At 52.4% G+C, this 57,671-nt stretch carries 54 protein-coding genes and 1 tRNA gene (2 of these 55 running past the window's edge); 30 read left to right on the top strand and 25 right to left on the bottom strand.

Translation table 11 applies throughout. The annotated features are described in order from the left end of the window. Positions 1-443, top strand: partial view of a GTPase gene (gene yjiA / locus FCL49_RS14625; RefSeq protein WP_174354134.1) — the 3' end only. The gene continues 526 nt to the left of window position 1, outside the view; 443 of the gene's 969 nt are visible here — the last part of the coding sequence; the start codon falls outside the window, past its left edge; its stop codon occupies positions 441-443. 33 nt (positions 444-476) lie between these two features. Here yjiA and FCL49_RS14620 read toward each other — a convergent pair whose 3' ends face one another. After that, positions 477-1,499, bottom strand: a complete 1,023-nt coding sequence (locus FCL49_RS14620; protein WP_174354133.1) for a LacI family DNA-binding transcriptional regulator — start codon at positions 1,497-1,499, stop codon at positions 477-479. 286 nt (positions 1,500-1,785) lie between these two features. On the opposite strand from FCL49_RS14620, the gene ascF reads away from it, so the two are divergent. Continuing rightward, on the top strand, positions 1,786-3,237 hold the full coding sequence (gene ascF / locus FCL49_RS14615) for a PTS cellobiose/arbutin/salicin transporter subunit IIBC (protein ID WP_174354132.1): 1,452 nt from the start codon (positions 1,786-1,788) through the stop codon (positions 3,235-3,237). Positions 3,238-3,264: 27 nt separating this feature from the next. Continuing rightward, positions 3,265-4,695: a 6-phospho-beta-glucosidase gene (locus FCL49_RS14610; protein WP_174354131.1), complete on the top strand. Its 1,431-nt coding sequence runs from the start codon at positions 3,265-3,267 to the stop codon at positions 4,693-4,695. Between the two features lie 75 nt (positions 4,696-4,770). Here the strand turns inward: FCL49_RS14610 and FCL49_RS14605 are convergent, their stop codons facing one another. Together FCL49_RS14605 and FCL49_RS14600 are read right to left on the bottom strand one after the other, a co-directional pair. After that, on the bottom strand, positions 4,771-5,190 hold the full coding sequence (locus FCL49_RS14605) for a putative T6SS immunity periplasmic lipoprotein (RefSeq protein WP_174354130.1): 420 nt from the start codon (positions 5,188-5,190) through the stop codon (positions 4,771-4,773). 100 nt (positions 5,191-5,290) lie between these two features. After that, complete coding sequence (locus tag FCL49_RS14600) at positions 5,291-5,719, bottom strand: putative T6SS immunity periplasmic lipoprotein (RefSeq protein WP_174354129.1); 429 nt, start codon at positions 5,717-5,719, stop codon at positions 5,291-5,293. Between the two features lie 411 nt (positions 5,720-6,130). Between FCL49_RS14600 and FCL49_RS14595 the strand changes: the two genes are divergently transcribed. The 4 genes from FCL49_RS14595 (at position 6,131) to FCL49_RS14580 (ending at position 10,093) form a co-directional block, all read left to right on the top strand. After that, complete coding sequence (locus tag FCL49_RS14595) at positions 6,131-6,457, top strand: hypothetical protein (protein ID WP_254611087.1); 327 nt, start codon at positions 6,131-6,133, stop codon at positions 6,455-6,457. A 167-nt stretch (positions 6,458-6,624) separates the two neighbouring features. After that, positions 6,625-8,055, top strand: coding sequence for a DNA cytosine methyltransferase (locus FCL49_RS14590; protein WP_174354127.1), 1,431 nt, complete (start codon positions 6,625-6,627; stop codon positions 8,053-8,055). Positions 8,056-8,063: 8 nt separating this feature from the next. Beyond that, the gene (locus FCL49_RS14585) at positions 8,064-8,537 is read left to right on the top strand and encodes a very short patch repair endonuclease (RefSeq protein ID WP_174354126.1); all 474 of its coding nucleotides are present in this window, start codon (positions 8,064-8,066) and stop codon (positions 8,535-8,537) included. Positions 8,538-8,851: 314 nt separating this feature from the next. Continuing rightward, positions 8,852-10,093 carry a type II restriction endonuclease gene (locus tag FCL49_RS14580; RefSeq protein WP_174354125.1) on the top strand — a complete coding sequence of 414 codons (1,242 nt, stop codon included), beginning with the start codon at positions 8,852-8,854 and terminating at the stop codon, positions 10,091-10,093. Between the two features lie 207 nt (positions 10,094-10,300). On the opposite strand, the gene FCL49_RS14575 is transcribed toward FCL49_RS14580, so the two are convergent. From FCL49_RS14575 to FCL49_RS14540, 8 genes are all read right to left on the bottom strand, one after another. Then, on the bottom strand, positions 10,301-10,741 hold the full coding sequence (locus FCL49_RS14575; protein ID WP_174354124.1) for an EcoRII N-terminal effector-binding domain-containing protein: 441 nt from the start codon (positions 10,739-10,741) through the stop codon (positions 10,301-10,303). Next, entirely contained in the window at positions 10,741-12,564 is a 1,824-nt protein-coding gene (locus tag FCL49_RS14570; RefSeq protein ID WP_174354123.1) for a DEAD/DEAH box helicase, read from the bottom strand. The genes FCL49_RS14575 and FCL49_RS14570 overlap by 1 nt, the downstream gene beginning before the upstream one ends. Further along, positions 12,561-13,385 (bottom strand): HNH endonuclease, encoded by an 825-nt coding sequence (locus FCL49_RS14565; RefSeq protein ID WP_174354122.1) that lies wholly within the window; start codon positions 13,383-13,385, stop codon positions 12,561-12,563. Before FCL49_RS14565 ends, FCL49_RS14570 begins: the two co-directional genes overlap by 4 nt. Before the next feature lies 1 nt (position 13,386). Next, positions 13,387-15,024, bottom strand: a complete 1,638-nt coding sequence (locus FCL49_RS14560; protein WP_174354121.1) for an ATP-binding protein — start codon at positions 15,022-15,024, stop codon at positions 13,387-13,389. Between the two features lie 161 nt (positions 15,025-15,185). Further along, complete coding sequence (locus FCL49_RS14555; RefSeq protein ID WP_174354120.1) at positions 15,186-16,508, bottom strand: type II toxin-antitoxin system HipA family toxin; 1,323 nt, start codon at positions 16,506-16,508, stop codon at positions 15,186-15,188. Positions 16,509-16,512: 4 nt separating this feature from the next. After that, a complete protein-coding gene (locus FCL49_RS14550) occupies positions 16,513-16,809 on the bottom strand; it encodes a helix-turn-helix transcriptional regulator (protein ID WP_130382573.1) in 297 nt (98 codons plus the stop codon). 325 nt (positions 16,810-17,134) lie between these two features. Next, a complete protein-coding gene (locus FCL49_RS14545) occupies positions 17,135-17,554 on the bottom strand; it encodes a putative T6SS immunity periplasmic lipoprotein (RefSeq protein ID WP_174354119.1) in 420 nt (139 codons plus the stop codon). Between the two features lie 4 nt (positions 17,555-17,558). Further along, entirely contained in the window at positions 17,559-17,726 is a 168-nt protein-coding gene (locus FCL49_RS14540; RefSeq protein ID WP_174354118.1) for a hypothetical protein, read from the bottom strand. 137 nt (positions 17,727-17,863) lie between these two features. Here FCL49_RS14540 and FCL49_RS14535 point away from each other — a divergent pair, with 137 nt between their 5' ends. Continuing rightward, positions 17,864-18,511, top strand: coding sequence for a hypothetical protein (locus FCL49_RS14535; RefSeq protein WP_174354117.1), 648 nt, complete (start codon positions 17,864-17,866; stop codon positions 18,509-18,511). Between the two features lie 528 nt (positions 18,512-19,039). Here the strand turns inward: FCL49_RS14535 and FCL49_RS14530 are convergent. Then, a complete protein-coding gene (locus FCL49_RS14530) occupies positions 19,040-19,675 on the bottom strand; it encodes a carbonic anhydrase (protein ID WP_017891468.1) in 636 nt (211 codons plus the stop codon). A gap of 330 nt (positions 19,676-20,005) precedes the next feature. On the opposite strand from FCL49_RS14530, the gene FCL49_RS14525 reads away from it, so the two are divergent. Beyond that, entirely contained in the window at positions 20,006-20,710 is a 705-nt protein-coding gene (locus tag FCL49_RS14525; protein ID WP_174354116.1) for a hypothetical protein, read from the top strand. Between the two features lie 41 nt (positions 20,711-20,751). Here the strand turns inward: FCL49_RS14525 and FCL49_RS14520 are convergent, their stop codons facing one another. From FCL49_RS14520 to lptF, 4 genes are all read right to left on the bottom strand, one after another. Then, positions 20,752-21,516: a glycoside hydrolase family protein gene (locus FCL49_RS14520; RefSeq protein ID WP_167796599.1), complete on the bottom strand. Its 765-nt coding sequence runs from the start codon at positions 21,514-21,516 to the stop codon at positions 20,752-20,754. A 243-nt stretch (positions 21,517-21,759) separates the two neighbouring features. After that, positions 21,760-21,844: transfer RNA gene (locus tag FCL49_RS14515), tRNA-Leu, on the bottom strand. A gap of 242 nt (positions 21,845-22,086) precedes the next feature. Then, entirely contained in the window at positions 22,087-23,157 is a 1,071-nt protein-coding gene (gene lptG, locus FCL49_RS14510) for an LPS export ABC transporter permease LptG (RefSeq protein WP_135314927.1), read from the bottom strand. Then, a complete protein-coding gene (gene lptF / locus FCL49_RS14505; protein WP_174354115.1) occupies positions 23,157-24,251 on the bottom strand; it encodes an LPS export ABC transporter permease LptF in 1,095 nt (364 codons plus the stop codon). Before lptF ends, lptG begins: the two co-directional genes overlap by 1 nt. Before the next feature lie 280 nt (positions 24,252-24,531). Here lptF and pepA point away from each other — a divergent pair, with 280 nt between their 5' ends. The 4 genes from pepA to FCL49_RS14485 all read left to right on the top strand — a co-directional run bounded on the left by pepA (position 24,532) and on the right by FCL49_RS14485 (position 30,173). Continuing rightward, a complete protein-coding gene (gene pepA / locus FCL49_RS14500) occupies positions 24,532-26,043 on the top strand; it encodes a leucyl aminopeptidase (RefSeq protein WP_037424420.1) in 1,512 nt (503 codons plus the stop codon). An 84-nt stretch (positions 26,044-26,127) separates the two neighbouring features. Then, on the top strand, positions 26,128-26,577 hold the full coding sequence (locus FCL49_RS14495; RefSeq protein WP_174354114.1) for a DNA polymerase III subunit chi: 450 nt from the start codon (positions 26,128-26,130) through the stop codon (positions 26,575-26,577). Positions 26,578-26,590: 13 nt separating this feature from the next. Then, positions 26,591-29,467 carry a valine--tRNA ligase gene (locus tag FCL49_RS14490; protein WP_174354113.1) on the top strand — a complete coding sequence of 959 codons (2,877 nt, stop codon included), beginning with the start codon at positions 26,591-26,593 and terminating at the stop codon, positions 29,465-29,467. Between the two features lie 202 nt (positions 29,468-29,669). Then, positions 29,670-30,173 carry a GNAT family N-acetyltransferase gene (locus FCL49_RS14485; protein WP_174354112.1) on the top strand — a complete coding sequence of 168 codons (504 nt, stop codon included), beginning with the start codon at positions 29,670-29,672 and terminating at the stop codon, positions 30,171-30,173. Between the two features lie 47 nt (positions 30,174-30,220). Here the strand turns inward: FCL49_RS14485 and FCL49_RS14480 are convergent, their stop codons facing one another. Continuing rightward, positions 30,221-31,225 (bottom strand): acyltransferase family protein, encoded by a 1,005-nt coding sequence (locus FCL49_RS14480; RefSeq protein WP_174354111.1) that lies wholly within the window; start codon positions 31,223-31,225, stop codon positions 30,221-30,223. Between the two features lie 352 nt (positions 31,226-31,577). On the opposite strand from FCL49_RS14480, the gene FCL49_RS14475 reads away from it, so the two are divergent. Continuing rightward, positions 31,578-33,185: a GMC family oxidoreductase gene (locus FCL49_RS14475; RefSeq protein ID WP_174354110.1), complete on the top strand. Its 1,608-nt coding sequence runs from the start codon at positions 31,578-31,580 to the stop codon at positions 33,183-33,185. A gap of 21 nt (positions 33,186-33,206) precedes the next feature. On the opposite strand, the gene miaE is transcribed toward FCL49_RS14475, so the two are convergent. Both miaE and rraB read right to left on the bottom strand, forming a co-directional pair. Further along, positions 33,207-33,971, bottom strand: coding sequence for a tRNA isopentenyl-2-thiomethyl-A-37 hydroxylase MiaE (miaE, locus tag FCL49_RS14470; protein WP_012005012.1), 765 nt, complete (start codon positions 33,969-33,971; stop codon positions 33,207-33,209). 55 nt (positions 33,972-34,026) lie between these two features. Beyond that, a complete protein-coding gene (gene rraB, locus FCL49_RS14465; RefSeq protein ID WP_135314920.1) occupies positions 34,027-34,455 on the bottom strand; it encodes a ribonuclease E inhibitor RraB in 429 nt (142 codons plus the stop codon). Positions 34,456-34,618: 163 nt separating this feature from the next. On the opposite strand from rraB, the gene argF (FCL49_RS14460) reads away from it, so the two are divergent. From argF (FCL49_RS14460) to FCL49_RS14430, 7 genes are all read left to right on the top strand, one after another. After that, on the top strand, positions 34,619-35,638 hold the full coding sequence (gene argF / locus FCL49_RS14460) for an ornithine carbamoyltransferase (RefSeq protein WP_174354109.1): 1,020 nt from the start codon (positions 34,619-34,621) through the stop codon (positions 35,636-35,638). 619 nt (positions 35,639-36,257) lie between these two features. Further along, positions 36,258-37,478: an arginine deiminase gene (gene arcA, locus FCL49_RS14455; protein WP_174354108.1), complete on the top strand. Its 1,221-nt coding sequence runs from the start codon at positions 36,258-36,260 to the stop codon at positions 37,476-37,478. 18 nt (positions 37,479-37,496) lie between these two features. After that, positions 37,497-38,414, top strand: a complete 918-nt coding sequence (gene arcC / locus FCL49_RS14450; protein ID WP_174354349.1) for a carbamate kinase — start codon at positions 37,497-37,499, stop codon at positions 38,412-38,414. Positions 38,415-38,432: 18 nt separating this feature from the next. After that, complete coding sequence (gene argF / locus FCL49_RS14445; RefSeq protein WP_174354107.1) at positions 38,433-39,437, top strand: ornithine carbamoyltransferase; 1,005 nt, start codon at positions 38,433-38,435, stop codon at positions 39,435-39,437. A gap of 86 nt (positions 39,438-39,523) precedes the next feature. Next, entirely contained in the window at positions 39,524-40,954 is a 1,431-nt protein-coding gene (locus tag FCL49_RS14440; RefSeq protein WP_174354106.1) for a basic amino acid/polyamine antiporter, read from the top strand. Positions 40,955-41,018: 64 nt separating this feature from the next. After that, positions 41,019-41,510 (top strand): arginine repressor, encoded by a 492-nt coding sequence (locus tag FCL49_RS14435; protein ID WP_174354105.1) that lies wholly within the window; start codon positions 41,019-41,021, stop codon positions 41,508-41,510. Positions 41,511-41,732: 222 nt separating this feature from the next. Beyond that, positions 41,733-43,301 carry an ABC transporter substrate-binding protein gene (locus FCL49_RS14430; protein WP_174354104.1) on the top strand — a complete coding sequence of 523 codons (1,569 nt, stop codon included), beginning with the start codon at positions 41,733-41,735 and terminating at the stop codon, positions 43,299-43,301. 104 nt (positions 43,302-43,405) lie between these two features. Here the strand turns inward: FCL49_RS14430 and FCL49_RS14425 are convergent, their stop codons facing one another. The 4 genes from FCL49_RS14425 to FCL49_RS14410 all read right to left on the bottom strand — a co-directional run bounded on the left by FCL49_RS14425 (position 43,406) and on the right by FCL49_RS14410 (position 46,543). Further along, positions 43,406-43,666, bottom strand: coding sequence for a Rho-binding antiterminator (locus FCL49_RS14425; RefSeq protein ID WP_037426404.1), 261 nt, complete (start codon positions 43,664-43,666; stop codon positions 43,406-43,408). 119 nt (positions 43,667-43,785) lie between these two features. After that, positions 43,786-44,184: a RidA family protein gene (locus tag FCL49_RS14420; RefSeq protein WP_174354103.1), complete on the bottom strand. Its 399-nt coding sequence runs from the start codon at positions 44,182-44,184 to the stop codon at positions 43,786-43,788. A 17-nt stretch (positions 44,185-44,201) separates the two neighbouring features. Further along, positions 44,202-45,641, bottom strand: coding sequence for an N-acyl-D-amino-acid deacylase family protein (locus tag FCL49_RS14415; protein WP_174354102.1), 1,440 nt, complete (start codon positions 45,639-45,641; stop codon positions 44,202-44,204). Positions 45,642-45,679: 38 nt separating this feature from the next. After that, a complete protein-coding gene (locus tag FCL49_RS14410; protein ID WP_174354101.1) occupies positions 45,680-46,543 on the bottom strand; it encodes a MurR/RpiR family transcriptional regulator in 864 nt (287 codons plus the stop codon). 192 nt (positions 46,544-46,735) lie between these two features. Between FCL49_RS14410 and FCL49_RS14405 the strand changes: the two genes are divergently transcribed. From FCL49_RS14405 to FCL49_RS14370, 8 genes are all read left to right on the top strand, one after another. Beyond that, complete coding sequence (locus FCL49_RS14405; protein ID WP_174354100.1) at positions 46,736-47,977, top strand: amino acid deaminase; 1,242 nt, start codon at positions 46,736-46,738, stop codon at positions 47,975-47,977. A 19-nt stretch (positions 47,978-47,996) separates the two neighbouring features. Then, complete coding sequence (locus FCL49_RS14400) at positions 47,997-48,794, top strand: ABC transporter ATP-binding protein (protein WP_174354099.1); 798 nt, start codon at positions 47,997-47,999, stop codon at positions 48,792-48,794. A 121-nt stretch (positions 48,795-48,915) separates the two neighbouring features. After that, positions 48,916-49,872, top strand: coding sequence for an ABC transporter substrate-binding protein (locus FCL49_RS14395; RefSeq protein ID WP_174354098.1), 957 nt, complete (start codon positions 48,916-48,918; stop codon positions 49,870-49,872). Beyond that, positions 49,872-50,876: a FecCD family ABC transporter permease gene (locus FCL49_RS14390; RefSeq protein ID WP_174354097.1), complete on the top strand. Its 1,005-nt coding sequence runs from the start codon at positions 49,872-49,874 to the stop codon at positions 50,874-50,876. Before FCL49_RS14395 ends, FCL49_RS14390 begins: the two co-directional genes overlap by 1 nt. 303 nt (positions 50,877-51,179) lie before the next feature. Continuing rightward, positions 51,180-52,115, top strand: coding sequence for an aspartate carbamoyltransferase (gene pyrB, locus FCL49_RS14385; RefSeq protein ID WP_012005001.1), 936 nt, complete (start codon positions 51,180-51,182; stop codon positions 52,113-52,115). Positions 52,116-52,127: 12 nt separating this feature from the next. Continuing rightward, positions 52,128-52,592 (top strand): aspartate carbamoyltransferase regulatory subunit, encoded by a 465-nt coding sequence (gene pyrI, locus FCL49_RS14380; protein ID WP_012005000.1) that lies wholly within the window; start codon positions 52,128-52,130, stop codon positions 52,590-52,592. 98 nt (positions 52,593-52,690) lie between these two features. After that, the gene (gene ridA / locus FCL49_RS14375; RefSeq protein ID WP_012004999.1) at positions 52,691-53,077 is read left to right on the top strand and encodes a 2-iminobutanoate/2-iminopropanoate deaminase; all 387 of its coding nucleotides are present in this window, start codon (positions 52,691-52,693) and stop codon (positions 53,075-53,077) included. Positions 53,078-53,290: 213 nt separating this feature from the next. Further along, on the top strand, positions 53,291-56,272 hold the full coding sequence (locus FCL49_RS14370) for an amino acid adenylation domain-containing protein (RefSeq protein ID WP_174354096.1): 2,982 nt from the start codon (positions 53,291-53,293) through the stop codon (positions 56,270-56,272). 76 nt (positions 56,273-56,348) lie between these two features. On the opposite strand, the gene FCL49_RS14365 is transcribed toward FCL49_RS14370, so the two are convergent. After that, positions 56,349-56,615, bottom strand: coding sequence for a hypothetical protein (locus FCL49_RS14365; RefSeq protein WP_174354095.1), 267 nt, complete (start codon positions 56,613-56,615; stop codon positions 56,349-56,351). 8 nt (positions 56,616-56,623) lie between these two features. After that, positions 56,624-57,262: a hypothetical protein gene (locus tag FCL49_RS14360; protein WP_174354094.1), complete on the bottom strand. Its 639-nt coding sequence runs from the start codon at positions 57,260-57,262 to the stop codon at positions 56,624-56,626. Positions 57,263-57,544: 282 nt separating this feature from the next. On the opposite strand from FCL49_RS14360, the gene FCL49_RS14355 reads away from it, so the two are divergent. Further along, on the top strand, positions 57,545-57,671 hold the beginning of the coding sequence (locus FCL49_RS14355; RefSeq protein ID WP_153858230.1) for a circularly permuted type 2 ATP-grasp protein. Its footprint extends 1,310 nt past the window's final position; only the first 127 of its 1,437 coding nucleotides appear in the window; it begins with the start codon at positions 57,545-57,547; its stop codon lies off the right edge, out of view.

Below are 57,671 nucleotides of genomic sequence, written 5' to 3'. Positions count from 1 at the left end.
TGAACGCCCGCGCCCCGGTTTATACAGTGACGCACGGCGATATCGATCTAAGCGTGCTGTTCGACATCGAAGGCTTTGTGCTGAACGACAAGCTGAACCTGACGCCGCCAACTCCCCTGTTTCGCCGCATTCCGCAGGCGCAAAACAACATTCAGTCGATTGTGGTGTACCACGACCAACCGCTGGAGCTGATGCAGGTTTCAGAAGTGATGGAAGGCCTGCTGCTGGAATACGCCGACAGCCTGCTGCGTTATAAAGGGATTTTGTCGATCCAGGACGAGCCGCGTCGCCTGCTGTTCCAGGGCGTGCAACGGCTGTATAACGCTGACTGGGACCGCGAGTGGTTACCCGACGAGGAACGCCGCAGTACGCTGGTGTTTATTGGGGTAGATTTGCCGGAAGACACCATTCGCCAGCGGTTTGCCGAGTTGGCGCAAGCCTGAACCTATAGGGCTGCACATTCAATTGCAGCCCACTCATTTAACCTGCCGATGCGGCCCCGCCGCGACTGAATCCCGCAGCATCAGGCTGGCCGGGAAGCTTGGGCGCTTGCTCAGTTCGCCACCGTCCAGCATCGAGACCAGCCGATGGATGGTTTCCTTAATCATTTCGGTCACCGGCATTTTCATGCTGGACAGCGAGGGAATGGTATAAGGCGCCAAGGGAATATCATCGAACCCGATCACCGACACGGCGGACGGTACCGGGATTTGGCATTCCGTTAGCCGCTTGATGGCGCCGATGGCCATTTCGTCGTTACTGGCAACAATCGCGCTAAAGGCATGGCCGCCGGTCAGCAACTTATCGACCGCCGCCATGCCGCTTTGCGCGTTCCACTTCCCTTCGACAATCAGCGCATCATTAACACCAATATCATGTTCCGCCAGCGCAGATTTGTAGCCCGACAGCCGCTCCAGCCCGGTAGGGGAATCCAGCGAGCCGGTGATAAATGCGATATCGCGATGCCCGCGTTCGATCAACTGCTGCACCGCCGTCGCGCTGGCGGCGTGCTGATCGCTGAAGATGCAGTAGCTGTCGTTAAGCCTGAGCCGACGGTTGATGACCAGGATCGGCTGCTGGTGCCGGGAGATGATCTCGTCCATTTCGCTAATCGACAGAAAACGCGGGTAGATGATTACGCCGTCGCAGCGCATATCCAGCAGGTATTCAATGGCGGCCTTTTCTTCTGCGGCGGTGTGCTTGCCGTCCGCCAAAATCAGCTGGCGGCCGTGCTCTTCCATAATGCGGGCCGACTGAAACATCAGCTCGCTGAAGTAGTTACCGCTGTACAGCGTATTGGTCACCACCAGCCCGATGGTCTGGGTGGTTTTGGTCGCCAGATTGCGCGCCAGCAGATTGGGCCGGTAACCCGTCTCTGCGATGGCTTTGTCCACCAGTTCACGCTTTTCCGGGCTGACATAGCCGCTGCCGGACAACACGCGGGACACCGTCGCTTTCGACACGCCCGCCCTGTTAGCTACCTCAAGTATTGTTGCCATCTCTGCGCCGTCAAAGTCGATTGAGTCTGCGCAGTCTACCCAAGACGCCCCCGGTTTGAAATGTTTTCACGCCCGCCCCTGCCGTAGCTGCTGGTTTAAAAGCGATCAGCATCACGAAACGAAAAACCCAAAAATCATAATTCTTGCCACCAAACAAATACCAAATCATTATTTCGTGAAACCGGTTTCTTGTGGGCGTTTCATTCAGATGGAACGGCGGATCGCCCAGGCAGTAAAAGTTCGCCTTTGGGCAATCCGAATTCCTATCTAAAGAGACGATAATTCCATGCCGAAGAATTACGCAGAGATCTCACCCGCTATCGTGAAGGCGCTGGGTGGCCTCACCAATATCGAAGCCGTTACCCACTGCATGACCCGCCTGCGGTTCGTGGTGAAAGACAAGGCGCTGATCGACACCCCGGCGCTGAAAGCCATTGATGGCGTATTGGGCGTGGTGCACAGCGGCGAGCAGTGCCAGGTGATCATCGGTAATGAAGTGTCGAAGGCTTATCAGGCAGTGCTGGCGCTCGGTATGCCGGGGGCGACACCCGCCGCCGCCCCGGCAAAACGCAAAATCACCCTGAAAGGCATTGGCGCCGGCATTCTCGACGCCCTGATCGGCACCATGTCGCCGTTGATCCCGGCCATCATCGGCGGTTCGATGGTGAAACTGCTGGCGATGATCCTGGATATGTTCGCCGTGTTCGACAAAGGCTCGTCGACCCTGGTGATACTGAACGTGATTGGCGACGGTGCGTTCTTCTTCCTGCCGGTGATGGTGGCCGCCTCTGCGGCGCTGAAATTCAAAACCAACATGTCACTGGCGATCGCCATTGCAGGGGTGCTGCTGCACCCCAACTTTATCGACCTGATGGCCAAAGCGGCGCAGGGCCAGGCGGTGGAGTTCGCCTACATCCCGGTGACGGCGGTGAAATACACCTATACGGTGATCCCCGCGCTGGTGATGACCTGGATATTGTCGTACATCGAACGCTGGGTCGATCGCATCACCCCGGCGGTGACCAAGAACTTCCTTAAGCCGATGCTGATTGTGCTGATTGCCGCGCCAATCGCGATAGTGTTTATCGGCCCGGTCGGTATCTGGATCGGCAGCGGGATTTCGGCGCTGGTGTACACCGTGCATGGTTATCTGGGCTGGCTTTCCGTCGCCATTATGGGGGCCATTTGGCCGCTGCTGGTGATGACCGGCATGCACCGCGTATTCACCCCAACCATCATTCAGACCATCGCCGAGACCGGCAAAGAGGGCATGGTGATGCCTTCGGAGATTGGCGCCAACCTGTCGCTCGGCGGCTCTTCGCTGGCCGTGGCGTTCAAAACCAAGAACCGCGAACTGCGCCAGACCGCACTGGCCGCTGCCGCCTCCGCCATTGTAGCGGGCATTTCCGAACCGGCGCTGTATGGCGTGGCAGTACGGCTTAAACGCCCGTTGATCGCCAGTTTGATCAGCGGCTTTATCTGCGGTGCCGTCGCCGGTATCGGCGGGTTGGCCAGCCATTCGATGGCTTCGCCCGGCCTGTTCACCAGCGTGCAGTTCTTCGACCCGACCAACCCGATGAGCATTGTCTGGGTCGGCGGCGTGATGGTGCTGGCCGTGGTGCTGTCGTTCGTGCTCACGCTGCTTTTAGGCTTCGAAGACATCCCGGAAAGCGAAGCAACCCAAACCGCGCCCCCGGCCCCGGCGACGAATACCGTTAACGCCGCGAATACCCAATAGAACACTATTTAAGTTACAGAGGATTTCATGTCTGATTCGACATTCCCGCAAGGGTTTTTATGGGGCGGTGCCTTGGCCGCCAACCAGTCTGAAGGTGGCTATCTGGAGGGCGGTAAAGGGCTGACCACGGTCGACATGATCCCGCATGGCCCCAACCGCATGCCGGTGAAACTGGGCCTGGAGAAGCGCTTTACCTTGCGTGAAGACGAGTTTTACCCCAGCCACGACGCGATTGATTTTTACCACCGCTACCGCGACGACATTGCGCTGATGGCGGAGATGGGCTTTAGCGTATTCCGCACCTCCATTGCCTGGAGCCGGATTTACCCCAAGGGCGACGAGCTAATGCCGAACCCGGAAGGCATCGCCTTCTACCGCAGCCTGTTCAAAGAGTGCCGCAAATACGGCATCGAGCCGCTGGTGACCCTGTGCCATTTCGACGTGCCGATGCACCTGGTGACCGAATACGGCTCCTGGCGCAGCCGCAAAATGGTGGAGTTTTTCACCCGCTATGCCCGCACCTGCTTCGAAGCCTTTGATGGCCTGGTGAAGTACTGGCTCACCTTCAACGAGATCAACATTGTGCTGCACAGCCCGTTTTCCGGTGCCGGGCTGGTGTTTGAAGCAGGCGAGAACCCCGAGCAGATAAAATACCAGGCGGTGCACCACGAACTGGTGGCCAGCGCCCTGGCGACGCGCATTGCGCATGAAGTGAACCCCGCCAACCAGGTGGGCTGCATGCTGGCCGGCGGCAATTTCTACCCCTGGTCCAGCAAGCCGGAAGACGTGTGGGCCGCGCTGGAAAAAGACCGCGAGAACCTGTTCTTTATCGATGTGCAGGCCCGAGGCAGTTACCCCTCTTACTCTGCCAGGGTCTTCCGCGAGAAAGGCGTGAGCATCGTGATGGAGGAAGGCGACGCCGAAATCCTGAAGAACACCGTCGATTTTGTTTCCTTCAGCTATTACGCCTCGCGCTGCGCTTCTGCCGATATGAACGACAACAACAGCAGCGCCGCCAACGTGGTGAAATCCCTGACCAACCCGCATATTCCGCGCAGCGACTGGGGCTGGGGCATCGATCCGCTGGGTTTACGCATCACCATGAACATGATGTACGACCGTTACCAAAAGCCGCTGTTCCTGGTGGAAAACGGCCTGGGCGCACACGACGAGTTCAACGCCGACGGCGAGATAGTGGACGATTACCGCATCAGCTACCTGCGCGAACACATCCGCGCCATGGCCGACGCCATCGCCGACGGCGTGCCGGTGATGGGCTACACCACCTGGGGCTGCATTGACCTGGTGGCGGCCTCGACCGGGGAAATGAGCAAGCGTTATGGCCTGGTTTATGTCGACCGCGACGACAATGGCAACGGCACCCTCACCCGTACTCGCAAGAAGTCTTTCTGGTGGTACAAACAGGTTATAGCTAGCAATGGTGGGGACTTGGGGTGATGGGGTTGGGGGTGGTGAGCTGACTCTAACTTCGGAGCTTTCGGAGCCTGGGTTTCTCAGGCTCCAGCGTTGGACTTAACGCGAGGTCGGCAATGCTTCGACCTGCAAAATCCCGTTCGATTGATTGACCGAGAATTCGGTTACGAACTCGCGAGCAAAGGGAAAATCACCCGCCTGTTGTTTTTTAGGGGATATCAGTTTCACTGAAAAATGATATTTCTGCCCTGGAGCAAATACGTAGCCTTCATCGGGGGTGCATTGGTTGGGCGCGATTTCACGCAGCGGTTCGAAGAATTTGAAGTCACGATTTTGCGCTTCATCCAGCCGATTAATCGAGATGCCTTCTAACTTCTCATCACCTTCAGGTATCACCGTCACGCATACTGCACCATCACGCAGAGTGACGGTTGCGGGGTAGTCGACGGGAATCCGATCCCCCATCGAAGGACAGCCTGCGAGCAGGAAAGGTAACGAAAGTATAAAAATCCGTTTCATAATTACCTCTGACGTAAAAACTTAGCTAAAACCTGCTCGTACTGTGAGCGAATTTCATTGGTTTTGGGGCCAATATGCGCCCGCTAGAACGCCCCTTATTTTATGGGGCACCTTCCTGTGCGACGTTTTCAATATCGTAGCCGCCATTGAGTTTTTTCACTTTGAAGTGAGCAATAAAGGCTCTGGCAGATGCATCCTGCAGGTTTTCTCGTTTATCTATGGGAATAAAATTCAATCTCATGCTGTACAGCTGGTTTTCCTGAAACGAGTAATCGCCTTGAGTTACACAAATCCCCTTTTTCGGATCCTGATTAGCAACTTCGATCAGCTTCTCACCCGCATCACTGCTGATATAGACCGTATCTGGTTTTTCGTTTTCTTTCGGTAACGGATAGATGCAGATATCGCCATTATCTTTAGCATGGGCTGTTATCGGGATATCAGGCGCATAACGTCGGTCGAGACGGTCACCCACGCAAGCACTTAGCAAAATTACGCCGACTGTCGTGAACAATAAATTACCCTTCATAATATTCCCTTAGTCATAAGCTGGGATATTAAATATATAATCAATGAATATATAGATAATGCTTTAACACCCGAGGTTACTACGAATAACTGCGAGCTGCATTCCAATCCAAAGAGTAAATCAGCTGTAATTCCATACAGGTTATTCTTTCATTTTGGCGATAGAGTTATAGTTTTCGGGCTGCGTCAAAATACGTAGCCGGAGTTAGCGTTCCGAATCCCCCAACCCTGTCCGAATATGATATAAATTCGGGCATGCCGATGCGCACCCAAACAATGGTGGCTCGGGTGGTGCTTCCTTCGGGAAGGCCGGGATCCGTTGGGGCCGGTACGCTAACGCCGCTCGAGCTACCACCCCGAGTTTAGCGTCTCTTCTGGTAGCGGTATTTTTCCCCCAATGGAAATGACCGATATGGAAAACATCAGCCAACATATAGATTCAGAAGCAGCTACAAGCACCGTAACTCTCTATCGAGAGCTGTTCAATCGAATCGATTTGCATGAATTAACATCATCACAACTTCTCGATCTGGCAGCATTGTCGGCAGAACAAACTGAAGGTCTATGCAATGGATTGATGCTTTTCAATGACCTTTTGCAGACAAACCCACAGTCCAATACCTTCGACTGGGAGCTGCTAAATAGTTATCTGAATGCAATCGCGCACCTGCTTCCTGCTCTATGTAACCTACATGGCCGGGCATTGAGAGAAATGGAATATCACGAAGTCATAAAGTAACGTTCTGACTTCATTCGAGCATGGTAGGTTTTCAACCTGCCCTGTTGTATCTGGCCCAAACCACTCATTTACAGCCATTGCACTGGATATTTATCCAGACACCTTTTCAACTGGGTATAATGAGTGATAGGCTATCACTAAATCATTCCTAATTTGGAAGAGTCATTATGCAAGAGTTGCATGAACGTGCAAAAAATCTTCGCGTCGAAGCAGAACAACAGCAGTTAATCCAGCAGGAAGAAGATAAGGCACTCGTCGAAAAACTGGTGGGAATTTACGATCAGAAAGCCATCGCTGAGCTTCTGCGTGAGGTCAGTGGTGGCAGCGAATGGACAAGAGAGAGCCTCAATCGCTGGCTCAAAGGAAAAACACCACAGAAAGTTCTGACAGAAAGAGAGGTGGTGCTATTGCGGTCAATGTTACCAAAACCCTCGCCGTTTCACCCTAACTATAAGTTTCGTTTTATCGATCTGTTTGCAGGTATTGGCGGTATTCGCAAAGGGTTTGAAGAGATTGGTGGGCAATGCGTCTTTACCAGCGAATGGAACAAAGAAGCAGTCCGCACCTACAAAGCTAACTGGTACTGTGACCCAGCACATCATAAGTTCAATTCGGATATCCGCGAAATAACCCTTAGCGAAAATGATGATATTTCCGTTCAGGAAGCATATAAAAATATCGATAAAGAAATCCCTGATCATGATGTTCTGTTGGCAGGTTTTCCATGCCAACCGTTTTCCCTTGCAGGTGTATCAAAGAAGAACTCTCTGGGGAGGGCTCACGGTTTTGAGTGTGAAACCCAGGGAACACTATTCTTTGACGTAGCTCGAATTATTGCTGCTAAAAAGCCGGCAATTTTCCTCCTCGAAAACGTCAAAAACCTTAAGAGCCATGATAAAGGGAAGACCTTCAAAATTATCATGGAAACACTGGATGAGTTGGGTTACGAAGTTGCTGACGCTCAGGCTACTGGCGCTAGTGATCCTAAAATCATCGATGGGAAAAATTTCTTACCTCAACATCGCGAACGTATCGTACTGGTTGGCTTCCGTCGTGATTTGAATATTCATGGTGATTTTTCTCTCAAGAACTTGAGCCAGTTCTTCCCGAAGAAAAGGCCGTCATTTGGTGAGCTTCTACTCGACGATGTTAAGCCAAAATATATTCTGACAGAGCATCTATGGAAATATCTTTATAACTACGCCAAAAAACACCAGGCAAAAGGTAATGGTTTTGGCTTTGGTTTAGTGAATCCGAAAAATGAATCAAGCGTTGCCAGAACGCTATCAGCCCGTTACCACAAAGATGGCTCTGAGATCTTGATTGATCGAGGCTGGGACATGGAACTTGGTGAGAAAGATTTTGCAGATCCTGAAAACCAGGCCAATCGACCTCGCCGTTTGACACCAAAAGAATGTGCCCGAATTATGGGATTCGAGACTCCAGGTGGAGCAGACTTCTACATCCCAGTATCAGATACTCAGGCGTATCGGCAGTTCGGTAACTCCGTTATTGTGCCAGCATTCGCAGCCGTAGCTAAGTTACTAGAGCCTTACATTGTTTTAGCTGTTTCAAAAGATAAAAGTGAAGCTGCATGAGGTAAATCATGGCTGACGTACACCCCCCCTCAATCAGAAGCAAGAACATGAGGGCGATACGTAATCAAAATACAGCCATAGAGAAATTGTTATCCCGGGTTCTGGATGAAGCCGGGATAACTTACCGCACCCAAGTTTCTGATCTTCCAGGCAAACCTGACTTTGTTATTGATGATTATAAAGCCATAATTTTCGTCCACGGCTGTTTCTGGCATCGTCACAACTGTTACCTGTTCAAAGTACCCGCAACAAGAACCGAGTTTTGGTTGAAAAAGATCGATTCAAATGTCAGGCGGGATAATGACGTCACCCGACTACTGACAGAACAAGGCTGGCGTGAATTGATCATCTGGGAATGTTCTCTGAAAGGCCGAATAAAGCTTTCAGCTAATGCATTATCAGAAAGGATTGAAGAATGGCTATGCGCAAGTGATACTCATGCTGTGATCGATTCCAAAGGAATTCACCAATTAAATAATTAGCATCGTAATACTCCCGTCAAGTTAATTTCCCTTCTCAAGAAAAACTAAAAACTTCACCTTTCATCATCGACATCTATTCAATAACATGGATAATTAATCTTTAATTATGAGTTAGATTACACAACTCATGGGCCTCCTATGTGAGCGTCAGGTAACTTAACTTCATAGTTAGTTAACGAAGAATTTTATTGGATAACTGGCATATCCATATCAGAAAATTCCCCGTTACAGATTTCAAAACTGCCCTGCCCGACCATACAAATGCACTCTAGTGCATGTAGATCCACTGCTTATTCTATAACCGGAAAATTACTATGAATCAGATACTAAGGGACATTTTTCATGTCGCGGCCGGGAAACATTTGAGTGCTGTTGATGCAGACTCGTCCCGTTCAAACCAGCATGAGATCGGTGGATTGGTTAAAGTGGGGTTTGGAGAAGTGCTGGGTAAACCGGGGAAAACTGAAACGTTTGAATTCGCCTGTAAGATGGTCTATTTCAATGATGAAATGGAAGACCCACTTATTGTGGATGATCGTGTCACTTGGTATGACTCTCGTCGCCGCTCACCTACACGTTCACCTGAATATCGTCTTTATTACCATGATAATTCTGTCACAGAGCTTCTCCAGGAAGGTGACTTTTTTCTAATAGCACTACAAGAGAATGGCACTCTCCTTATGTGTTTTTCACCAGCAGGCACCAATATAGAAGCACAGCTTCGAAACCTATTCGGACTGACTGACGAGCTAAATGAAAGCTTTCAGCCCTCGAAAATTGGAAATAAAAAACTTCCACTCCCCGTGCAAATGCTGCTCGAACAACTTGGTGTCACCTTTGAACCAGGGCAGGAAGGTGATGAGGAACTATTGGCATTTTTGCTCGAACGTTATCCAAACGGCCTACCCAAATCCAACGAGTTCTCCGAGCTTGCTCGCTCACGTAAACCTGCAGCCCCTCTTGAAGACCCAGATGATGCGTTGATGGTCTGGCTGACAGAAGAAGAACATCTGTTTAGAACCTATGAACGACATTTAGTCCGTGCACGATTACTGCAAGGTTTTGGGGATGATGGTGGTGATGTTGACGCATTTGTTGGTTTTTCGTTGAGCGTCCAAAATCGTAGAAAGTCGCGCGTAGGTTTTGCTTTCGAGAATCATCTGAGCCATCTTTTTAAACTGCATGGCTTGCAATTTGAGAAGGGTTCATCAAAAAACACTACAGAGAATCGTTCAAAACCTGATTTTCTATTCCCTTCTTTCAAGGCTTATCTCGACGATAACTTCCCTGAAGAAAAGCTGTTTCTACTAGGTGCGAAAACAACATGCAAAGATCGTTGGCGTCAGGTTCTGGCCGAAGGTGATCGTGTTACAACTAAATATTTGGTAACTATTCAACCTAGCATCAGTGTCAATCAATTATTTGAAATGAAAAATAAATCACTACAGTTGATTATTCCTTTACCTATTTGGGAAACATACCCAGAAGGCTCTCAACAACAACTAACGAGCATTTATTCATTTATAAATAAAATAAAATTACATAATAATGTATAGATTTATAAAAATATTATCCAGTTTTTAATATTTCACTAATAGTTATATGAAACTTAACTTAATCGGCAACAAAAATTAGCACCCCACTCTTGCTGCCGATTGCCCCATACATAACAAACAATGTTATAACCACGAACCGAAACGCAACATAATACATTAATTTAAAGTATGCAACACCACTCTTATAGAGTAAAATAAAGACAAAAACTAATGAACACGGCGCCAACTGGTTCTTATTTTTATTCTAACACTTACTTCCTTATCTTCAACTACACTAAGATCATTATTTTTATTTATAACTCTAATAGTGTAGTGCGTTGAGTTCATTTCTTTTGATATTTCAAAAGTATCATTTTCTTTAGCATTTACATCTCTAAAGTAATTTGTCATATGCGTTATTCGGTATTCATTCCTAGTTCCTTTAGGATCATGAATTTTATTATTATAATAAACAAACCGAAATTTTCTCCCTATTCCATTTTCATCAATCACTTCTATCCATGCATCCGGATTTTTAATGGATGGATCAAGAAAAGGCAGAAAAGTAAGTAGTTCCGAGTTGGTTTTTGGAACCAATATTCCCGCCTGATGAGCTCCTGTAGTGCCTACATCATTTGCACTAAGTACCTTACTGAATATTTTTTTCATTATATACTCCTTGGAGATATTTCTAGCGCACGTTTGAGATCTATGGCATCCCTGGTAGAAACAGGAATGCTTTCATTCGCTAGTTCGCTTTTCCACTGTGAACGCTCGATCATTATTTCCTCAACAGTATCTTTGTAGAAAAGTCGGAAGATAGTGACTGGCTGTGTTTGACCTCGACGATGAGCTCTAGCGCTTGCTTGCGCTTCCAATGCAGGATTCCATACGGGTGTAAAATGAATAACTACTGTTGCAGCCGTGATATTTAGGCCTGCACCGGCGGCTTTTGGATTAAGGATCAAACATCCCGGACAATCACTAGCCGAGAACTCGTCGATTATCTTCTGTCGTATATCCTGAGGAGTGCTGCCATTAATCGCCCCCCAATAAACCATTGAGTAATCTACAAAGGCCTCTCTCAATAAGTCTCCTATCCTGTTAAAAATAGAAAAAACTATAACTTTTTTCCCATTCAAAAATGCTTCTTCGAGAAGAGTAATTGTCCGTTCCATTTTAGGAGTGATAAAAGGAGATGTATGCGAACGTATAATTTCCGCATTATCTCCATTTAGGTCACTCTCACAATTTTGCTGCCGGAGCCAAGGATGTGCACAGAATAACTGTAATTGAAGCGTAGCAACCAACGCCCCAGCAATAGGGTAATTTGCAAAAGTAGTTTCGCGGACATACAAATAATCATTTGATAACTGTTCGTCCAACTCAAGTGGAACATCAATATCGAGTCTTTCAGGAAGATCACTAGCAACATCCGCAACCCTGCGCTTTAATATTATGGGATCAGTGAAGCAACCAACCGCTTGGGCGGATTCAATACTATCAGGGTAATTTAATTCAAACTCATCACGTTTCCCAAGCAACCCTGGGATTGCAAAATCAGTCAATGACCAAAGATCTAACAGCCTATTTTCTACTGGAGTGCCCGTCATTGGGATAGTTCGTCGACGTGGTATCTTAGCTATAGCTTGACGCCTCTTCGAATCTGGATTTTTTATGGCCTGTGCTTCATCACAGATCACCCATGACCATTCGAAAGAAGAAAATAAAGAAATATCATTAACCATCGTATCATAAGTAGTAATTACGACATTTGCTCGTTGAAGTCCACTATAGATTCCAGTTCTTTCTGGCCCGCGATGAACCATCACAGATATATTTTTTGCAAAACGAGAAAACTCTCTGACCCAGTTTGCAATTAAACTAGTTGGACACACAATCAGTGCTGGCGCTTCATTATCAGGTGGTTCAATTAACAACAATGCAATTATTTGGATAGTTTTCCCAAGACCCATTTCATCTGCAAGAATAATTCCTCCCGTATGGTAAAGCGTTTCCCACATCCAGCCAACACCACGTGCTTGATAAGGGAAAAGCGTAGCTGTCAGGCCTGGTATTTTAATTTCTTCGCTAAAATCATTAGCCGTGATCTGACCTGCCTTGAGAAAAATTTCGTCAGGTTCAATGCCTATTGCATAATCTTTTCTGCGCAAAAGTTGAATTGCAAAACTGTAGGAAATATTTTCAGGATCAGAACCTTTCATTATATCTGAGAATAAGTACACAGCATCCCGCGGAAGAGGGCGAATTATAGTTCCATCTACCACCCATGAATGATAAATAGTTGGCGCCCTAAAAATACTTTTGGCTCCCCTAACAACACGCATTCCCGCAAGTTGCACCACGGTATTCATTTCAGACTTGCTGATGATAATGATCGGATCGAGGAGACGTTCAGAAATAGTGAAACCTTCAGGAGCAACTTTTCTAAGTTCCTCTATAGTATGCGGCAAGTGTGTAAAATCGGTCATAACAGTGTCACCTTCATCAAACTTCTGAGCTCCTCGATCCCAAAGGGATATGGACGCCTTGAATGAACCGCACGATGGCAGTTTGGACAAATAGGCACTAGATCGACACGAGGATCGTAAGGTCGCGGTTCTGTAAGCGAAGCCAAAGGTTCTAGGTGATGAACTTCTATGATAGAGCCAGCCTCTCCATACACCCGCCTTGGTTCACACCCGCAGATCACGCATTTCTCACCATAAATGCGAATGCATAGGAGCCGATTACGTGGATTTCGCTCTCTACGTTTCACTACTGATTGCGAGATTCCCCCCTCAAAAATAGGGATTTCATTATCTGAAGGTTCATCAATGACGTCGTATCCTATGAGTTCAGCCATGGCTGCCATCATTGGTACAATAACATCATGACAAGTGGCAATAACCGATGCATCTTCTAATGGTTGTTCAAGATCTCGAATTTTTGCTGTCATCCGGAAAGTACCGTTTGAGACACTCCACTCAGTAATATTTTGCCCAGAGACTAGAACCACAATATCCTTACGAATCGAAGCTACTAACGCACGAGCCAACTGAATGTCTTCCGAAGACGCATTTTGAATTTGTCTTAGTACCACTCCAGAAAACTTTCCGAAAGTTAAATCTATACGATGTCCCTTTAACCCATAGGGACGGAGTTCTGCTAGGGGACCGTGGTTCTCGTCCAGATCGTCAAACCAGATTCGAAGACCACTACGCAATCCACTAAGATCAACCGCAGCAGCGATCCTCGCACCAGTACCTTCTTCCAATTCTCTTACAATCAGTTGCTTCTTTTCTGTAAGCATCTCAATCTTCTTCAGCGGTCAGTTCACTTGGTTCTGGGTCTGGGACATTACGTAGGAGCTTTCGAAGGTTATTCGAAATCTCTGAACGGATATCTTCAAAAATTGGCTCTAGTTCTTCGTTGGTATTATTCTGCTCTGCCACTGCAAAAGCCCACAAAAGTATATCCATTCCTTCAACTGCATACCCATTCGCCGCTGCCCGTTTATAGATCTTCTGGTAGAAGTCATGATGCTTATTAAGTAATACAGCTGGCACATAACCGCTTTCATTAGGACTACGAAGTGCGGGCTGCCAAAGCTCACCAGAAGTTATATCTTCCACTGCCTCAACATAAACAGTTTCAGTATTTACATGGCTTTGGACCGGCACACGAAGCTTGATTTTTGGCCCAAAATTGTTGGATATGAAAGCTGATTGCGTTTTTTGATCAACAGATGTTACTTTCGGTTTTTCGGCATTTTCCGTACCAGCAATATTTTTATTGGAACTAGAATGATCAATTACTTGAGAGTTTACTTGTTGGGAATTCTTCCTACGATAGCGATTTTTCGCTTCTCTGTAGATAGGTTTTAGGATTCTTTCTAAGCCCTCAATAAGATCAGGATGAAACAAAATTCGAGATTTTTTCACATCAATGTGAAATGCGTCATCCAGTTTATGGCCGAAGTCAAATTCAATACGCAATAAAGAACTATGAGGTTCAATAACACCAAAGACCCCCATCCAGCCACCATATTGAATTAGGCGACCTTCACGATATATGTAAAAGCCTTGGGCCTTGTTCGATATGCGTGCCTGAGCCTTCTCATCATCAGTCATGTCCCTACTGTGAGGAAGGATCCATGCTTTCATATTCGCAATATCGACTGAATTATCAGGTAGCTCTACCTCAAGATTTTGAAACTTTTCCTGCAGAACCTGTTCTGCCTTACTTGGATAAAACGGATTCCATGGTTCTACAGCTACGCCACCAATGAATATATCAATATTGCGTTCACGAACATCTTGTTTGTCTAAAAATCGGTGATAAACTAGTGAAACATGCTTAGTTATGCTTGAGATTAGCCTATTGATAGCATTCTTTTCGTTGGTACTACCAGGTTCATACTCCTTTGTTAAAATTCTGTCACACTTTTCCCAGATGAGAAGCGTTCCTGTTTCACCACATAACTCACTAAACATTTCTTGTTCATCTGCAGTGATTGGCTCATTAAGCATCTCCCACGCATCGCGCGCTGCGACATGCTCTAAATCCCAAGCAAGTTTGGTCAGATTTTGACTATTTGAGTCTCTCGAAATCAAGGTATACTTAAGACAAGCAGAGCTAGAAGCTGTCTTCAGGCCAAGTCCGAATTTTCCTAAACTTTCCGGATTTTCTCGCTCAGCAGCTCCATAACGCATAGCCTTATGGATACCTTCGGCGTTCATACCTTTCCCATTATCACCGAAATAAACTTTTTTTCGTCCGTCATCATGCAAAATAATGTCGATACTTATCTGATCCGCATCTGCAGCAATCGAGTTGTCGATAATATCAGCTGATGCAGTCTTAACGTTGTACCCAGTGTCTCTGAGACCAAAGATTAACCGGGTCGCATCAGGTTCATTTACAAGATCATTTTCTAAATTATTATTCATTCTAGAATCCCGTATTAATTAGAATTGTTAAGTATTTAACCTATATTTAGCAAGTGGAATATTACCTATCTGATTGACTGATGGTCAACCGAAATGAAAGACAATGCTGTACTGTAATCAGTGGAATAATCCCTATATTGATTGATACTGGACGCAACATTTCATCCCCCAGCCAACCGCACGCACTGCTGCTTCATACCATCAAAAATGCAGGCTGCTAATTCTGGTGGAAACGAATCAGGCAGCAACCCAGTGACACGATCAATGACTCCCGGAGTCTCCGCAAGGAGCTCTTCAATAATAAATTCAACCTCCTGTTGGCCTAACCCGGTTATTTCACCCTGTTTTATCCAGTGGTGGCGTCGGATCTGACTAATGAGGTAATGGTTACTGCTCCCGCGAACGGCCATTGCCAGCTTGCACTTCTGCCAGGCTATTTGGCTATTACCCGGGCCAATCACTGGCCACGCAGATAACACATCATACAGTGGCGTCAGGTGGTAACGATTTTGTGGTAAATGCGCAAGACTGAAATTCTTTGCATGGCCATCGGTGGCAGCCAGTAGCCAAAAAATAATCTGCGCTTTGAAAAAGTGTCTACGATCTGCTGCAGCCTGATCTGAACGGCTCAGAACGTCCATAATATCGGTAATACCAGGGCCACGATCTGACTGATATTTTCTCAGAGGTGAAACGCCCAGAGCCTGACACATATCCTCTTGTGGCAGACGGATCCACCACTGCCTATCACTCGATAGCTTCCTGTCAAAACGCTCCACGATCAGCGCTTTTTGATCTTCAAACTGCGCAATAACCGTTCTTGCGACAGGCACTCCATAGTGTTCAAGAATGAGAGAACATAGCCACTCATTCTCGATGGATGTGCTCATATCAGCCCGCATATTTCCCACCAGCCCCAGCGCTAATTTGAAAATATGCGTGGTCGGCGTATTTCCCTCAGGCAAACACCACTGATTGTCATGCCACAACAGCGCTGTTTTTTCCTGAGCTCCGGCGATGGATAAACGCAGATCGTCATCCTGGCCATGTTGTCCCGGTAACACCGCGGCAGTATTGCGAAGCATCTCGGCAATTTGCGCTTCTGAAAGCGGGCGCTGCCTTATGGAAAAGATCTGGGCGGGTTGCTCGTCAATATCAAGAAGCTGTATAGCGCCAACGCAATCGCGGCCAAGCTCAGCCAGTAAATCAAAGGGATCCAGACTTTCGGCATGATAACGCATTGCCAGCCGTCGGCGGATCCCTTCACTATCCGGCAGCAGGTTATCGAAATAATCGCGTACTACGCTACCGCGATAAGGCTGATTCCCCGGCGTGAAAGGCAAAGAAAGCGACAATGGCCTGCCCTGACTATCTGTAATCCAGTCAGGGTGATATTCCAGCCGATCCTCACCTCTGTGCTTTTCCCAATATCCCACTGGGATACCATTCATCCAGATAGCTAACCGTTGTTGCAAACGACGCATATCATCACCACTGTTCCCGTCTGGCGGGTGAGTCTATATGAGCTGTAGAAGCTTCCTCGGTTTCACATCCCGGAGAGGTAAGCTCGGAAGAAAACACCATTTCAATGCCCAGCACATTAAACACCCTAAACAGACGTTCCAGGCTGGCTGATGCCGGATTTGACTCCAGGCGTGCATAAGTCTGCTGAGTGACACCCAACCTCTCAGAGACGTCTTTTTGCGTCAGACCTTTTGCTTTACGAAAACCCACCAGTAAAGGGCGTAGCTGGCTTAGTGTTTTTAACGGATAGACGGTATTCATAGATAGCGGCTCGCTGCCTTATCACTGTGTACAGATTATAGGCTGTATTATTCACATTACACCCCACAGGCTGTAAATGCAAAATACAGCTTATAGGTTGTTTCACTATAAATACAGCTCAAAGGCTGTTAAAGAGATCGCAATACGATTGTTCCAGCCAACCGCTTATGGCATCACATATTTATGCTGGATTGCAGAATTTGTTAACGCTTCTTTTTTTACACTGCTCGAGCAAAGCAGGAATGCTTCTTCATAAAAATGCCCTTGCTCATTTTATGATGACCTGCTTTTTTACTGCGGGACTTTATCTAGCAGCCATAAACTCTCAATCTGTGGGTATAACTCTAATTACCCCGTCCTCGTCCCGCACGTTAAACCCAACGCCGAACACCCGGGCGGCAGGCTCAACGCCATTGCGCCGTTTATCTTGCGACAGCAGGGTCACTGAAAATCCGTAAGACTTTCCGTCTTCGAATATGTAGTTAAAGTCAGGAATGCATTTATCCGATGCCACCGCAGGCATCTTGTTATCGGTGAAATTCTTGCCAAAGATATGATTGGCGTTACCGATTTCCTCGATAATAACGCCGGATAGCCGTTCATCCCCTTCAGGTTGAACTATCACACAGACCTTATTATCAACAGTAGTGACGTTGGCCGTGTAGTTCTTCGGCCTTGGATCGTTCATATGCATACAACCAGTAAGCAACAAAGCCAGAGTTCCTGAGAAAATAGTTCGGTTCATCCTGTTACCTCTGCTTAAAAAACTGAGAGAGCGTATGCGCGTATTTTTTATCTATATTTCTATCCGTCACGCCCTGAAAATTCACGCCATTGTTAATCGCACCCAGCCAAATGGCGTAGCCATACTTCTTCAGAAACCAGTCATCGGCAATGATAGAGGCCTGTTGCTCCATCGGGTAGTTAGTTCACCTTCCACTTATGTTCTTCTCATTGAAAACCACAGTCCCGTTGGTTATGTTACACCCATGCTAAACAAAGAAACTGACATGAAGTCTGCTGCGGGTCGGTTAGAAACTATTGTGGGACATGGATGAACTACTCTGATATCGCCGAAAGGATAGTGAAAGTAACAGTCTCTCCAGGGACTGCTGTTGGGTTGGCCCATGGCGCAATGTCGGTGCCACTTGATCTGGGATATTTGGCATTGAGTGTATTTGATACCAGTAATCGTCGACGAATGGAGACTGAACGTATCCGTCTTATTGGTGCAATCAGGTCCGGCATACTCAACTATCATCAGATGATACGCGCCATCCGAATCATCATCGATGCCTTTACCAGCTATATTCCCAAAGACATGCAAGACCAAGTCTATCGCGACATACTCTCGTCAACCGCAGGACGTATGCTTACGAGCGGCGTTCTTGCCGCAACCATCGCAAATCAAATTATCGCCGCAGGTGGTTCGGCATTCTTATCAAAGGTGGCCACCGGTTCCGTGGGGTTTGCCCTTACCAGTGGTGGGCTGCTGGAACACAGTATTTATAAGTCGCTGGGGTTAGAGAGGGAGAATGCATCTGTGTACTACAAGCTGAGACAGGCGGGTAACCTGGATTTCCTCTACTTCCTGATTAAGTCGAATATGGAACCCTTCGTTGAAGCATTAACCGTTCGCAACCGTTATGGTGAGGGGGAGTTTATAAAGATCCTCGAACTACTGGAGAAGAATGCACAATGAAAGAAGCCGGAATATTCACTCGGGCCTTGAGGTTCTTATGCGATGTACTGTTTCAATTGATGCTCATTATCGCACTCGCTCTGTGCATCTACTTCTTCTTCCATTTTGAAACGGTTACAGAACGCCTCATTTACATCATCGGAACCCTGGCCGTTTTTTACCTCCTTCATAAGATTAGTACTGTAATAGTCAGGAAACTGAAGGGGTAATAACCGGTGATGATACCCGTCTACTGCTGCGCCTAACTTGGATCGAATTCGTCGGATGTGAGAGGCGCATCAATCCGAGATTTCATAATGCACTTCATAGTCACCAAAGCACTTTCCTGACTTCACTTGGTTCGTAGCGCTGATGAGGAATTCCGTAGCCTCCACAAAAGTAGAGATAAGTATCATGCCCTCGCCATATCGAGGGATCTGCTATGGCTTTTAGTGAGTATCAAAAGCGGACAGGATTCTTTAGATCTACCCATAAAAAAATCCACGCCGAAACGTGGATTCAATTTGATAGCCAAGGCCAACCATCACTTTATTCGAAGTGAACTGCGGGGTTATCCGCCAGTGAAACGAAATTCTTCGTATTTTTATCCAGCGTGCGGATCTCGCCACTTTCGATGTCGTACACCCAACCGTGCAGACGCAGGCCGTTGTTACGCAGACCCACGGCAACGGACGGGTGAGTCTTAATATTGTTTAGCTGGGCTATGACGTTCTCTTCGACCATAGCGTTAACTTTGTCGATTTCGTTATCCCACGTTTTCTTCTCTACCACCGCTTTGGCCGCGTCCGCATAGTGCAGCCAGTGGGCCACAGCAGGCATCGGGTCAAGACACTGGCAAGACGCTATAGCCTTCATGGCACCGCAGTTCGAATGGCCGCAAATCACGATATCCGTGACGCCCAGTGCAACAACCGCATATTCAATGGTCGCCGACACCCCACCCGGTTCCGGGCCAAAGGAAGGAACGATATTGCCTGCGTTACGGATAACGAAAAGCTGCCCCGGCTCTTGCTGGGTCACAAGCTCGGGTACCAGGCGGCTGTCAGAACACGAAATAAAAAGCGCTTTAGGGTTCTGGCTGGAGGCAAGGCTGCGGAAGAGTTCCTTACGCTGTGGGAAAATCTCTTTCTGGAAGCTGAGGAAACCTTCAATGATATGTTGCATAGCACGCTCTCTGGGTCTGTAGTCTCGATAACATGATAATCATCACTCCCGGTTAGTCCAGTACCTCTTAAACAGAAAATGAGCGTTCAGGGAGCTGCAATGACGAGGGTGTTTTCTTAACCACTTCCCTGATATCACGGGAAACCGCATTCAAGTCTTGAACCTCTGCCTACGGCAGTCTAACCCCAAGACTAAAAGTGCTAATATTATGTTCATATTCAACTCTGAAAGATAAAATATTATCACCACGGTTAAAAACAGCATCTTTACTTCCTGACACAAACCATCATCCCTACATCAACATATCTTATTGAAAAGGAAGGACACGGAATGGCTCAAGTGAAGAAGTTATGGTTGATTGTCCCCTTTATAATATTCGGGTTCTCCAGCGCTGAAGCAGGCTTGTTGTCCTCTGCAGAGATTGATCGGTCTATTTTCGCCAAAGACAGCGATTTTTCAGATCAGTTTTATTTCAAAGGTCCGGGAAACAAACAGCTGCAAGCCACATCCTGCGCCGACTTTTACCAAAAATATCAACAGTTCGGGCCACCGGTTGAGCAATCCAGGAATGCGATGGATTTTAATACGCTTCGGCAAAATCTGGGGGCCTGCCTGATCAATCACAGTTTACTGGCTGACTCATTCACTGCAGGTCAAAAAGGGTTGGCTATCGGCATGCCAGCCAGCTTGCCGGAGCGGTTACCCGCTTTAATGTATCAGGCGATCAGTAACGATGACCTCAAGCTTAGAGCTAAACAAGTTAGCGCAGGCAAATCCCTGAAAGCAGTCGATACGTCTATTCATTTTGTAGATAGAAAAGACGGTGTCTTTAACCTGGCCGATAACATTGCCGGCAACTATGCGATTGATTTCTTAGGGGCGGGTCGTACGAGTGCCAATGGGGAAAAGGTGTATGTCGTGGAACAAAGCTACAGCGTGCAGAATGCGACCTATCGCAGTACACGTTATTTCCTGCTGAAACCTGAAAAAGACGGCCGCTACAGTGTCGAAACTGAAGCTATTGTCTTCCCATAAAAATACCGCCCCGACAGGGGCGGTATTGCCAGTAATGCACATTAATGTTCGGATCTACGGGCTGCTCGATCACGCTGCCATTCGGCAGCATCTTTTACCGTTTGAGCATCTGTGAATGCCTTTTTAGTCGCATCATTACGCGCTTTATTGGCATCCTTACGATTCGACTCATCGGCCGCTTTAGTCCAGTTTTTGCTGTTCACCGCTTTATTGAAGTTGGTGTACTTGCCCAAACCGGCACTCCCTAACTGATAGACCATATCGTGTAAGGCAACCTGGATCCCCTGACTGAAATCGTAGAAATCACTATAACGGTTGTGCAGAGAAATACGATCGGCATCCACATGCGTACGTACCAGGTCTTTAATTGAGTCTTCCGTTAACGTCAAAGACGTCGGAGAGTGATATGCAGTGGCGGCTTTATTTTTGCTAAATGCCCTCTGGACACGCTCAAACTCAGCTTTGATTTCCGCAGCGGTCGCAACAGCCCCGCTGGGTTTATTGAAGGCCAAACGTTGTGCGTCAGCAACGGACGGCAGCATGGTGCCAATTCCAACCGTAACATGCCCATTAGTATCGACATACATGTAAGGGATTTTGGCCTCATAAGTTTCCAGATCGGCATAAATCGAAGCAAACTCGGTATCATTAGTTTTATCAGTGCGGTTGATAGTGTCCGAGTTACTGTCACGGCCATTATCTGCACCACCATGAGTGGTATCACCGAAATTACCGCCACCACGATCCCCTCTTACTGTGATCGAATCTTCATTGCGCTCGCATAAAACGTACTTAAGAATTTTCATGCTATTCCCTGCCTTCTTCCTGATTGGCAATAGGCCATCCCTATGCCATGTCTGTATATAAACACAGCAATATTCATATGCAGCCGGCAGTTTGTTGTTGGGTTAACAGCACAACATCGAATGAAGTTCATTGTTTATAAAACAATGTGATAAGACGAAGAGGATTTAAACAATAAAGGGGGCAGCCAAATTCCAGGCACAAAAAAACCACCTTTCGGTGGCTTCTTGTTCGCGCTGTACTAATGGTGCCGAAGGCCGGACTCGAACCGGCACGTATCTCTACGGTTGATTTTGAATCAACTGCGTCTACCGATTTCGCCACTTCGGCACTGCAAGTAGTATGCGGAAAACGGATGCATTATACCTTTCAGCGATCCACGTGCAACACTTATCCGTTGTTCAATGAGTTAAGTGCTGAAAAAAGCGCCGATGGGGTCACATTTGGCTGGTTTTATGGGCGAAGTAAGCAGTGCCCCACGTATTAATATCAGCAAGAGCCGCCCCACCAGGCCCCAGAAACAAAAAAGGCGTAACCAATGGCTACGCCTTCTTAAACTGCCTGCAGTGCCGCTACTTGCGTTTTAGCAGCATATACACGCTGATCAACAGGAACAGCATGCTTGGCAGCAACGCGCCCAGCACCGGCGGCATGTTGTACACCAGGCTTAGCGGGCCGAATATCTGGTCCAGCACGTAGAACAGGAACCCGAAGCTGATACCGGTCACCACACGCACGCCCATCGGCACGCTGCGCAGTGGGCCGAAGATGAACGACAGTGCCATCAGCATCATCACCGCAACGGAAAGCGGCGAGAACACCTTGCTCCACATGTTCAACTGGTAGCGGTTGGCTTCCTGGCCGCTCTGCTTCAGGTACTTCACGTAGTTGTGCAGGCCACTGATGGAGAGTGAGGTTGGGTCCAGCGCCACCACGCCCAGCTTGTCCGGGGTCAGGTTGGTTTTCCATTCGCCTGTCAGGGTTTGGGTGCCGGTGACCTGTTTTTCATTGGTCAGGTCAGAGGTATCCACCTGCGAAAGCTTCCACACGCCGTCTTCAAAGCTGGCGCTGGCGGCATAACGCACCGTCTCCAGCCTGCGCTGGTCGTTGAAGTGGTAGATATTCACGCCGGAAAGCTCTTTCTCGCCCGCAACGCGTTCGATATAGATAAAGTCGGTGCCGTCTTTAGCCCACAGGCCGTTCTTGGTGGAAAGCAACGAGCCGCCGTACATCTGCTGTGCGCGGTAGTTGCGCGCCATCTGGTCGCCCTGCGGTGCCACCCACTCGCCAATCGCCATGGTCAACAGCACCAGCGGGATGGCGGTTTTCATCACCGAACCGGCGATCTGCATGCGGGTAAAGCCGGAAGCCTGCATAACCACCAGTTCACTGCGCGTCGCCAGTTGCCCCAGGCCAAGCAGGGCACCCAGCAGGGCCGCCATAGGGAAGAAGATCTCGATGTCCTTCGGCACGCTCAGCAGGGTAAACATCCCGGCGCCCAGCGCCGTATAGTCACCCTGGCCCACTCTGCGCAGCTGGTCGACGAACTTGATGATGCCGGAAAGCGACACCAGCATGAACAGCGTCATGATGATGGTGTTGAAAATTGTCTTACCGATATATCGGTCTAAAACACCAAACATCAGGCTGCTCCTCTCAGGCGTGCACGCAGCTTACGCATCGGCACCGTATCCCACAGGTTTAGCGCCAGCGCGATAACAAAGTACACGGCGTTGACCAGCCAAATCCACAGCATCGGATCCAACTTGCCTTTACCGGCGTTGGAACGCAGCGAGGTCTGCAGCAGGAAGAATATCAAATACAGCAGGATCGCCGGCAGCATGCTCAGCACGCGGCCCTGACGCGGGTTCACCACGCTAAGCGGTACTACCAGCAACGCCATCAGCACTACAGACACCACCAGCGTCAGGCGCCAGTGGAACTCGGCGCGCGCGTCCGGGTCGTCAGACTTCAGCAGCGTCTTCATCGACATCTGATCGGCCTGGTTGCCGTCCACGGCGACCGCACGGTGGCCGACCACCGCTTTATAGTCGTTGAAATCGGTAATGCGGAAGTCACGCAGCAGCGCGGTGCCCTCAAAGCGGGTGCCCTTGTCCAGCGTCACTTCCTGCGAACCGTCTTTCAACTGGTTGATCTTGCCGTGTTCAGCCACCACCACCGAAGGGCGTTGGTTGCCGTTCGGCCGCAGCTGCGCCAGGAACACGTTATTGAAGGTGCTGCCCTTAACGTTGCCGATAAACAGCACTGCGTTACCGTCTTGCGAGGTCTTGAACTGCCCTTCTGCCAGCCCGGCAATGCTTGGGTTCGCTTTGGCTTCGGAAACCACCACGTCCTGATAGCGCGAGGCCCAGGGCCCGACCCAGAACACGTTGGCCGCCGCAATAACGGAGGTGAAAAGTGCCAATACCATGGCCGCGATGATCAGGGTTCGTTTACCCAGCCCGCAGGCATGCATCACGGTGATTTCGCTGTCGGTATACAGCCGCCCAAGCGTCATCAATAAGCCAAGAAACAGGCTTAACGGCAGGATTAGCTGCGCCATCTTCGGCACACCCAATGCGAGCAAAGAGAGAACTAAATTTGTCGGGACATCGCCGTCCACCGCATCGCCTAACACCCTGACTAAATTCTGACAAAAGAAGATCAGAAGCAGGATGAACAAGATCGCGATTTGGCTCTTTAGCGTTTCCCGTACCAGATATCTTATGATGATCACGCTTATTACGCCTGTGAAAACTTGTCTTTTTGCAGGAAAATCGATAGTTTCATCGCTAATCCGCCATTTATTCTCATCATATGGCAACCAACACAGCTAAAATAGTATTACAACATCTAGCATTTGGGTGTCCTATAGGAACTTGCTTATAGTCGCCAAAACAGAGCAATTTACGCCGTTCAGGTTAACATAACTCGTTAACTCAATGGCGGGAGATCGTTACGGAGTGCGTCATTCTAGCCGTAGCGCCTGCCTTTGTCTTTAAGATTCAGGAGAGTGCATGGAGTTCAGTGTAAAAAGCGGTAGCCCGGAAAAACAGCGCAGTGCCTGTATTGTAGTCGGCGTTTTTGAACCGCGCCGCTTGTCCCCTATCGCAGAACAACTCGACAAAATCAGTGATGGTTATATCAGCGCTTTGCTGCGCCGTGGCGAACTGGAAGGTAAAGTCGGGCAGACGTTACTGCTGCACCATGTACCTAACATTCTCTCCGAACGCATCCTGTTAATTGGCTGTGGCAAAGAGCGCGAGCTCGATGAACGCCAGTACAAACAGGTGATTCAAAAAACCATCAATACCCTTAACGATACCGGCTCCATGGAAGCGGTCTGCTTCCTGACCGAGCTGCACGTGAAAGGCCGCAACACTTACTGGAAGGTGCGTCAGGCGGTGGAAACCGCGAAAGAAACGCTCTACACCTTCGATCAGCTGAAAAGCAACAAAGTGGAGCCACGTCGTCCGCTGCGCAAGATGGTGTTCAACGTGCCGACCCGTCGTGAGCTCACCAGCGGTGAACGTGCGATCCAGCACGGTCTGGCGGTGTCTTCCGGCATTAAAGCGGCGAAAGATCTCGGCAACATGCCGCCGAACATCTGTAACGCCGGTTACCTGGCCTCACAGGCTCGCCAACTGGCAGACGCCTTCAGCACCAACATCACCACCCGCGTCATCGGCGAACAGCAGATGAAAGAGCTGGGGATGAACGCCTATCTGGCGGTTGGCGCAGGTTCGCGTAACGAATCATTGATGTCAGTGATGGAATATAAGGGCAATCCTAACCCGGACGCTAAGCCAATTGTGCTCGTCGGTAAGGGCCTGACCTTCGATGCCGGCGGCATCTCGATCAAACCTGCCGATGGCATGGACGAGATGAAGTACGACATGTGTGGCGCTGCCACCGTGTACGGCGTGATGCGTGTGGTGGCGGAACTGAACCTGCCGCTGAACGTGATCGGCGTGCTGGCCGGCTGTGAAAACATGCCGGGCGGCAGCGCTTATCGTCCGGGCGACGTGCTGACCACCATGTCCGGCCAGACCGTCGAGGTGTTGAACACCGACGCCGAAGGCCGCCTGGTGCTGTGCGACACCCTGACCTACGTTGAGCGTTTCGATCCGGAGCTGGTGATTGACGTTGCCACCCTGACCGGTGCCTGCGTGATCGCGCTGGGCCACCACATCACCGGCCTGATGTCGAACCACAACCCGCTGGCGCATGAACTGATCGGCGCGTCCGAACAGGCAGGCGATCGCGCGTGGCGCTTGCCGATGTCCGACGAGTACTACGAGCAACTGGACTCCAACTTTGCCGATATGGCGAACATTGGTGGCCGTCCGGGCGGGGCTATCACCGCAGCCTGCTTCCTGTCGCGCTTTACCCGCAAGTACAGCTGGGCACACCTGGATATCGCCGGCACCGCCTGGCGTTCCGGCAAGGCCAAAGGGGCCACCGGTCGTCCGGTTGCCTTGTTGTCGCAGTTCTTGCTGAACCGTGCAGGGCTGAACGGCGACGATTAAATCTGAGTGGTAATTCAGGTATAATCCCGAGGGGCACAGCATGCTGTGCCCCTACACTTTTTATAGGCAGCGGTGAATCAGACCATGAAACAGGCAACGTTCTATCTAATCGAACACGCGGAACCCGCAGGTGCGCTCAGCGCGCATGAGGCCGTGGCCTGCGCCGTTGCCGCCACCGGCTTCCGTTCCGGCAAGCGGGTGTTGATCGCCTGCGAGAGCCAGGAACAGGCCGAGCGGTTGGACGAAGCGCTATGGCAGCGCGATCCGCACCAGTTCGTGCCGCACAACCTGGCCGGTGAAGGCCCGCATTACGGCGCCCCGGTCGAACTGTGCTGGCCCGGCAAACGCGGCAACTCCCCGCGTGACCTGCTGATCGCCCTGCTGCCGCAGTTTGCAGATTTTGCTACTGCTTTCCATGAAGTGGTAGACTTCGTCCCATACGAAGACACCTTAAAACAGTTGGCGCGCGACCGATATAAAGCTTATCGCAGCGTCGGCTTCCATTTGACCACGGCCACGCCGCCAACTCACTGAACAACGATATAAAATGGAAAAGACAAACAGTCACCTCGATACCGCCTACGACCCGAAAGAGATCGAACAGAAGCTGTACGATCACTGGGAAAACCAGGGTTACTTCAAGCCAAATGGTGATACCAGCCAGGAAAGCTTCTGCATCATGATCCCGCCGCCGAACGTCACCGGCAGCCTGCACATGGGCCACGCCTTCCAGCAGACCATCATGGACACCATGATCCGTTACCAGCGCATGCAGGGCAAAAACACCCTGTGGCAGGCGGGTACCGACCATGCCGGTATCGCCACCCAGATGGTGGTTGAGCGCAAGATCGCCGCAGAAGAAAACAAAACCCGCCATGACTATGGCCGCGATGCGTTCATCGACAAAATCTGGCAGTGGAAGGCAGAATCCGGCGGCACCATCACCCGTCAGATGCGCCGTCTGGGCAACTCCGTGGACTGGGAGCGCGAGCGCTTCACCATGGACGAAGGCCTGTCCAACGCGGTACGTGAAGTGTTTGTTCGTCTGCACAAAGAAGATCTGATCTACCGTGGCAAGCGCCTGGTGAACTGGGATCCGAAACTGCGCACCGCCATCTCCGATCTGGAAGTGGAAAACCGCGAGTCCAAAGGCTCCATGTGGCACCTGCGTTACCCGCTGGCCGACGGTGCTAAAACCGCCGAAGGCAAAGATTATCTGGTGGTCGCCACCACCCGTCCGGAAACCGTGCTCGGTGATACCGGCGTAGCGGTGAACCCGGAAGATCCGCGCTACAAGGATTTGATCGGCAAAGAAATCCTTCTGCCGCTGGTTGGCCGCCGTATCCGCATTGTCGGTGACGAACACGCCGATATGGAAAAAGGCACCGGCTGCGTGAAAATCACCCCGGCGCACGACTTTAACGACTACGAAGTTGGTAAACGTCACGGCCTGACGATGATCAACATCCTGACTTTCGATGGCGATATCCGTCAGGAAGCGGAAGTGTTCAACACCCTCGGCGAAATCTGCACCGACTACTGCAACGAGATCCCGGCCCAGTTCCGTGGCCTGGAGCGCTTCGCGGCGCGTAAAGCGGTAGTGGCTGCCTTTGAAGAATTGGGCCTGCTGGAAGAAATCAAGCCACACGACCTGACGGTGCCTTACGGCGACCGCGGCGGCGTGGTGATCGAACCTATGCTGACCGACCAATGGTACGTGCGTACCGCTCCGCTGGCGAAAGTGGCGGTGGAAGCGGTTGAGCAAGGCGAGATCCAGTTCGTGCCGAAGCAGTACGAAAACATGTACTTCAGCTGGATGCGCGACATTCAGGACTGGTGTATCTCACGTCAGTTGTGGTGGGGTCACCGTATCCCGGCCTGGTACGACGTGAACGGCAAAGTCTATGTTGGCCGCAGCGAAGAAGAAGTGCGTAGCGAGAATAACCTGGGCCCGGAAGTGGTGCTGAACCAGGACGAAGACGTGCTGGATACCTGGTTCTCTTCCGGCCTGTGGACCTTCTCCACCCTGGGCTGGCCAGAGCAGACCGATGCGCTGAAAACCTTCCACCCGACCAGCGTGATGGTCAGCGGCTTCGATATCATCTTCTTCTGGATTGCACGCATGATCATGCTGACCATGCACTTTATGAAGGATGAAAACGGCAAGCCACAGGTTCCGTTCAAAACCGTCTACATGACCGGTCTGATCCGCGACGACGAAGGGCAGAAGATGTCCAAGTCGAAAGGTAACGTGATCGACCCGCTGGACATGGTTGACGGCATCTCGCTGGAAGATCTGCTGGAGAAACGCACCGGTAACATGATGCAGCCGCAGCTGGCGGAAAAAATCCGCAAGCGCACCGAGAAGCAGTTCCCGAACGGCATCGAACCGCACGGCACCGACGCCCTGCGCTTCACCCTGGCGGCACTGGCTTCTACCGGCCGTGACATTAACTGGGACATGAAGCGCCTGGAAGGCTACCGCAACTTCTGTAACAAGCTGTGGAACGCCAGCCGCTTTGTGTTGATGAACGCTGAAGGTCAGGACTGTGGCTTTAACGGCGGCGAGAAAGTGCTGTCGCTGGCGGACCGCTGGATCCTGGCCGAATTCAACCGTACGGTGAAGGCTTACCGCGAAGCACTGGATACCTACCGCTTCGATCTGGCCGCCAACATTCTGTACGAATTCACCTGGAACCAGTTCTGTGACTGGTATCTGGAGCTGACCAAGCCGGTCGTGACCAACGGCAGCGAAGCGGAACAGCGCGGCACCCGCCATACGCTGATCACCGTGCTGGAAGCCCTGTTGCGCCTGGCGCACCCGGTGATCCCGTTCATTACCGAAACCATCTGGCAGCGCGTGAAAACCCTGACCGGCGAAACCGCAGACACCATCATGCTGCAGCCGTTCCCAGAGTACGACGCCGCGCTGGAAGATACGCAAGCGCTGAACGACCTGGAGTGGATCAAGCAGGCGATCACCGCGGTGCGTAACATTCGCGCCGAGATGAACATTGCCCCGAGCAAACTGCTGGAAGTGCTGCTGCGCAACTGCAATGCCGACGCCGAGCGCCGCGTGCAGGAGAACCAGAGCTTTATTCAGCGTCTGGCACGTCTGGAGTCGATCACCCTGCTGCCCGCCGGTGACAAAGGCCCGTTATCGGTCACCAAACTGGTGGACGGTGCCGAGCTGCTGATCCCTATGGCCGGCTTTATCGATAAGGACGCCGAGATCGCGCGTCTGTCGAAAGAGATGGGCAAGCTGGATGCGGAAATCGCCTCGATCGAAGGCAAGCTGTCTAACGAAGGGTTTGTGGCGCGCGCGCCAGAAGCCGTGGTCGCCAAAGAGCGCGAACGTCTGACCGCCTGCAAAGAAGGCAAAGTGAAGCTGCAGGAACAGCAGGCGACCATCGCCGCGCTGTAATCTGTCGGTTCACTGCAACAGCTGAAAACAGCGGGGATTTCCCCGCTGTTTTTTTATCGCCGTTGCATCTGGCCCGCTTAAGATGTTATTACAAGGTATAACATTGCATGGACGCCGCCGGGTTATAAACCCGGCGCGTTTTTGTCTGCAACAAAAATGAAATTTCGGAACCACTAAGGTTCTTCTTATGGCGAGTGTAAACATGACAACAGCAACCCCAGTACGTCTTCTGGTGCGCCCAATAACGGCTGACGATAATGCCGCTATTGCCAATGTCATTCGCGAAGTCTCCGCCGAGCACGGTTTGACGGCGGACAAAGGCTATACCGTTTCCGACCCCAATCTGGACGTCTTGTATCAGCTTTATAGCCTGCCTCGCAGCGCTTATTGGGTGATAGAAGTCGACGGCCAGATTGCCGGGGGTGGCGGTGTAGCGCCGCTGCAGGGCGGTGAAGTAGATATTTGCGAATTGCAGAAAATGTATTTCCTGCCGGTTTTACGCGGCCAGGGCCTGGCAAAACGCCTGGCGCTGCAGGCACTGGAGTTCGCCCGTCAACAGGGCTTCCGCTGTTGTTATTTAGAAACCACCGCCAGTCTGACCCAGGCCATCGGCCTGTATGAGCATTTGGGCTTTGAGCATATCGACCAGCCGATGGGCACCACCGGCCACGTCGACTGCGAAGTCACCATGCTGAAGACGCTTTAATCTTGCTACTGCGCCCGCGGTAATAACGGGCGCAGCATGCAGCGCCCCTACTGGGATCGCACCCTCTCCGTCACCCCGCCCTTGATAGCCAACTCAATCCTGCTCAGCACCAGGCTGGTCAGGTAGGATACGGCAATTAACAACAGCAGGATCAGCGGCGTATAGCGCGGCGCAAAGATCAGCTTTTGAGTGAAGTAATAGCAATAGAAACTGTGGGTCAGCCACATGTACATCGAATGCTTGCCCAACTCGCCCACCACCCGGTTCACCCAACTGCCCAGGCCCTCTGCCGTATTCATCAGCGCAATAATAAACAGCGGCGTCACCAGCAGCAGCCCAGGATTATGGGCGACGATAAATACCGCCACCGTCACCATCAGCAAGATCAGCGGATGGGTACGGCCCAGGATAGCAATCAGTTTCACCAGCCACGAGTTCGGCGGCATTTTCTGGCTACGGCCAAACACCATGCCGAAGCCAAACGGCAGCAACCAGGTGCAATATTCGATCAACACTTCTGGCGCCCAGCCGACATACTGCAACCCCTTGCCGCACAGTGCCGCCAGAAACAACAGCCCCAGTAACGGGCCGATATTCAAGCGCGACAACAGCGGCAGAGAAAGCACATATAAAACGTAAAGTTTAAAGAACCACCACTCGCTGTTATAAGTGGATTTTATGCCCATCAGGTTTTCGAAAAACAGCGACGGCGACAGGGAATATCTTTCGCCCGGAAAGAAAATGATGCCAATCGGCACAAAGATAAACAGCACTATCCAGTAGCTGATATATAAGTTCTTCAGCTTGCCCCAGATATATTTAAACGTAACTTCTTTTTTTAGCGAGAACCCGTAACCGGATAAAAACAGGAACATCGACACGCAAATCTTGCCGAACAGACCAACAAACATCTCAATATCGACGCTGTTAATCATATGATAAACCGGGATATCCGGGCTAATACGGCTTGGGTAGGCAAACAGGTGGTGGATTAACATCAGAATGATGGCAATCCCTTTTAAATAATTAGATTTATTAATCGAAATTTCCATATTTCTTAATATCTTATCCGATAATAGATTGGCTCATCATATAGCAGCATTTTTGCTATGACACTCTCTTTCCTGCTCGGATAAGTCTCATAATTAATATTCCGTTAAGAAACAATGCGCCGTTTGTTTATAAAACCGCATTATCTCTCGCCAGCCTGTGCCCGCAGAAAAACAACAACCAATAATTAACATAGTTATGTTATTTTTTATTCATAAAAATCATGAACATGATATAAAATAAAAATATTTTTTGTGATATTCATTAACAAATTAATGATTACAAATTGACCTGCCGCCCGCTTGCGCTACTCTGCCAACATCGGCTCATGCCGCAATCGCACAGGGAGCAGTCATGTCGGAAAACGCTTTTGATTACATCATTGTCGGTGCCGGTTCTGCCGGCTGTGTACTGGCGGCGCAGTTGATCCGCCGTACCCAGGCGCGGGTGCTGCTGCTGGAGGCCGGTGGTGACGACAATAATCTGTTCATCAAGATGCCGGCCGGCGTGGCGAAAATCATCGGCAAAAAAAGCTGGCCGTATGAAACCGAGCCGGAGCCGCATGCCAATAACCGCCGCATGCAGATAGCCCAGGGCAAGGTGTTGGGCGGCAGCAGTTCGGTCAACGGCATGATCTATATTCGCGGCCAGCAACAGGATTACGACGAATGGGCTGAACGCTATGGCTGCGTCGGCTGGGGTTATCAGGACGTGCTGCCCTACTTCAAACGCGCCGAGGCCAACGAAAGCCTGTCGGATGCCTATCACGGCGGTGAGGGTCTGCTGCCGGTCAGCGAGAATCGCTACCGTCACCCGCTCAGCATGGCGTTTATTCGCGCCGGTCAGGAGCTTGATCTCCCCTATCGCAACGATTTCAACGGCGACAGCCAGCACGGCGTCGGTTTCTACCAAACCACCACCCACAACGGCGAACGCGCCAGCACCGCACGCACTTATCTGAAAGCCGTACGAAATGAACAACGGCTGGTGGTGAAACTGAATGCGCTGGTACACCGGGTGGTGTTCGACAACCACGTCGCCACTGGCGTGGTGTATAGCCAAAACGGCGGTGCCGAGGTCACGGCCCATGCCGCCCAGGAAGTGATCCTCAGCGCCGGCGCGGTAGGATCGCCGAAGATCCTGATGCTGTCCGGCATCGGGCCACACGAACATCTGCAGCAGTTGGGGATCGAACCGCTGGCGGATCTGCCGGTCGGCAAGAACTTTCACGATCACCTGCATATGTCGATCAACGTCAGCACCCGCGAGCCGATTAGTTTGTACGGTGCCGATCGCGGCCTGCAGGCACTACGTCACGGCAGCCAATGGCTGGCGTTTCGCAGCGGCGTACTGAGCTCCAACGTGCTGGAAGGGGCCGCCTTCACCGACAGCCTGGGGGATGGCCGACCGGACGTGCAGATCCACTTCCTGCCGATGCTCGACAGTTGGGACGACGTGCCCGGCGAACCGCTGCCCAATATCCACGGTTTCACGCTCAAGGTTGGCTATCTGCAACCCAGGGCGCGCGGTGAAGTGCTGCTGCGCAGTCGCGATCCCAAAGATCCGGTGAAGCTGCACGCCAACTATCTCGGTCATCCGGAAGATCTGGCCGGCAGCGTTCGCGCGGTGAAGTTCGGCCTGCGTTTTCTGCAAACCGCCGCCCTCAAACCGATTATCAAAGACTTGCTGATGCCACTGCCGGAGTGGCTGAATGACGAAGCGCAACTGGAAGAGTTCGTGCGTAACTTCTGCAAAACGGTGTATCACCCGGTGGGCAGCTGCCGAATGGGGCAATCCCCGCAGGATTCGGTGACGGATTTACAACTGCGGGTGCACGGATTTGAACGGCTGCGGGTGATCGACTGTTCGGTGATGCCACAGGTGACCAGTGGCAATACCAATGCGCCGACCATCATGCTGGCGGAAAAAGCGGTGGATTTGCTGCTGGGCACGCCGGAATAAATTCATACGGGCGCCCGGCTGTCAGGCGATGGCGGGCACGCCGCTGTGGAAGCGGAATTCGCTGTCCGGGGTTTGGATCAGCGCCGCTTCTATGCGGCCAAAGTGGGCCACCCGCTCGCTGATATCGCCACCGGCTATCTGTTCGGCCAATGTCAGGTAGTCCTGATAGTGACGCGCTTCGGAGCGCAGCAACGAAACGTAAAAGCGGTTTAGCTCATCGTCCAGGTGCGGTGCCAGGCGGGCGAAACGTTCGCAGGAACGCGCTTCGATATAGGCGCCGCAAATCAGTTTATCAATCAGCGTGGCCGGATCGTGGGTGCGGATCTCACGGATCATGCCTTTGGCATAGCGACTGGCGGTGATTTTCTTATACGGGATCTGCCGGGCCAGCATGATCTCCAGCACCTGCGAAAAATGATGCAGCTCTTCTTTGATCAGCAGCACCATTCTGTCCGCCAGATCCTGACCGTAGGCCGAGCCGTTTTTTGGCAGGATCTTGCGGGTGAAATTATTCTGCTGGAACAGCGCTTCCGGCACGCCCTGCGCTTCATGCAAAAATGCCTCGTAGGGCCTGAGCAGCGCCAGCAGTGCGTCACCGCTCTCTTTGTCTGCCACGTAGCGACGGATCAGCCACATGCCGGTCTGCGCGGCTTTTAGCTCGCAAACCATATGGTCAGTCAGCAACAGCGGCAGGTTTTCCGGACGGCGCGCAGCGTCAATCCAGGCGTCTGGGGTTTCACAGTGCAGGAAGTTTAAAATCGGGGCTAGCAGGGATTGGTATTTCATGTGTTCTTATCAGGGGCCAACAAGCGCTGGCCCACAGGAATTAAGCAGAAGTTAATTAGTGGCGTTTACCGTCGTCGTCTTCGTCGATGAAGTCACCTTCTTCTTCATCATCGTCACCTTCTTCGCCGTTCGGATCTTCGAAGTAGGTACCCCAACCGTCGTAGTTAACGCCGCAACGTGCCGCCAGCGCCACCAGTTGCTCGACCTGAGCGTCGATCACTTCGGCGTTCAGACCCACTTCGCTGATCACGTCACAACACATCACCAGGCTACCGTCTTCCACTTCCAGCTCTTCGGCGTCAGTCACTTCAAAGCCCAACTTGAAGGCTTCGACAGCGGCTTTCTCCAGCACTTCAAACTTTTCGGCAGAGAGATGGTGTTCGATGGTGTAGAGCGCCTCTGGATCGCTGCCGTCTTCCAGCAGTTCTTCGATGATCAGGCGGGTCTCTTCACGTTGTTCGTCTAGCTGTTCGCTGTTTGCCATGCCTATATCCTCAAGTCAAATGGCCTGTATTGCGCCTATTTTCACACACCGTCGGCATTGCTTCCACGATAAACGTGAAAGATTTCCACCGCGGGGTTGAATTTGAATATTCATACATATAAAGTGAATTTAAATTCAATTAAAGCGATAAGGATATACGACCATGAGTAGCATAAACCCGTTCTACAAACGTCACTTCCTGAGGTTAATGGATTTCACCCCGGCACAGCTGCATGCGCTGCTGAAACTGTCGGCCGATTTGAAGCTGGCCAAGAAGCAAGGCAAGGAAGTACGCCACCTGCAGGGCAAAAACATCGCGCTCATCTTCGAAAAAGACTCGACCCGTACCCGATGCTCTTTCGAAGTTGCCGCTTTCGATCAGGGTGCTCAGGTCACCTATCTCGGCCCAAGCGGCAGCCAGATTGGCCACAAGGAATCGATGAAAGACACCGCCCGGGTGCTGGGCCGGATGTATGACGGTATTCAGTACCGCGGTTACGGCCAGCATCTGGTGGAAACCCTGGCCCAGCATGCCGGCGTACCGGTGTGGAACGGGCTGACCAACGAGTTCCACCCGACCCAATTGCTGGCAGACCTGCTCACGGTGCAGGAACAGCTACCGGGCAAGCCGCTGAGCGAGGTGAAGTTCGCCTACCTCGGCGATACCCGCAACAATATGGGCAACACTCTGCTGGAAGCCGCCGCACTGGCGGGGATGGATCTGCGTCTGGTGGCGCCGAAGGCCTGCTGGCCGCAGCCGGAGCTGGTGGCAGAGTGCCAGGCATTAGCCAAACAGACCGGGGCCAAAATCACCCTGACCGAAGACATTGCCGAAGGGGTGAAGGACGCGGACTTCCTGTATACCGACGTCTGGGTGTCGATGGGTGAACCGAAAGAAACCTGGCACGAGCGTATTGGGCTGCTGAAACCCTATCAGGTCAATATGGCGATGGTGAAACTGACCGGCAACCCGAACGTTAAATTCCTGCACTGCCTGCCGGCGTTTCACGACGACCAAACCACCCTCGGCAAGCAGATGGCAGAGCAATACGGGCTGCATGGCGGCATGGAAGTCACCGATGAAGTGTTCGAGTCCGCGCACAGCGTGGTGTTCGATCAGGCGGAAAATCGCCTGCACACCATCAAGGCGGTGATGGTCGCCACCCTGAGCGAAACGCTTTAACCCCACCAACCCGGCATGACGGGCGGGTTCTTGACCCGCCCCGTCCCCTTCCCGATTAATTATTCCGCCCTCTTCCACCGTTCAGTGGATTTTTATGCAACTAGCGCGCATAACCCCATCCAGACCGGGACAGACCCCGGTACTACTCATCTGTTTATTCAGCATAAAAAAAAGATAAACCGACTCTATCACAAAAATAAAAATCGCCACTCTACTGCCAACAGGAATAAAAATTCAAAAAACCATCGATTCAAAAGAATATAAATTGCCATTTAGTGAATAAGTACGCTAACAGCCGACACAAATAAAACAAAAACAACAAGTTAAGATAAAACTTAGTTAGCTGAAATCCGCATAACTCCCTTTATTACTGGATAATTAACGCGAGGCGCGAGTATTAATGCATTCTGAATAATAGATTTAAAAACAAAACAATGACGCCAGTCAATTCATAGCCTGTTTCATTTCCCCTCTATTTATCATGTGATCCACATCACAAAACACGGCCAAGCAAAGTTTATTATTCTCCGCAACGCAACGGTACCCATCCTTATGAAAGGAAATAAGCTCTTTATTTCTTTTCGTTCGATGTTACTCAAATCTGAAAATAGGGAATGAAATGAATAAGAACTATGTAGGGTCTGAAATAGGCCAACTGCGCAGCGTTATGCTTCACCGTCCTAATTTAAGTTTGAAAAGATTAACGCCCTCTAATTGTCATGAACTCTTATTTGATGACGTGTTATCCGTCGAACGGGCAGGCGCCGACCACGATATATTCTCCAAAACGTTAAGAGATCAGAATGTCGAAGTATTACTGCTTACCGACCTACTGAAAGAAACCATGAGCATTCCCGCCGCCAAGCAATGGCTGCTGTCGACACAGGTCTCTGACTTCCGGCTTGGGCCGTCACTGGCGGCAGATATCCGTGGCTGGTTGGGCGACTTGTCCGACCTGCAACTTTCCCGCCATATGACCGGTGGCCTGACCTATGCCGAGATCCCGGCCAGCTTCAGTAATATGGTGGTCGATACCCATCAGGGCACTGACTTTATTATGAAGCCACTGCCAAACCATTTATTTACTCGCGATACCTCATGCTGGATATATAACGGCGTGTCGATTAACCCAATGGCAAAACCGGCACGGCAGCGTGAGACCAATAATCTTCGCGCCATTTATAAATGGCATCCTTATTTTTCCAAAGGCAACTTCACGACTTATTTTGGCGACGAAGAGCGTAATTACGATCACGCCACGCTGGAAGGCGGCGACGTCCTGGTGATTGGCCGCGGCGCGGTATTAATCGGGATGTCAGAACGCACTACGCCACAGGGGGTGGAATTCCTGGCGCAGGCCCTCTTCCAGTCCCATCAGGCGGAACGGGTCATCGCACTGGAATTACCCAAGCACCGTTCCTGTATGCACCTCGATACCGTCATGACTCACATCAACCTGGATACCTTCTCGGTCTATCCGGAAGTGGTGCGCAAAGAGTCACAGTGCTGGACGCTGACCCCTGACGGCAAAGGCGGCCTGCATCGCCAGCAGGAAAAACACTTCCTGACCGCGATTGAACGCGCCCTGGGGATTACTCAGGTACAGCTTATCACTACCGGTGGCGACAGCTTCGAAGCCGAGCGTGAGCAATGGAACGACGCCAATAACGTCCTCACTGTCCGCCCTGGCGTGGTTATCGGTTACGAGCGCAACACCTGGACCAACGAAAAATACGACAAGGCCGGCATCACCGTACTGCCAATCCCCGGCGATGAACTGGGCCGTGGCCGCGGCGGCGCGCGCTGCATGAGCTGCCCGCTGGAACGCGACGCTATCTAACCCCAACGGAATAAAAACATCATGACTAAACCTACTGTGGTGATTGCCCTGGGTGGGAACGCCCTGCTGCGCCGTGGAGAACCGCTTGAGGCGGATATCCAGCGCCGCAACGTGTTGCTCGCCAGCCGCCAAATCGCGGCGCTGACCCAGGACTGGAACGTGGTTCTGGTGCACGGCAACGGCCCGCAAGTCGGATTGCTGGCGCTGCAAAACAGTGCCTACCCGCAGGTCGCGCCTTATCCGCTGGACGTATTGGGAGCAGAAAGCCAGGGCATGATCGGTTATCTGCTGATTCAGGAGTTGAAAAACTGCCTGCCGGAGCAACAGGTCAGTGCGCTGCTCACCCAGGTGGAAGTTGACCCTGACGACGGCGCCTTCAGCAACCCCAGCAAATATATCGGGCCGGTCTACGACCAGGAAACTGCGCTGGCGCTAAGCCTGGATAAAGGTTGGGCCATCAAACCGGACGGCAAGTATTTCCGCCGCGTGGTGCCTTCACCCAAGCCGCTCAACATCATTGAAACCGCCGCGATTAACGCACTGATTGCCCAGGGCCATCTGGTTGTCTGTGCCGGTGGCGGCGGCATTCCGGTGCTGCGGCAGGAAGGCAAATTGCACGGGATTGAGGCGGTGATCGACAAAGATCTGTCCGCCGCGTTCCTGGCAGAACAAATCAACGCCGACGCTCTGCTGATCCTGACCGATGCCGACGCCGTGTATCTCGACTGGGGCACCCAACAGCAGCGTGCTCTGAGCAAGGTGACGCCAGACGATTTGGCCAACATCACCTTCGACGCCGGATCCATGGGGCCGAAAGTCTCAGCTGCCAGCCACTTTGTGCGCTCTCGCCACGGCATTGCCGGCATTGGCGCACTGCAAGATGCCACCCGCATTCTGACCGGTGAGCAAGGCACATTAATTTCTCCAACGCATTGAATAGAGAGGGGCAACCTTATGAGCATCAACTTACGTCATCGCCATTTTCTGAAACTGCTGGATTTCACCAGCGAGGAAATCCAGCACCTGATCGACCTGGCCTTCGCGCTGAAAAAAGCCAAATCCGGAAAAGCAGAGAAACAACGCCTGTGCGGTAAAAACATCGCGCTGATTTTCGAGAAAACCTCTACCCGCACCCGCTGCTCGTTTGAAGTGGCCGCCTTCGACCAGGGTGCCCGGGTCACTTATCTCGGCCCCACCGGCTCCCAGATCGGCATTAAGGAATCGATGAAAGATACCGCCAGGGTGCTGGGCCGGATGTATGACGGCATTGAATACCGCGGCTTCGGCCAGGCGATTGTCGAAGAACTGGCGGAATTTGCCGGGGTGCCGGTATGGAACGGTCTGACCGACGAATTCCACCCGACGCAAATTCTGGCGGATTTGATGACCATGCTGGAGCATCTGCCGGGCAAAAAACTCAATCAAATCTCCTTCGCCTACCTTGGGGATGCGCGCAATAACATGGGTAATTCGTTGATGGTCGGCGCAGCAAAAATGGGCATGGATATCCGCCTGGTCGCACCAAAGGCCTTTTGGCCTGACGAAGCACTGGTCGCACAGTGTACCGATATCGCCCGCAATACCGGCGCGCGTATCACCCTGACCGACAAGGTTGAGCAAGGCGTGAAAGGGGTCGACTTCCTCTATACCGACGTTTGGGTCTCGATGGGGGAACCCAAGGAAGCCTGGGCCGAGCGCGTCAAGCTGATGCAGCCCTATCAGATCAATGCCGCGGTGCTGAAAGCCACCGGCAACCCACAGGTCAAGTTTATGCACTGCCTGCCCGCCTTCCATAACGAGCAAACCAAAGTGGGTAAAGAGATTGAGCTTGCCTACGGTCTGAAAGGGCTGGAAGTCACCGAAGAGGTGTTCGAGTCCTCCCACTCCATCGTGTTCGATGAAGCGGAAAACCGCATGCACACCATCAAGGCCGTCATGGTCGCCACCCTCGGCGATTGATCGGCACGCGGCGGTGCCAGTCACTGCCGCGTTCTCCTCTCTGCATCATTATTTTCTTGCTGCCCTGCGTAGCTGGAGGAACCCTTATGTCTGAAAAAAAACTGGGACTGATGGCGCTTATTGCGCTGGTGATAGGTTCCATGGTGGGTGGCGGCGTGTTCAGCCTGCCGCAAAACTTCGCCTCTGTGGCCTCACCCGGTGCGCTGTTGATCGGCTGGCTGATTACCGCCGTCGGGATGATTTGCCTGGCACTGATTTATCAGAATCTCAGCGCCCGTTGTCCAAAGTTGGAAGGGGGTATTTACAGCTATGCCCGCGCCGGGTTCGGTGACTTTATCGGTTTCCAGTCTGCCTGGGGTTACTGGTTCGCCGCCTGGCTGGGCAACGTCTCTTACTCGGTACTGCTGTTCAGCGCCCTCAGCTTTTTCTTCCCGGTGTTCGGCCTGGGCAATAACTGGCAGTCGATCCTCGGGGCCTCCATTGTGCTGTGGCTGGTACATGCGCTGGTGTTACGCGGCGTGCAAGAGACCGCGATGATCAATACCGTGCTGACGGTAGTCAAGGTACTGGTGTTGCTGGTATTTATCGCCGCAGTGGTGATCGCCTTCCGCATCGGCATTTTCACTGCAGACTTCTGGGGCCGCATGATGCTGGTCAATGGCACCCATCCCGCGCTGTTTGAACAGGTAAAAGGCACCATGCTGATTACCACCTGGGTGTTTGTCGGCATCGAGGGCGCCACCGTAGTCTCCTCACGGGCAGCCAAACGCGCCGATATCGGCAAGGCCACCGTGATTGGGTTGCTGGGTTGCCTGGTGATTTATATTTTGGTCAGCGTGCTGTCGATGGGCGTGCTGGATCAAGCCACGTTGAACGGATTAAAGAATCCGTCGACCGCTGGGGTGCTGGAATCCGTGATCGGTATTTGGGGCGCACGCCTGGTCGCCGCCGGGGTCACTTTGTCAGTAGCCGGCGCGCTGCTGGCCTGGACGCTGTTCGCCTCGGAGCTGCCGTTTGTCGCGGCCAAAGACGGCATGTTCCCAAAAGTATTCACCAAAACCAATGCCAATGGCTCACCGGCAACCTCGTTGTGGATCACCAATGGTTTGATCCAACTGTTCCTGCTGCTGACATTTTTCTGTAGTGCCGGTTATCAGGCCCTGTTCTCTATCGCCACCGCCGCCATCCTGCCCCCTTACCTGTTCAGCGCCGCCTATGGTCTGAAACTGGCGATCACCGGAGAAAACTACCGGGCTGGGGAGTCACGCACCCGCGATCTGGCCCTCGGATTGATCGGTACCCTCTACGGTTTTTGGCTGTGTTATGCGGCCGGCAGCCAGATGCTGCTGAGTTCGCTGCTGTTCGTTCCCGGTTTGCTGGTGTTCCTGTGGCACCAGAAAACCCAGCGAGCAGAACGGCTGTTGCAAGGCTATGAAGCACTAATTGCCACCTTTTTGGTCATTATCGCCGGCATTACCGTTTATATGATTGCGACCGGTCATATCACCCTCGGTTAGCCATACTTTATTACATTGATTTATATAGAGTTATCGCTCATTTTCAAACCAAGGCAGTATTAAAATGACGAATAAGATAGAAACCTCATGGGGAAAGGAACAACGCAAGCTGGCACTGTGCCGCAAACTGGTGGTCAGCCAACGTTATTCATCACAGGAGGAGATCCGTCATCAAATGATGCGCAGCGGCTATCAGGGCATTAGCCAGTCGACCGTATCTCGCCTGTTGAAAATGCTGGGGGTAATGAAGGTGCAGAATGCCAAGGGGAAAAAAGTCTATTCCCTCAATGCGCTGCACCACCCGGCACCCGATATCAACGAGCCGCTGTCAGCGATGCTGATCGACGTCGAGCATAACGACAAGTTTGTGCTGATCCACATGAATTCCGGCTACGCGAAAGCCATGGCGAGAATTATCGATCTTTGCGCCTGGCCCGCCGTATTGGGCGTGATCGCCAGCAGCAATGTGGTGTGGATAGCGCCACGCGATACGCGCGATGTCGCACAGTTGCATCAGCGCCTGCTGAACCTGCTTGAAAGCAATGCCGGTCTTTGATGACCAACCAGCCCTGTCTTGAACAGGGCTTTATTTACCCTTGAAAATGGCGCTCCGCGCTCTGGCCTCTTAGAGTTTTTTTGTCTATCAAATAGCCGATTAACCTTTGTCAGCCACTGACAAAGGTTCTACCGTGCATGCTGACGGCGAAACGCCGCGAAAACTAACGATAACAATGACTTCTCGGCACCGGAGCCCGCGGTGCATTCAGGGGAAAAAACAATGAAAGCCAAAGTCCTGCCGCTGTTAATGCTTGCCGCGCTGTCCACCGCCACATTGGCCGCCACTCCACCCAACACGCTGGTGGTGGTGCAATCGCTGGATGACATCGTCAGCCTCGATCCGGCGGAAGCCAACGAACTGTCCAGCATCCAGACCGTGCCGAGCCTGTATCAACGGCTGGTACAGGCGGATCGCGACGATCCGGCAAAAGTGGTGCCGGTGCTGGCAGAAAGCTGGCAGGGCGACGCCGCTGCCAAAACCCTGACCATTAAACTGCGCCCACAGGCCACATTCGCCTCGGGTAACCCGTTAACCGCCGATGATGTGATCTTTTCCTACAGCCGCGCGGTGAAGATGAACAAGTCACCGGCGTTTATTCTCAACGTCCTCGGCTGGCAGCCGGAAAACATCGACGCACAGCTGAAGAAAATCGACGACCATAGCCTGCAACTGAGCTGGACGGCAGACGTCAGCCCGGCAGTGGCGCTGAATATTCTTTCCACCCCGATTGCCTCAATCGTTGACGGCAAAATGGTGCAGGCCAACGTCAAAGACGGTGACTACGGCAACGCCTGGCTGAAAATGCACTCTGCCGGCAGCGGGCCGTTCAAAATGCGCGTCTACCAACCGCATCAGGCAATAGTGCTGGATGCCAACCCGACGTCGCCGGGCAGCAAAGCGCTGCTGAAAAGCATCATCATTAAAAGCGTGCCGGACTCCGCCACCCGCCGCCTGCTGATCCAGCAGGGCGACGCCGACGTGGCACGCGAACTTGGCCCGGACCAGACCGTGGCGCTGAAAAATCAGCCAGGCGTGAAGGTGCTGGAGATCCCTTCCGCCGAGCAAAACTATCTGGTGTTCAACACCGGCAACACCGCCAACCCGCTGCTGAAAAACCCGGCCTTCTGGCAGGCGGCGCGTTATCTGATCGACTATCAGGGCATCACCAAAGATCTGTTGAAAAACCAGTATTTTGTTCACCAGAGCTTCCTGCCGGTCGGCTTGCCGGGTGCGCTGAAAGACAACCCGTTCAGCTTCGATCCGGCCAAGGCCAAAGCCATCCTGGCCAAGGCCGGGATCACCAACGCCACGCTGACGCTGGACGTAGAGAACAAACCGCCGTTTATCACCATCGCCCAGGCGATGCAGGCCAGCTTTGCCGAGGGCGGTGTGAAGCTGGAACTGCTGCCGGCCGCCGGTAGCCAGGTCTATTCACGGGTGCGTGCCCGCCAGCATCAGGCCGCTATCCGTTTGTGGATCCCCGACTACTTCGACGCTCACTCCAACGCCAGCGCCTTCGCCTATAACGACGGCAAGGCCAGCACGGTGGCGGGCCTCAACGGCTGGCAGATCCCGCAGTTGAGCCAACAAACGTTGGCGGCGGTGGCCGAAGCCGATCCAGTCAAGCGCACCGCGCTGTATACCGCTATGCAGCAGGAGCTGCAGCGCAGTTCGCCGTATGTGTTTATCGATCAGGCCAAAACCGAAGTGGTGCTGCGCGATAACGTCAAAGGTTACCAGCAGGGCCTGAATGCCGACATGGTCTACTACGATCGCGTCAGCAAATAAGGCGCTGCGCAGGAATCATCTTTAAGCGGTGGGATATGACGAGGCGGCCAGCGCCGCCTCTTCTATAACGGGTCAATTTTCTTGACCAGGGTAATATCAACGCTTTATTTAAAAACAATGCGATGAGCCGGCTTATTTTTATCCAGATGAGTTATGGCATGAATATAATCAAGACGGATACTCACTCTTTCCCCATCATCATCCAGAATAAGAAACTCGCCATCGCCAGGCCGGGTCAGAGTGGTGATGGATTTAGCGGTTATTACCTTCCCATCGTCTAACTCAATTTTTAATACCCAGGAATATAAGCAGGCGATTTCCAAATGGTCATGGAGATCGCAATCAATCGGTTGATAGGTATTCAAAATACAACCTCTTTTAGCCTATTAGGTCGATGAAGGTAAGCCAGGCCGCTGCGTGGCCTGGCTTTTTTTGCAGTGCGACAAGCACTAAAACCATCAACTCATGATCGTTTCGTCACCCATTAGCGGGCAATGCGTGCAGCGTTATAGCAGGTAATATCCACTTCAACCTTGCAATCCACCACCAAATCGGCAACCGCGCAAATACGCGCCGGGGGATGAGCGGCAAAAAACTCTCGGAACACTTTATTGAATGACTGGAAGTAACGGGCATCGGTCAGAATGACCTTAACGTGCACCACGTCCTCCAGGCCATATCCTGCTTCCTGCATAATATCCAGACAGTTTTGGATCGCCAGACGCGACTGGTCGATAATACCGCCCTCCACCACTTCACCGTCTTTCATTGGCGTCTGGCCGGAGATATACAGCCAACCACCGGCTTCTACCGCTCTGGAAAAGGGCAGGTGTTGCCCACCCGTGCCGGTGCCGCCATCAATACCGTATCTTTTGATCGTCATGCCTTGCTCCTGTCGATTTATTTGCCCTGGCGGCACAAAAACCGCCCGGCGCGCAGGCCGGTCACGGCCTGATGTTGATAACTCAGTACGCCGTTCACCCACACCGCGTCAATCCCGGCGGCCGGTTGTTGAGGCTGGCTGAACGTCGCGCTGTCTTTCACTTTCAACGCATCGAACAACACCAGATCGGCGTAGTAACCCGTTTTGATCAGCCCACGCTGCGGCAGTTGATAGCGTGCCGCAGACATACCACTCATTTTATGTACCGCCACGGTCAGGGGGAACAGTCCTTCGTCACGGCTGTAATGCCCCAGCACGCGCGGGAAGGCTCCCCACAGGCGCGGATGCGGCATCGGATCGTTCGGCAGGCCATCCGACCCCACCATGGTCAGCGGATAACTCAACACCCGGCGTACATCCTGCTCGTCCATGTTGTAGTAAATCGCTCCCGCCGGCATCAGCCGCTTGCCGGCCTCATGCAGGCTCAGCGACCAGCTTCCGGCGATGTCACGCAAAGACTGCCCCGCCATCTCCGGATGCGTTTCTGACCAGGTGATGACGATGTCGAACTCATCGGTGATCTGTTTTAAATCCAGCGTCGAGGAACTGGCGGAATAGGGATAACAGTCGCAGGACACATCCTGCGTCTGGCGCACCTTGTCGAACAGCTTTAAGGTTTCCTGCGTGCGGCCCCAGTTTTTGGCCCCGGCGCATTTATGATGTGAAATCACTACCGGCACCCGGCCGTGGCGACCAATGCGGAAGGCCTCATCCATCGCCTCGAGGATAGGTTCAAACTCCGAGCGCAAATGGGTGGTGTAAATCCCCTGCTCACCCGCCAGCTCTTCCGCCAGTGCCATCACCTCTTCGGTGGGCGCCGAAAACGCCGAGGCATAGGCCAGACCAGTGCTCAACCCCAATGCGCCCTGTTGCAATGCCACGCGCAACTGCTCGCGCATGGCAACGATTTCCTCGCTATTGGCCGGGCGGAACAGGTCATCCATCTGGTTGCTGCGCAAGGTGGTATGCCCGATCAGCGTCGCCACGTTCACCGCAGGCGTCACGGTTTCCACCTGCTGACGGTAGGCGGCAATCGTCGGGTAAACGAAATGCTCTTTTTCGCCCAGCAGGTTCATCGGGTCCGGTACCTGGGTTCTGATCGTCGCACCGGCCGCGCTGATACCGCAGTTGCCGACAATCACCGTGGTCACGCCCTGTGAAATCTTCGGCAGCATTTCAGGCATGCGGATCACGTTGGTATCATCATGGGTATGCACGTCGATAAATCCTGGCGACAATACCCGTTCGCGCCCCTCAATCACCACCTCGGCGTCGGCCTCGATGACAGGCGCAATCGCCGCGATGCGGTCGTCTTTGACCGCAACATCCGCCCGATACTGTGGGCCGCCACTGCCGTCGATCACCGTGACATTTTTAAACAGATACTGATACCGCATGAATCATCATCCTTCCGTTAGGGTCTGTGGGATCCGGCTCAGTCACCCAGCGGCTGCCGATCGGCCCCTCCGCGATGGCTGTCCAGCGCCAGCTTGATGCGGCGTAGCCGGTCTCTGGACTGGCGTTTATTCGCCATGGCCAGCGCCGTCGCCAGCACGTCCACCATCGCCAGCATGGCGTAGCGCGAGCTGCTGGGTTTGTAGATGTAATCATTTTCCTGCACCACCAACGCCAGCAGCACGTCAGCCTGCGCCGCCAGTGGCGTTCCGGCAGGGGCAATCGCCACCACTTTGGCCCCGTACTGGCGGGCAATGGCGGCACTTTCCACCACTTCCTGCGTGTAGCCGCCCAGCGACAACGCCACGATCACATCCTGCCTGCTCACCGCTGCCGCCATCATGCGCACCAGCAAGCCATCACTTTGTGCCGTCACCGGCAACCCCAGCCGAAACAGCCGATGCTGGATCTCTGCCGCGCAGAGGGTCGAACCGCCGCCCATCCCTATCGCCACAATTTGTCGTGCACCACTGAGTAACTCCACCGCCTTGGCCAGCGCGGCGTCATCGAGGGTCCGCCGATTAATATTCAGGACATTGATAATGCTTTCATAAATCCCCTGAATTCCTTCAAGGTCCGGCTCTTCATGAATGAAGCGTTGCCCCACCGCCAGCGACTGCGCCAGCTTGACCTTAAGATCGCGCACGTCGCGGCAGCCCAGCGCTTTAGCGAAACGCGTGATCGAAGCCTGGCTAACGTTAGCCTGCCGGGCCAATTCGGCAATCGGCAGGGCAGTCACCGCCTCTGCATCATCCAGAATGAATTGTGCGATGCGTTTTTCGGCGCTGCTCAGCTCGATAAAACGCTCCGTAATGCGCGAAATAATGTCGATTTCAACACCCATCGCCTGACCTCATAGTGGTTAAATTTTGTCATTTACAATGCAAGAAAACAGTGGAAGACTACACAAAAAACAGTTCCAAAAATGATACTTTGTACCCAACTAACAATAATTAATATTTAAAAATCATTTAAATCAATAATTTTAGTCAAGATACTCATTTCAAAAAAGATAGAACACCAAAAGGATAATGTTATGAAATACCAAACAGATTTCACCGTTACCCACAAAGCCGCCGTGATGCACAGCGCCCCGAACGGCCCGGCCAATCTGCTCAATGAAGATGTTTGCCTGCCCGCCGCCGCCATCAAGCGCAGCAGCCTGGAAAACAATATTGCCTGGATGCAAAACTATGCCGATGCGCGCGGCGTCTCTTTAGCCCCACACGGTAAAACCACCATGACGCCGTGGATCTTCCAGCGTCAGGTAGCGCAAGGCGCCTGGGCGATTGGCGTCGGCTCCGCCTGGCAGGCCAAAGTGGCCATGGAAGCCGGCGTGCCCCGGGTACTGATGGCAAACCAACTGGTCGGCAAGGCCAATATGCAGCTGATCGCCGAGCTCAAGGCGCAGCACCCCGCTAGCGATTTCTTTTGCTGTATCGACAGCCTGAGCAATGCGCAGACCCTCGCGGCCTTTTTCAGCCAGCGCGGGCAAACGCTGGATGTGTTGGTGGAATTGGGCGTCCCCGGCGGGCGCTGCGGTTGCCGCAGCGTGGCGCAGGCGGAACAGCTGGCACAGGAGATAGCCGCACTGCCGGGGTTGCGTCTGCAAGGTATCGAGCTGTATGAAGGCGTGATGCACGGCGACGACGCCCAGAGCAAAATCGAACAATTCCTGCGTGAAGCCGCCGGACTGCTGCGCAGGTTACACCAGCAAGGTTTGTTGAACGCTGAGCAGGCGATCCTGACCGGTGCCGGTTCCTCCTGGTATGACGTGGTTTGCAACGTCTGGAGTGAAGAGGCGCTGCCGGCAAACTGTCGCGTGGTGATCCGCCCCGGCTGCTACATCACCCACGATCGGGGTATTTACCAGGACGCGCAAAATGCGGTGTTGGCCCGTGACAGCTATGCCTGCGATTTGGCGGGGGAATTAACCTCGGCATTGGAACTGGTGGCGCTGGTGCAGTCAGTGCCTGAGCCGGGCCGGGTTATCGTCAACTTCGGCAAACGAGATGCCGCCTTCGACGCCGGCCTGCCGCAACCGATCGCCCATTACCGCAATGGGGTTCGCCAGCAAAGCGACCCACAGCACCTGATGACCCATGGCATCATGGATCAGCACGCCATGTTAAGCTGCCCGGCGGAGTTCCCGGTGCAGGTCGGTGATATTCTGGTGTTCGCCACTTCTCACCCGTGCCTGACCTTTGATAAATGGAAAACGCTGTTTTTGATTGACGATAATTACAACGTTATAGAAACCATTGAGACGTTTTTCTGATAACGGAAAAGGATATTTAATGAATAACCTGCCCACCGACAGTCTCTTATCGGTGCAGAACTTTTCCCTGGCCGGCCCAGGGAAAGTCCCACGGATTAATCGGGTCACCTTTACCCTGCAGCAAGATGAGTCCGTCACCCTCATCGGCCCAAACGGCAGTGGAAAATCCACGCTATTACGGCTAATTACCGGTGAGCTAAAACCGAGTGAAGGTGAAATTCTCTTTCAGGGAACGCCCTTATCCGCCATCAAAGCCCAGCAGCGCGCCCGCTCTATTGCCTTGCTTAGCCAACACGATAATGCAGATTTACGGCTTAAAGTTAATGAGTATGTGGCTCTGGGTCGCCTGCCCTGGCAGGCCGATCGCGAGCCATCCGAGCACCAGCGCATAATTGCACAAGCGATGGATGACGTAGGTATTCGCCATCTGCAACATCTCCCGTTAGCCAGGCTTTCGGGGGGCGAACGTCAACGTGCCGGGTTTGCCCGGGTACTGGCGCAGCAGCCGGTGCTGTTATTACTTGATGAGCCGACCAATCATCTCGATCCCCTGGCCCGGCACCAACTGCTGTCACTGATCCATCAAAAAAAGATAGCCAGCTTGAAAGTGCTGCATGATCTTGAGTTGGTCCAACCCTTTTCCGACCAGGTCATCATGATGCATCAAGGGAAAATCCTTTGTTACGGGCCCCCCGATGCGGTGCTGGAGTCAACACACCTGCAACAGGTGTTTGGTATGAAATCGCTGCAAGCCTGCCATCCGCTAACCGGCGCAGCCCTGCGTTTTTTCGAGGCGTTGCCGACATCATCCTGCTGAAATTTATCTAAATCGACGGTTGTTTGATCTAACTACATTTGTCATACGAATTATTCAGGTATGTTGCCCCGGTTCCCTATGAGCCGGGTTACTGACTTCGGTTTATCAACCTGGAGTCGATGTGAAAAAGTTAATCCTCGCCGCCTTACTGGCATTCGCCTCAGGAAGTGCCGGCGCCTCTGGTTTTCCTGTCACCGTGGACAACTGCGGTCAGCCACTGACCTTTGCCCAGGCCCCGCAGCGGGTGGTGATCCAGGACATCAATATGTCGCAAATGGCCTTTGCCCTGCAGCTACAGCCTGCCATGGTTGGCGTGACCGGCATCTCCGGCTGGTACAAAAATATCCCTGAGTTTACGCAACAACGGGGAACCATCCCTGAGCTGGCACCGAAATACCCAACCATCGAAAATCTTCTCGCCGTTAATCCTGACCTGTTTTTCGCTGGCTGGAACTATGGCCTGCGCGGTGACGTCACTCCGCAGGCACTGGCAAAATTTAATATCAAAACGCTGATACTGAGTGAAAGCTGCATCCACGTAGACAGTCATCGCCCACGCGCCAGTCTGGATTTGTTGTACGACGACATGATTAGACTCGGCAAAGTCTTCGGCAAACAGGAACAGGCGGAAACGCTGGTCAACGGCTGGAAGCAGCAAGTGACCGAGATCCAGCGCAAAATTGCGACGCAAAAGCCGATAAAGGTGTTTCTTTATGACTCCGGCGAAGACAAGCCCTACACCAGCGGGGCTTACGCGATGCCGACGGCAATTATTGAAGCCGCCGGGGCGAAGAATGTGATGGATAGCCTAAACACCAGTTGGGCAACCACCAACTGGGAAAGTGTCGCGGCAGCTGAGCCTGAATTTATCATTCTGGTGGATTACCAGGCGGAGACAACCAGCGATACCGACCAAAGACAGCTTTTCCTTGAGCAGCACCCATTGATGAAACACACGCGGGCAGTGCTCCATCATCGTTATTTGAAATTGAAATATCAGGAGCTGACGCCGGGGCCGGTCAATATCGATGCCATCCACAAACTGGCTCACGCCCTTTACCCCGTAGCCTTTACCTAATGTCGGAAAAAATGCGTTTCAGGCTGGCATGGGTAGTCGCCCCCCTGCTACTGGCAGGGTTGATGTTCGCCAATGTCGCACAAGGCAGCGTGTCACTTTCCTTCTCTCAGGTGGTAACCGCACTGGGTATCACCCCTGGCGAAGTGCCGCCGATGATTAAAAGCATTGTGCTGGACTTGCGGCTGCCCCGCACGCTGCTGGGATTACTGGCCGGTGCCGGGCTGGCGCTGGTCGGGGCGTTATTACAAACCACCACCCGCAATGACTTGGCCGATCCTTTTCTGTTCGGCCTTTCCTCCGGTGCCTCTGCCGGCGTGGTCATGGTGATTACCCGCCTCGGTAATAGCCTCGGGGCCTGGGCATTACCGGTGTCTTCCTTTGTCGGTGGGATACTCTCCGCCGCGGTGGTGATGATTATTTTTATGACTCAATCACAGAAAGGCACCGAGAAACTGATTATCTGTGGCCTGGCAGTCTCATTTTTATTCGGGGCCTTCACCAACTATCTGGTGTTTTCCGGCGATCAACGCACCGCCAGCAGCGTGCTGTTCTGGACGCTGGGCGGACTGGGGCTGGCGCGTTGGGATAATTTGATTTTTGCCTTGCTGGCGCTACTGATACTGGTGGTATTGATTGCCTTGCGCTGGCGCTCGCTGGATGGCCTGCTGGCGGGCGAACAGACAGCAGGCACCCTGGGCATCAACACCAGCCGCTTACGCACCGAAGTCTTCCTGTGCTGTTCGCTGGCGACCGCGTTACTGGTGGCATTAACCGGGGTGATTGGGTTTGTCGGTTTAATGGTTCCCCACCTGGCTCGCCCCTTTACCGGCGTACGTCACCGGCGTCTGCTGCCGCTGGTTGGCGTCTTGGGCGCCATACTGCTTTCTGCCGGCGATCTGCTCAGCCGGGTCATTACTGCGCCACAGGAACTGCCTATCGGCATTATTACTGCCGGTCTTGGCGGTATTTTCGTGCTGGCTATTTTGCTACGACGAACCCAGTGATCGTCAATTGATAGGGCCTGTCTCTAACGGCCACCAGCCAATCGATTGCGAAAGGGCAAAAATCGGCGCTTTAGCGCTTGCAGTGATCAAAAGCGCGAGTATAATGCGCGACAATTTGCCAGGAGAAAGCATGAAAAACGACGTTTGTTTTGTTAGCCACAACCGACAAAACCGACTGCCAAGCGGCAGCCAACTGCCGTTGTTTCTCCTGTTGCTAAACCGATCGTTTCAAGCCCCTCGTTGAGGGGCTTTTTTTTGCCTGAAAAGTCCCGCGCCACGGGCACGAGTCGAGGAGAGTGAAAAATGGCCAACCCGCTGTATCACAAACATATCATCTCTATTAACGATCTCAGCCGCGAGGATCTGGAGCTGGTGCTGCGCACCGCCGCCAGCCTGAAAGCCAATCCACAACCCGAGCTGCTAAAGCACAAGGTGATCGCCAGCTGCTTCTTTGAAGCCTCCACCCGTACCCGCCTGTCGTTTGAAACCTCGATGCACCGTCTGGGCGCTTCGGTAGTGGGCTTCGCCGACGGCAGCAATACCTCGCTCGGCAAGAAAGGCGAAACCCTGGCCGACACCATTTCGGTGATTGGGACCTACGTCGATGCCATCGTAATGCGTCACCCACAGGAAGGCGCGGCGCGGCTGGCGACCGAGTTCTCCGGTGGCATTCCGGTGCTCAACGCCGGTGACGGTGCCAACCAGCACCCGACCCAGACGCTGCTCGACCTGTTCACCATTCAGGAAACCCAGGGCCGCCTGAACAACATCAATATCGCCATGGTCGGCGACCTGAAATACGGCCGCACCGTACACTCGCTGGCGCAGGCGCTAGCCAAGTTTGAAGGCAACCGCTTCTTCTTCATCGCCCCGGACGCACTGGCGATGCCGGCCTACATTCTGCAAATGCTGGAAGAGAAAGGCATTCAATACAGCCTGCACAGCAGCATTGAAGAAGTGGTGCCGGAGCTGGATATTCTCTACATGACCCGGGTGCAGAAAGAGCGTCTGGATCCTTCCGAATACGCCAACGTGAAAGCGCAGTTCGTGCTGCGCGCGGCGGATCTGGCCGGGGCACGTGACAACCTCAAGGTGCTGCACCCGCTGCCGCGCATTGATGAGATCACCACCGACGTGGATAAAACGCCGTACGCCTACTACTTCCAGCAGGCGGGCAACGGCATTTTCGCCCGTCAGGCGCTGTTGGCGCTGGTATTAAACGCAGATTTGGCTCTTTAAGGGGGAACCGTCATGACTCACGATAACAAACTGCAGGTTGAAGCGATCAAGTGCGGTACGGTGATTGACCATATTCCGGCGCAGATAGGTTTTAAGCTGCTGACGCTGTTCAAGCTGACCGCCACCGACCAGCGCATTACCATCGGCCTGAACCTGCCTTCAGGCGAGCTGGGCCGCAAAGACCTGATCAAAATCGAGAACACCTTCCTGACCGAACAGCAGGCCAACCAGCTGGCGATGTACGCACCCAAAGCCACGGTTAACCGCATCGACAATTACGAAGTGGTGCGCAAACTGACCCTCAGCCTGCCGGACCATATCGACGGCGTGCTGACCTGCCCGAACAGCAACTGCATCAGCCGCAGTGAGCCGGTGTCCTCCAGCTTTAGCGTGAAATCCCGCGACGGCGACGTACATCTGAAGTGCCGCTACTGCGAGAAAGAGTTCGAACATCAGGTGGTGTTGCAGGCAGACTGAATCTGCTGTTTTCGCCGGGAGACGGCGCTGTTATTCTCCCGGCGACGCCCTATAATGGGGTTTCTGGATAGAACAACCCTCGATTAGCAGGAGAAAAAATGTCACGTAACATTAGCACTGAACTCGCCCCGGCAGCCATTGGTCCTTACGTGCAGGGCGTTGATCTGGGCAGCATGATCATCACTTCCGGTCAGATCCCGGTCGATCCTAAAACCGGCGCCGTTGCCGACGACGTGGCCGCTCAGGCACGCCAGTCGCTGGAAAACGTTAAAGCGATCGTTGAAGCTGCCGGCCTGAAAGTCGCCGACATCGTGAAAACCACGGTCTTCGTCAAAGACCTGAACGATTTCGCCACCGTTAACGCCGCTTACGAAAGCTTCTTCACCGAGCACAACGCGCCGTTCCCGGCCCGTTCTTGCGTCGAAGTGGCCCGTCTGCCAAAAGACGTGAAAATCGAAATCGAAGCCATCGCCGTTCGTCGTTAATTCCACGACCACGCACGCGCCCAACGGTCAGCCATCGGCTGGCCGTTTTTATTTTAGGAAAATTATTATTCCAGTTATTTTATAAAGATAACTCTATTCTCAACATATTTTCATTCCCACAATTAAAATGCGTCTATAATTGTTTTTCACCCGGCCGGGACAAGACTCTTTGCAGTTTGTTAATCAGACTAATAATCTCAGGAGAATAACCCCATGGCTCAAAGCGTATTGGATTATTTTATCCAACAGGTGACCTATTCCCCCGAAGCGCTGGCGATCGTCAGTAACAATAAGCGCCTCACTTATCGGCAGTTGGATGACGCCAGTAACCAACTGTGCGGATACCTGCAACAGCAAGGCGTCCGCCGCGGTGACTGCGTGCCGCTCATAGCATTACGTACCGTAGAATTCCCGATTGGTATACTGGCCATCCTGAAAGCCGGAGCCAGTTATATTCCCATTGATGCCCGATATCCTGAAAAAAGAATTCAGGATATCCTCAGACAAAGTGCAGCTAACACAATAATATTAAGCAACTTATCAATCGATCTCGAAATTAGGTCCCCTGACGTAAAAGTCTTTGCGATTGATAATATTACCTCGAGTGAACCGTTACCCTTTGAATTAATAAAACCGCAGGGTAATGCGACTGCCTATATTATTTTCACCTCCGGCACCACCGGCAATCCCAAAGGGGTCATGATTGCCCATCATTCACTGCTGAATATTGTCCTCTGGCATAACCAAAAGTTCGCCATGAACCGCACAAGCCGTTCAACGCTGATAGCCGGTATTGGTTTTGACGTGGCGCAGTGGGAAATTTGGGCGGCGTTGACCAGCGGCGCTACCTTGTATTTGCCGGAGGAAGAGACCCGCCTGCAGCCTTCGGCCCTGCTCGACTTCTTCGCGCACCACCACATCACCCATGCCTTTGTGCCCACGGTGTTGGTACCTGAAATTGTCAGTGCGCCACAGCCGGAAAACCTGGCGTTGCGTTACCTGTTTACCGCAGGGGAAAAGCTCAACCCGGTCAATCTCGGCGGGGTGAGCTACCCGTTGGTGGATTACTACGGCCCGACGGAAGCTACCATCTTCGCCACCTGGAATTTGGTCAGCTGCGCCACACAACACGCTCCTGCCACTATCGGTCGGCCGGTGGCGGATACCGAGATATTCATTCTCGATGATAATCTGCAACCCGTCAGCGGGCAGCAACCCGGCGAGCTTTACATCGGCGGCAGTTGCCTGGCACGCGGCTATCTGAATGATTCGCAGCTTACTGCTGAAAAATTTATTACCCCCGCGAATTTTGCCGGTAAACGGCTCTATCGCAGCGGCGATCGGGCGCGCTGGCTGCCGGATCATCAGATCCAGTTCCTCGGCCGTATCGATGACCAGATCAAGATCCGTGGTAACCGCGTGGAACTGGGCGAAATAGAAAGCGTCATGGCACAGGTGACAGGCGTGAAGGCCGCCGTTGCGGCCGTTACCCAGCCGCAGGATCCGGCCAACAAACAGATTGTGGCCTTTCTGGTGGCCGACCAGAACAACGCTGGGTTAATCGAACGCGTGAAGCAACATCTGAAAACCACATTGCCATCTTACTTCCTGCCCGCCGATTACCGGCTGCTGGAGCGTCTGCCGATCAACGCCAACGGCAAAACCGATAAGGCTGCGCTGCTGGCCCTTTCCCGCACGGATCAACCTCCGGCAGCAGAAACGCTGACCGGCAGCCGACAGACCATTGCCGCGATTTGGTGCCGGCTGTTGGGGAGGGAGAATATCCGTGCCGAAGACAACTTTTTCGACATCGGCGGCCATTCCCTGCTGGCGGCAAAGCTGGCGACGGCCATCGACCAGCAGATTGGCGTGAAAGTTTATGTCCGCGATATTTATGAATACCCGACGATAAATCGTCTGGCACAGGCGCTGGATGAACGCAGCGGCCATGCATTGCCGACGGTGGACAGCGAACCGGTGCGTGCTCTGCAGGACGACGTTTGGTTGCCCGCAGACATCACCATCAATCCGCAATACGATGCACGGCAGATAAGCTCACCCAGGGCCATTTTGCTCACCGGAGCCACCGGGTTTATCGGCGCGCATCTGCTGGCAGAGTTGCTGACCACTACCGGTGCCGAATTGTATTGCCTGGTGCGGGAGCGCAGCCGGATATCCCCGCAACGGAGACTCGACGAGATCCTGACTCGCTATCAGATTGCTTTATCCGCCGAGCAACGCGGCCGGATCCATCTGGTTACCGGCGACGTAGCCGAGCCTGATTTCGCCCTGTCACCTGAGCACTACCGTGAACTCAGCCAGCGGGTCGATATCATTTATCATTCGGCCAGTGCGGTGAACTTTATCCAGCCCTACTCTTATATGAAGCGCGACAACGTGCAGGGCCTGCGCGAAATCATTCGCTTTGCCGCGCACCAACGCACCAAACCATTGATGTTGATGTCGACGATTTCGGTCTATAGCTGGGGGCATCTGCACACCGGCAAACGGGTGATGCTGGAAAGTGACGACATCGATCAGAACCTGCCGGCGGTGATCACCGATATCGGCTACGTCCGCAGCAAATGGGTAATGGAAAAAATTGCCGATCTGGCAGCATCGCAAGGCTTGCCGCTGATGAGCTTCCGTCTGGGGTACGCCACCTGCCATAGCCGAACCGGCGTCAGCGCCAGCTATCAATGGTGGGGGAGACTGGTGAAAACCTGTATTGCCAGTGGCACACGGCCGGCGCTGCAGGATTTGCGCGAGGGCCTGACAACGGTGGACTATATGACCCAGGCCATTGCACATGTCAGCCGTAATCCGCAGGCGCTGGGGAAGAAATTCAACCTGATCCACCAGCACCAGAATAACCTGACGCTGCAGGACTTCTTCGGCCTGTTGGAGCGTGAGTTTGGCTACCACTTCCACCCGCTGCCGTTCGAGCAATGGCGGGCGCAGTGGGAACACAACGGCGATGCACCGCTCTACCCGTTGCTCAGCCTGTTCAGGGACAATATGGTGAATGGACAATCGACGGTGCAGCTCTACCAAAATACCTACCAGTGGGATTGCAGCAACCTGCAGCATTTCCTGCAGCACAGCGGGATCGAAGAACCGCGCTTTACCCGGCAGGTGCTACTGAATTATCTGCAGCAGTCTATCGGCGCTCCACAACCGTCGTTGCAGGTTTGAATGCCAAGGCGTCAGGGTAGCCGGAAGGGTTCTTATTGAACTGAATAATCTACTGGCCGCAACTGCAGCCAGTAGATTACTTATCGATTCGGTTTCGACGAACAGCGCCAGCAGCTTCTATTATCGGGGAAGATTGAGCCTTAATTTTTTTCGCGGCTTGTTTCAAAACGGCTATTACCTCTTCCCGTGAAGCGGTAATGGGCATCCCACGCGGGGTCAGGCTGTTAATCTCATCAGAAGTATAGGTTTTTACCACTGCCAGTCTGTCTCCTTCTGCCTGGCCCACCCCCAGCTCATAGGAAGTGGTTTCCGCTACATTCCGATCTGTGATTTTAATGACCATATCCCCTCCTATAATCCTGACAGCAGGTCGTTATTGTCGCTCAAATATTGTGCAGCATCAACCAAAGCTGATGACTCTGTAGGTGTTGAGTCTTCGATAAACCATTGGAACAATGCCTGCGCATCACGATAGAGAATACCTTTATCACCAGAAGTGATATCAACGAAGTGATGCTCATTGATGTAATAATCCGCGACCCTTTCATTGATCGGTGATATTAGCCGCAGGCCGGAACATTGAGTCTCGACCATGAACAGCACGGCAGCATAGAGAGCAAAACGAAAGGTATTACCATCAAGACACGACTTTTGGATGTGGAAATTTTGCAGCATTTCAACATTCAGCACCGCCGACATATTGCCTGTTGCAGGGCAAAACTGACATATACAGGCACCGGCTGGCCTTTGGTCCGCACCCAGGATTTTAAAACTAAAGTTGAAAGCATCGGGGTAATCCAGCACCGCACCGCTCAACGCCCAGGGGATGCGCTGACTTTCAGGTTGCCGGCGCGTCTGTACAATGCACCATTCCAAATCCTCTGCGGTCAACATTTGCACCCGAATGTTATGTTCGCCGACAGCAAAGATTTCATTGGTTATTGCTAATACCCTTCGTCCCAGTTCCTGAACATTAAAATCATGCGGCATTATCATTCCCTTGAATACTTTTATAAATTAATGCGTTAGAAGTAAGCTCTCGATTTTATAACGCACTTTACATTCAGTCTTCGAGGAAGCCGCTGCAATGTTTAAAGACTGAGATACGCCCCGCAGTTTTGCCCCGTTTTAAGGCAGTGTCCGGTTGGGTTGCACCCAAAGTGGGCCGTTTCCTGCCGCGACCTGCCGTTTTCGCGCCATTTTCGCCCCTTTATCACCTTGGCACATTTTATGCTGGATCCGTCTACAGCCTGCAATGTCGACGAGGTGACGATGCTAAATATCGATCTGTCCGCTTCACCGTTTTTTGATGAGATGCTTCTGGCTGAGGGTAAACACCGGGGTCATTACGAAGCTTACTGGCATTGGTTGCAACAGGCCGATCACAAGGCCATTCAGC

The organism is Serratia proteamaculans, assembly GCF_013337185.1.
GTDB lineage: Bacteria > Pseudomonadota > Gammaproteobacteria > Enterobacterales > Enterobacteriaceae > Serratia > Serratia proteamaculans_D.
Note: the sequence above shows the minus strand (reverse complement) of the source record. Positions and strands in the feature narration are given on the sequence as shown.

What these genes read in the sequence shown, in the direction of transcription:
- FCL49_RS14620 (WP_174354133.1), bottom strand. Translation starts at nt 1,499, where the DNA reads ATGGCAACAATACTTGAGGTAGCTAACAGGGCGGGCGTGTCGAAAGCG.
- ascF (WP_174354132.1), top strand. Translation starts at nt 1,786, where the DNA reads ATGCCGAAGAATTACGCAGAGATCTCACCCGCTATCGTGAAGGCGCTG.
- FCL49_RS14610 (WP_174354131.1), top strand. Translation starts at nt 3,265, where the DNA reads ATGTCTGATTCGACATTCCCGCAAGGGTTTTTATGGGGCGGTGCCTTG.
- FCL49_RS14605 (WP_174354130.1), bottom strand. Translation starts at nt 5,190, where the DNA reads ATGAAACGGATTTTTATACTTTCGTTACCTTTCCTGCTCGCAGGCTGT.
- FCL49_RS14600 (WP_174354129.1), bottom strand. Translation starts at nt 5,719, where the DNA reads ATGAAGGGTAATTTATTGTTCACGACAGTCGGCGTAATTTTGCTAAGT.
- FCL49_RS14595 (WP_254611087.1), top strand. Translation starts at nt 6,131, where the DNA reads ATGGAAAACATCAGCCAACATATAGATTCAGAAGCAGCTACAAGCACC.
- FCL49_RS14590 (WP_174354127.1), top strand. Translation starts at nt 6,625, where the DNA reads ATGCAAGAGTTGCATGAACGTGCAAAAAATCTTCGCGTCGAAGCAGAA.
- FCL49_RS14585 (WP_174354126.1), top strand. Translation starts at nt 8,064, where the DNA reads ATGGCTGACGTACACCCCCCCTCAATCAGAAGCAAGAACATGAGGGCG.
- FCL49_RS14580 (WP_174354125.1), top strand. Translation starts at nt 8,852, where the DNA reads ATGAATCAGATACTAAGGGACATTTTTCATGTCGCGGCCGGGAAACAT.
- FCL49_RS14575 (WP_174354124.1), bottom strand. Translation starts at nt 10,741, where the DNA reads ATGAAAAAAATATTCAGTAAGGTACTTAGTGCAAATGATGTAGGCACT.
- FCL49_RS14570 (WP_174354123.1), bottom strand. Translation starts at nt 12,564, where the DNA reads ATGACCGATTTTACACACTTGCCGCATACTATAGAGGAACTTAGAAAA.
- FCL49_RS14565 (WP_174354122.1), bottom strand. Translation starts at nt 13,385, where the DNA reads ATGCTTACAGAAAAGAAGCAACTGATTGTAAGAGAATTGGAAGAAGGT.
- FCL49_RS14560 (WP_174354121.1), bottom strand. Translation starts at nt 15,024, where the DNA reads ATGAATAATAATTTAGAAAATGATCTTGTAAATGAACCTGATGCGACC.
- FCL49_RS14555 (WP_174354120.1), bottom strand. Translation starts at nt 16,508, where the DNA reads ATGCGTCGTTTGCAACAACGGTTAGCTATCTGGATGAATGGTATCCCA.
- FCL49_RS14550 (WP_130382573.1), bottom strand. Translation starts at nt 16,809, where the DNA reads ATGAATACCGTCTATCCGTTAAAAACACTAAGCCAGCTACGCCCTTTA.
- FCL49_RS14545 (WP_174354119.1), bottom strand. Translation starts at nt 17,554, where the DNA reads ATGAACCGAACTATTTTCTCAGGAACTCTGGCTTTGTTGCTTACTGGT.
- FCL49_RS14540 (WP_174354118.1), bottom strand. Translation starts at nt 17,726, where the DNA reads ATGGAGCAACAGGCCTCTATCATTGCCGATGACTGGTTTCTGAAGAAG.
- FCL49_RS14535 (WP_174354117.1), top strand. Translation starts at nt 17,864, where the DNA reads ATGAACTACTCTGATATCGCCGAAAGGATAGTGAAAGTAACAGTCTCT.
- FCL49_RS14530 (WP_017891468.1), bottom strand. Translation starts at nt 19,675, where the DNA reads ATGCAACATATCATTGAAGGTTTCCTCAGCTTCCAGAAAGAGATTTTC.
- FCL49_RS14525 (WP_174354116.1), top strand. Translation starts at nt 20,006, where the DNA reads ATGGCTCAAGTGAAGAAGTTATGGTTGATTGTCCCCTTTATAATATTC.
- FCL49_RS14520 (WP_167796599.1), bottom strand. Translation starts at nt 21,516, where the DNA reads ATGAAAATTCTTAAGTACGTTTTATGCGAGCGCAATGAAGATTCGATC.
- lptG (WP_135314927.1), bottom strand. Translation starts at nt 23,157, where the DNA reads ATGTTTGGTGTTTTAGACCGATATATCGGTAAGACAATTTTCAACACC.
- pepA (WP_037424420.1), top strand. Translation starts at nt 24,532, where the DNA reads ATGGAGTTCAGTGTAAAAAGCGGTAGCCCGGAAAAACAGCGCAGTGCC.
- FCL49_RS14495 (WP_174354114.1), top strand. Translation starts at nt 26,128, where the DNA reads ATGAAACAGGCAACGTTCTATCTAATCGAACACGCGGAACCCGCAGGT.
- FCL49_RS14490 (WP_174354113.1), top strand. Translation starts at nt 26,591, where the DNA reads ATGGAAAAGACAAACAGTCACCTCGATACCGCCTACGACCCGAAAGAG.
- FCL49_RS14485 (WP_174354112.1), top strand. Translation starts at nt 29,670, where the DNA reads ATGACAACAGCAACCCCAGTACGTCTTCTGGTGCGCCCAATAACGGCT.
- FCL49_RS14480 (WP_174354111.1), bottom strand. Translation starts at nt 31,225, where the DNA reads ATGGAAATTTCGATTAATAAATCTAATTATTTAAAAGGGATTGCCATC.
- FCL49_RS14475 (WP_174354110.1), top strand. Translation starts at nt 31,578, where the DNA reads ATGTCGGAAAACGCTTTTGATTACATCATTGTCGGTGCCGGTTCTGCC.
- miaE (WP_012005012.1), bottom strand. Translation starts at nt 33,971, where the DNA reads ATGAAATACCAATCCCTGCTAGCCCCGATTTTAAACTTCCTGCACTGT.
- rraB (WP_135314920.1), bottom strand. Translation starts at nt 34,455, where the DNA reads ATGGCAAACAGCGAACAGCTAGACGAACAACGTGAAGAGACCCGCCTG.
- argF (WP_174354109.1), top strand. Translation starts at nt 34,619, where the DNA reads ATGAGTAGCATAAACCCGTTCTACAAACGTCACTTCCTGAGGTTAATG.
- arcA (WP_174354108.1), top strand. Translation starts at nt 36,258, where the DNA reads ATGAATAAGAACTATGTAGGGTCTGAAATAGGCCAACTGCGCAGCGTT.
- argF (WP_174354107.1), top strand. Translation starts at nt 38,433, where the DNA reads ATGAGCATCAACTTACGTCATCGCCATTTTCTGAAACTGCTGGATTTC.
- FCL49_RS14440 (WP_174354106.1), top strand. Translation starts at nt 39,524, where the DNA reads ATGTCTGAAAAAAAACTGGGACTGATGGCGCTTATTGCGCTGGTGATA.
- FCL49_RS14435 (WP_174354105.1), top strand. Translation starts at nt 41,019, where the DNA reads ATGACGAATAAGATAGAAACCTCATGGGGAAAGGAACAACGCAAGCTG.
- FCL49_RS14430 (WP_174354104.1), top strand. Translation starts at nt 41,733, where the DNA reads ATGAAAGCCAAAGTCCTGCCGCTGTTAATGCTTGCCGCGCTGTCCACC.
- FCL49_RS14420 (WP_174354103.1), bottom strand. Translation starts at nt 44,184, where the DNA reads ATGACGATCAAAAGATACGGTATTGATGGCGGCACCGGCACGGGTGGG.
- FCL49_RS14415 (WP_174354102.1), bottom strand. Translation starts at nt 45,641, where the DNA reads ATGCGGTATCAGTATCTGTTTAAAAATGTCACGGTGATCGACGGCAGT.
- FCL49_RS14410 (WP_174354101.1), bottom strand. Translation starts at nt 46,543, where the DNA reads ATGGGTGTTGAAATCGACATTATTTCGCGCATTACGGAGCGTTTTATC.
- FCL49_RS14405 (WP_174354100.1), top strand. Translation starts at nt 46,736, where the DNA reads ATGAAATACCAAACAGATTTCACCGTTACCCACAAAGCCGCCGTGATG.
- FCL49_RS14400 (WP_174354099.1), top strand. Translation starts at nt 47,997, where the DNA reads ATGAATAACCTGCCCACCGACAGTCTCTTATCGGTGCAGAACTTTTCC.
- FCL49_RS14390 (WP_174354097.1), top strand. Translation starts at nt 49,872, where the DNA reads ATGTCGGAAAAAATGCGTTTCAGGCTGGCATGGGTAGTCGCCCCCCTG.
- pyrB (WP_012005001.1), top strand. Translation starts at nt 51,180, where the DNA reads ATGGCCAACCCGCTGTATCACAAACATATCATCTCTATTAACGATCTC.
- pyrI (WP_012005000.1), top strand. Translation starts at nt 52,128, where the DNA reads ATGACTCACGATAACAAACTGCAGGTTGAAGCGATCAAGTGCGGTACG.
- ridA (WP_012004999.1), top strand. Translation starts at nt 52,691, where the DNA reads ATGTCACGTAACATTAGCACTGAACTCGCCCCGGCAGCCATTGGTCCT.
- FCL49_RS14370 (WP_174354096.1), top strand. Translation starts at nt 53,291, where the DNA reads ATGGCTCAAAGCGTATTGGATTATTTTATCCAACAGGTGACCTATTCC.
- FCL49_RS14365 (WP_174354095.1), bottom strand. Translation starts at nt 56,615, where the DNA reads ATGGTCATTAAAATCACAGATCGGAATGTAGCGGAAACCACTTCCTAT.
- FCL49_RS14360 (WP_174354094.1), bottom strand. Translation starts at nt 57,262, where the DNA reads ATGCCGCATGATTTTAATGTTCAGGAACTGGGACGAAGGGTATTAGCA.